The organism is Mucilaginibacter sp. SJ, assembly GCF_028993635.1.
Classification (GTDB): Bacteria; Bacteroidota; Bacteroidia; order Sphingobacteriales; family Sphingobacteriaceae; genus Mucilaginibacter.
In genome coordinates, this window is sequence record NZ_CP118631.1 from 4,899,158 (window position 1) to 4,956,828 (window position 57,671).

Consider the following 57,671-nt stretch of genomic DNA (forward strand, 5'->3'; position numbering starts at 1 on the left):
TAAAGCTTACCGGGCACAATATGGTTTTCCGGCAAACAGACCTGCCAAAGCCTGGCACGAATTGCCGCAATATCATGAGGGAAAAGAGTTGGCCGGGAGTAAGTAGGTATATTGGAATAAGCGGAAAAAAAGTGCAGGATTGTGCGATTCCCTCCCTTGGGAGGGTGTAGGGAGGGGTTTTATCGATATGCTTATTCGTTTGAAATAGCGTATAACCCCTCCCTGCCACTGCTCATTCCAACACACCCCTCCCAAGGGAGGGAATTAAAAACATCAAGCCCACAAAAAAACCGCGAATGAAATCTCATTCGCGGTTTTGGTATAAAAACTCAGGCGGATATATCCTGGATTAGTTTAAGTATGATTGCAAAAGGTTTGATTTTGAATTGTGACGTAAACGCATCAAAGCCTTGTCTTTTAACTGGCGAACACGCTCACGGGTTAAATCAAATTTTTCACCTATTTCCTCTAATGAGTGAGGAGCATGACCACCAAGGCCAAAGAATAACATCAGTACTTCACGGTCACGTTCGGCAAGGATGCCTAACGAGCGTTTAATTTCCTGCGATAAAGAATCGGCCATTACTTCGGTATCGGTTGCAGCATCAGAGCTGGCCAATACGTCAAGTAAGGTGTTTTCTTCACCCTGGATGAAAGGCGCGTCCATTGAAATCTGGCGACCCGCATTATTCATCGAATCGGCAATTTTATCAACCGAAATTTCCAGGTTGTCTGCAAGTTCTTCGGGTGTTGGCTGTCTTTCAAATTCCTGCTCCAGTTTTGAAGCTGCTTTGTGGATTTTGCTCAATGAACCAATCTGGTTCAATGGTAAACGCACAATACGCGATTGCTCGGCAATGGCCGACAGGATTGACTGACGGATCCACCATACGGCATATGAAATAAATTTAAAGCCTTTGGTTTCGTCAAAGCGTTTTGCCGCTTTAATTAAACCAAGGTTTCCTTCGTTTATTAAGTCGCCCAGGGTAAGGCCCTGGTTTTGGTACTGCTTAGCAACCGATACCACAAAGCGAAGGTTTGTTTTTGTCAAACGTTCTAACGCTACCTGGTCGCCCTCACGGATCTTTTGCGCCAGGATCACTTCCTCCTCAGCTGTGATCAAATCTACCTTGCCAATATCGTGCAGGTATTTTTCGAGCGATGCCGATTCGCGGTTAGTGATTGATTGGGATATTTTAAGTTGTCTCATTTTTTAATACAGATTATTAAGCTAAAAACGGTTCAATAAGATACATGTGCCGGGTTAAACAACCGGAGGTAAAAACAGACTACATTAAACTTTGCTTCCTTCTTTATTTGTGAACCCGGGATAGTATTTATTTAAAACGAGGGTTTGCTACTGATATTATTGCTGTAAGGAGCGAGCGGTTTAAAAGTTTTTAAAATAATGTGCTAACCAATTAAATGTTTAATCAACATATTACCCTATAATGAACAGCACAAAGGTAAGCATTTATTTGCTATTATAGTGTCATTTAAACACCATGAAAATAAGGTTAATGTGAAGTTTTTTTGAAGTTAAACTAATCTTGTACAGGTTCGGGTGTTTGCTGGCTGTCGTCTGTCTTTTGTTCATCGTCAGTTGTCTTGGTTTTTTTATGGTTCTTATTCCATTTTATCTTTATTTTGCCGTCGTCACCGTCGGTAGCAAGTATGTGTAATACGATGCCGCGCATCCGCTTTTTATTGCGCTTGTTATCATCGGCTATTTTACTGTCGTTTTTGGGGTTGCGCAATGGCACATCCAGTGCAATATTAGTTCCCTGCGATAAGGAATAAACTCCTTCCACATCCATATTTAACACGCTCGAATTAATTTGCATCGGGGCAATTTTGATCTTATCGCCATTGATATCAAACCGGGCTTTCAAATCGCCAAAGGTAATATTATCCAGATCGCGGAATGGGAAGGCAAACTTGCCCACACTTTTTATCGGCGAAAAATTAACCAATGCGCCATCTTTAAGGTTAACCACCGCGGTGCCCCTGATTGATTTAGGTACCAGGTTACCTGCATTATTGATGCCTCCTTTGATATCGACCTTTGCCGAAAGAAAACCCCGCAGGTTATCACTGGTAAAATCCTTCAACCCGAAGTTGTTAAACGATGCAAAAAATGTATTAGTATTCACGTTGCTGATGGTAGTACTAACGGCAAAATTATTCATGGGCCCCTGCAATATCAGCCCGCTCATTTTTAATGAACCGCCGGCGCTTTTCAGGCTTACATTGCGCACTTTCATCGAATTATCGGCAAGCAATATATCGGCCGTGGCATCGGTTGCCAAAAACTTTTTATAGTACACCTTTGCCACGCGGAGGTGAAGTTCGGCCTGGCCCTTATCAAAGGCGGTGTTTAACCGGTGGGTCATCTTCGCGTTCGCGGCACGGCTCATGGCCTTACTGCTACTGCCGCGGCTGCTTTGCCCTCCGCGATTATTCAGGAAGCCCAAAAATTCACCTAAGCGGATCTGCGGGCTGGTGATTTGCCATACTATCAGGATCTTTTCGGGCGCAGTGTAATACAGGTTTAAAAAGTTACTTACTTTACCCTGCATATAAACCACGCTGCTCCCGTTTTGCATGCGGATATTGTTAATGTACAGGTCTTTATCGGTAAATTTTAAAGCAATCGAGTTGTTTTTGAATACCAGGTTGCGGGGCAGGTAAGTTACATCGGCGTTTTTTATATCTACATTGCCGGTAACATAGGGTTTGGTGAATTTGAAATTCACGATATCGGCCTTATAAGCCAGTTTCAGATCGGCCATTCCCCTGGTAAATTTAAGGCTTTCATCACCAATGATAGGATTGAGCTTGCTAACCGGGAAACGCGACCTGAAAATCCCCGTGGCGACCGGTGTATTCAGGTTGTTGATAAACGCGGTATCAATAGTAAAGGGGATATTTTTATAGCTGCCGTTAAAATGGTAAAGCTTTATTACTGAATTTTCATCGCCCAGGCCCCTGCCGTTAATATAGTTATTGCTGAACGTTCCGTTAAAGCTGCAATTTTCGATTATGCCTCCCTGGGTTTTCAACACGTTATTCTTTGCTTTGGCGGTAACATAAATAGATGGGTCGCCGCTAACGCCTAAAGCCCCTTTCAGGTCGCAGGTAACATCAATAGGCTTTTCCAGGTCGAACATTTTGAGGCTTTTGGTGATGTTGGCCGCAAGCAGGTTAGCTGCGCTGGTCCATAAAATATTGTTAACTTTTAAATTGATAATAAACGGCGTTTCGGGTTTCTTAAGTTCAAACCTGGCAGCGACATTGAAGGCGTCATCACCTATATTTAAGTTATTAGGCGCTACGTTAATAATCTGCAAGTCATAAGCATAGCTGATATCAAAATGACCTTTGAGCAGCCTGTTTTTCATGAAACTTCCCTTTTGGGTATTAAAAGAAAAACTGTTTACCATGGTGTTCAGGTCAATGCCGGCATTCCATCCTTTAGCAGGATAATCCAGGCGGCCCCGGATATCATTAACAGCAAATTTGAAAAGCTTATAAGCGTGGCGGTCATCAACCACAAAATTTACTTTGTTTAACGAAAACCTTTTGATTTGGGTTGATGAACTGGTTTGTTTTTCCGTCGGGTCTTTTTCAACTTTAGGTTTTGTTTTAAATATAGATGCATTACTGTAGCCGGTGCTATCGGTAAACAGATCGATATCGGCATTGTTGATATCGATTTTATTGATCACCACTTCACCCTTTAAAAGAGCAGAAGCGTTTACTGATACTTCAAGATCTTTGGCGGTAAGTAGCGTATGATGATGTTGTGCCCAGCGGTTATCTTTCAGTACTACATCTTTCAGCTCGACTGATACCCCTGGGAAACCTTTAAATAATGTTGGATCGATAGTGCCGATAGTTAGTGTGCCGTTCAGGTTTTTATTAAGCTCGGAGGTGATCATAGCAAGCACCTTCTGTTTATTATTATTAACATAAACAGTAAGGGCAATAAACAAAATTATAATTAAACCAACGAGCGCTCCGGCGATCTTTAAGGTTAACTTTAACCATCCTGGCATTTCAACTAATTTATTGTTAAAGCGTTATGGTTATATAATTGTTTGTATTGTAACATATAATTAACACAAGGTGTAGGAATAGGTAATAAATCTGCAATAAGATACAATATTTTAAATCTATAATCGGCTATATCAGTATCATGGAAACAACTAATAAAATAAGGGCTATTATAACAGGAGCCACCGGTATGGTAGGCGAGGGCGTATTGCATCAATGCTTGTTGAGCGATAAGGTTGAAGCTGTATTGGTTATTAACCGTAAGCCCTGCGGTGTAACACACCCTAAACTAAAGGAAATTATCCATACTGATTTTTTTAACCTCACACCTATTCAGGATCAGTTAGAAGGTTACAATGCCTGCTTTTTTTGTTTAGGCGTTTCATCGGTAGGGATGAACGAAGAAGCTTATTATAAAATAACTTACCTGCTCACTATGCACGTGGCCGAAATTTTGAGCCGCATAAATCCGGATATGACTTTTTGCTATGTATCCGGTGCCGGTACAGACAGTACCGAAAAAAGCCGCAGTATGTGGGCCCGGATAAAAGGCAAAACCGAAAATGATCTGATGAAGCTGCCCTTCAAACAGGTATTCAACTTCAGGCCGGGATTTATGAAAAGCTTTAAGGGGGCAAAAAACACCCTGCCATTTTATAAATACATCAGTTGGATGTACCCCATAGGCCGCCTTATTTACCCTAAAGGTTTTATTACACTTGAGGAAGTTGGAAAAGCCATGATCAATTCCGCGAACCGCGGCACCGGTCGCTGGATATTAGATGGAAAGGATATTGTTGCTATGGCGAATAACCAATAGTGGGTAATGACATATGGAGAAAGCCATCGTGTAAACCCGATATATCGTGAATGTTGAGTAACTGGATTTTAATTAATATATTGATTAATAGTATTTTGTGTTTTTGGAGCACGCTTTGAAATGGTACTGTCAACAGTATTATTTATGAAACTTAAACTCCAGCAAAAAATGAACACAAAATTCATGAAAGGCCGCTTAAAAGCACATTTAATTGCGGCGACTATTTTATCAGGTAGTTTGTTTGCCTTTACTTTTAAGGCCGCTGCCCAGGCACAGCCTGTTAAAAACATTGTATTAGTGCACGGGGCCTTTGCCGATGGCTCGGGCTTTAAGGCCGTGTACAATATCCTTACAAAAAAAGGTTATAATGTTACCGTGGTGCAAAATCCGCTCACTTCTTTAAAGGACGACGTTGACGCCGCCAACCGGATCCTGGATAAACAGGATGGCCCGACGGTATTGGTAGGCCACTCTTATGGTGGTACGGTAATTACCGAAGCCGGGAATAATTCAAAAGTAGTAGCGTTAGTTTATATAGCCGCTTTTATGCCCGATAAGGGGGAAAATACGATAAAATGGGTACAGTCGGCACCTCCTGCGCCCGAGAACGGTATTTTACCGCCCGATGATAAAGGTTTTGTTTACTATGATAAAGCCAAATTTCATGGTGGTTTTGCCGGCGACCTGAGTAAAGCCGAAGCCGACTTTATGTTTGCATCGCAGGGGCCGACTTCGGTTCAATGTTTTGTTACGCCTGTTACCGAAGCAGCATGGAAAACCAAGCCAAGCTATGCTATAGTGGCCACCGAAGATAAAAGCATTGTTCCCGATGTTGAGCGCACGATGTACAAACGTGCCGGTGCAAAAGTAACAGAGGTAAAAGGCAGCCATGTGATCTTCGTTTCGCAGCCAGAGGCCGTTGCTAAAGTGATTATCGACGCGGCAAATGGCGTTAAATAATCAGATAGTTTTTGTTACAGTTTTAAGCGGAATTGGTCGTGATTGACTGTTCCGCTTTTTTATTGGTTTGCCGAAAAAGTGCTGTCACAGGGTAAAGATGTGCTTTGATCTTCACGGTCCGACGCATCCATTTTTAGTAGCGGCAATTCTATATACTTTATAAGTAAATTAAACGTTTTACCATCTCAAAACAGCCAATCCGGTGCGCAGAGCTTATTTTATATTGTTAAAACAACACTAATTATTGCTTGTCTGAATATACGTGCCAGCAATTTTTTCAACAGGCACTTGAACTATGTAATGACTTTTTTACAGGCCAAAAGGTTCATTTAAGTAAATAATGCATTTTATCTGAATAAAATTTTAAATAAAATTTTTCTTTGTCAAAAATTAAGTGTTATTTCGACAATAATTATAAATCTTTATATGAGCAATAACCAATTAGTGATCGGGGTTGATTACGGGTCTGACTCCGTGCGCTCCGTGATAGTGAACGCGGCCAACGGAGAAGAAATAGCATCATCGGTATTTAATTACCCCCGCTGGCGCGACGGCAAGTATTGCGTACCTGCCGAAAACCAGTTCCGCCAGCATCCGCAGGATTATATCGACGGACTTAAAGCCACCATTAAAGATTGTATTGCACAGGCCGGCGGTGAAGCCATTGCAAAAAATATAAAAGGCATTTCTGTTGATACCACAGGCTCGACCCCCGTTGCGGTTGATGCTACAGGAATACCGCTTGCCTTAACTCCAGGTTTTGAAACCAACCCCAACGCCATGTTTGTGTTGTGGAAAGATCATACTTCGGTTAAAGAAGCAGCACAGATCAATGAGCATGCTGCAAAATTTGATACCAATTATTTGAAATATGTTGGCGGTATCTACTCGTCTGAGTGGTTTTGGGCTAAACTGCTGCATGTACTAAGGGTTGATAAAAGTGTACGTGATGCTGCTGCCTCATGGGTTGAGCATTGCGACTGGATTCCCTTCCTGCTAACCGGCGGTACCAATGTTAAGGATATTAAACGCGGCCGTTGCTCTGCCGGGCACAAAGCATTGTGGGCCGAGGAATTTAATGGCCTGCCCCCCGAAGAATTTTTTGTTTCCCTTGATCCGATACTGGCTGGTTTCAGGGATAAATTATATGAAGATACATACACGGCCGATGAAGCAGCCGGAAACCTCAGCGCGGAGTGGGCGGAGATATTGGGACTCTCAACCGATGTGATTGTAGGTACCGGCGCTTTTGACGCGCACATGGGCGCTGTTGGCGGCCAGATTGAGCCTTATCACCTGAGCAAGGTAATGGGCACATCAACCTGCGATATCCTGGTTGCCCCAACATCAGAGATGGAAGGCAAACTGGTACGCGGTATCTGTGGACAGGTGAATGGCTCGGTTATTCCGGGGATGGCTGGTTTAGAGGCTGGTCAATCGGCTTTTGGCGATACTTATGCCTGGTTTAAAAATATCCTGGCCTGGCCGTTGAATAACCTGCTTTCACAATCGCAGGTAATCGACGCGGCCACTGCCGAAGCTTTGAAGGAAGAAATTTCAGAAATGATCATCCCTGAGCTAAGCAGGCAGGCAGCTTTATTACCAATTGAAGAAAGCAATGAGCTGGCTATCGACTGGTTTAACGGCCGACGTACACCGGATGCTAACCAGGAATTGAAGGGCGCTATAACCGGTTTAGGTTTGGGCAGCGATGCACCACGGGTATTCCGTGCGCTTGCCGAGGCCACCTGCTTTGGTGCCAAGAGCATTGTTGATCGCTTTATCAGCGAGGGCATCCCGGTTAAAGGGATCATCGGTATCGGCGGTGTGGCAAAAAAATCACCTTTCGTGATGCAAATGATGGCCGATGTTTTGGGCATGCCTATCCGCATCCATCAGTTTAAACATACCTGCGCTTTGGGCGCTGCGATGTTTGCAGCGGTGGTTGCCGGTATCTACCCAACTATAGAAGAAGCTATGACAGCCATGGGCCGCGGTTTTGACGTAGTTTATGAGCCAAACATCGCGCTGAAAGAGGTTTATCAGCAACGGTATAACCAATACAGCATACTGGGCAAGTTTGTAGCTGCCGAAGTTGCTTTGAAAAATAATCCTGAACTGCAAAATGCTTGATAAAAACATGAGTAAATATGATCATATAAGGCTTAGTGCCTATAATGCCAATATGCAGCTGCCCAAATTGGGCCTGGTGCTGTTCACTTTTGGTAACGTAAGTGCTGCCGACAGGGAATTAGGTGTGTTTGCGATAAAACCAAGCGGTGTACCTTACGAGGATCTGTCGCCGGAGAAAATGGTAATCGTTGACTTTGATGGTAACACTGTTGAAGGTGACCTTCGCCCGTCAAGCGATACCAAAACACACGCCGTACTTTATAAACACTGGGAAGGCATTAACGGTATTGTGCATACGCACTCTACCTACGGCACTGCCTGGGCACAGTCGCAACGTGATATCCCGATTTTTGGTACTACCCATGCAGATCATTTAACGGTTGACATTCCCTGCGCTCCACCCATGAATGATGAAATGATCAAGGGTAACTACGAGTACCAAACCGGTTTCCAGATCATGGAGTGCTTTGAAGAAAAAGGCCTGGATTATAAAGAGGTTGAAATGGTGTTGGTGGGTAACCATGCGCCGTTTACCTGGGGCAAAACTGCCGAAAAAGCGGTGTATAACAGCGCCGTACTGGAAGCCGTAGCCCAGATGGCCTACCTTACCGAGCAAATTGACAGAAGCGCCCCCCGCTTAAAAGATGCGCTGATCAAGAAACATTACGAGCGCAAACACGGACCTGATTCATATTACGGACAATAAGCATGAGAAAGATAAAAACGTTTTTAGCTCCCCTCTTGAGAGGGGGCGCGATGGATAAGAGCGGGAGCAGGGGGGTGTTATGCGCCCGGAATAACAAAAGCGATGAACACACCCCTACACCCCTATCAAGAGGGGAATCGCACTACCCCCGCTTTTTCTCTTTTTTCCTACTGCTTTGTTTTTTTGCCTGCACCCGTTTATCGGCGCAGGTAGCAGCTACACCGCCAATGGGCTGGAACAGTTATAACTGTTTTGGTTCGGCAGTACATGAAGATGAAGTAAAGGCCAATGCCGATTATATGGCAGAGCATTTGAAGCAATATGGCTGGGAGTATGTGGTGGTGGATTTTTTATGGTCGTACGATAACCCTCCGGGCAGCAATATCGGCAACCCATTCCAATTGCGTTTGCAGGATGGTTCATACGTGCCATGGTTAACTATGGATAAATGGGGCCGCCTTACACCGCAGCCTACTAAATTCCCTTCGGCTTTTGGTGGTAATGGCTTTAAACCGCTGGGTGATTATATCCACAGCAAAGGTTTGAAATTTGGCATCCACGTAATGCGCGGAATCCCAAGACAGGCTGTTTGGTCAAAATCTCCGGTGAAAGGTACCAATGGCATTACTGCCGATATGGTAGCCGATACCAACTCAAAATGCCCATGGATGAACCACATGTATGGCTTGGACATGAAAAAGCCCGGTGCACAGGAATACCTGAATTCGCTGCTGGAGCTTTATGCTTCATGGGGAGTTGACTTTATTAAGGTAGATGACCTTTCGCGCCCGTACAGCAACGCCGAGGTTGAAGGTTATCAAAAAGCTATTCAGCAATGCGGCCGGCAGGTTGTATTAAGCTTATCGCCCGGCGAGACCCCGGTTGCGCAAGCGGCTCATGCTGCCAAATATGCCAATATGTGGCGCATGGCTGATGACTTTTGGGATAACTGGAAAGAGATCCTTCATATGTTTGAATATGCTAAAAGCTGGGAAGGTGCAAGCGGCCCCGGTCACTGGCCCGATTGTGATATGATCCAGATTGGCAAGCTAAGCAAGCGTGGTCCGGTAGGGCAGGAGCGCTTCAGCCGCTTTACCGAAGATGAAGAAATTACACATATGACCTTCTGGAGCATTTTCCAATCGCCGCTGATGATAGGGGGAAACATGCCCGAAAACCGTGATTTTGAGTTGAAGCTTTTTACCAATGATGAGGTAATTGCGGTAAACCAAAAAGGTGCGCACCCTAAACAGCTATACAAAAAAGATGGTGCCATGGTGTGGTATTCGCAGATCCCCGGCAGTAAGGATATTTATGCCGCCTTTTTCAATATTGGCGATGATGACAAATCTGTATCTCTCAATTTCAAAGACCTGGGCCTGAAAGGCAAGGTAACCGTACGTGACCTATGGAAAAAACAGGATGTTGGCCAGTACAAAACAAGCTATCAGCAAAAAATAAACAAACACGGCGCAGCACTATTTAAGCTGTCACCCAAAAACTAATCAAGATTCAATAAATTAAAATTCAATAATTCACTAACTCAATAATTCACTAATTGACATATATGATTGATCTGAAAACATTTGAAGTATGGTTCATTACCGGGAGCCAGAATTTATACGGAGAAGAAACACTGAAAAAAGTTGCCGAGCACTCGCAGGAAATTGCTAAAGGTATTGACGGTGCTGCCAATATCCCTGTGCGTGTAGTGTACAAACCAGTTGTTAAATCAACCGAAGAAATCTACAACACCTTACAGCAGGCTAACGTTGCCGAAAACTGTATTGGTGTTATTGCCTGGATGCATACTTTTTCGCCAGCTAAAATGTGGATTCGTGGGTTAAGCATCCTTAAAAAACCGATGCTGCACCTGCATACCCAATATAACCGCGATATTCCATGGAGTTCAATTGACATGGATTTTATGAACCTTAACCAGAGCGCCCACGGCGACAGGGAATTCGGTTTCATGGTATCACGTATGCGCATTAACCGCAGAGTGGTTGTTGGTCACTGGCAGGATAGCGAAGTGTTGAAAGACATTGAAAGCTGGAGCCGTGCAGCAGCAGGCTGGTATGACTGGCAGGGCGCTAAGTTTGTTCGCTTTGGCGATAACATGCGTTTTGTTGCTGTTACCGATGGCGATAAAGTTGAGGCCGAATTGAAATTTGGTTTTGCTGTAAATACTTATGGCATTGGCGATCTGGTTGCTGTTGTTGACAGTATCAGCGATGCTGAGGTTAAAGCCCTTACCGATGAGTATGAAGCCACCTATACTATGGCCGATGACCTTAAGCAAGGCGGTGCAAGGTATCAGTCGGTTTATGACGCTGCCAAAATTGAACTTGGCTTACGTAAGTTTTTACAGGACGGCGGCTACAAAGGTTTCAGCGATACGTTTGAAGACCTGCATGGCATGATCCAGTTGCCGGGCATTGCTTCACAGCGCTTAATGGCCGATGGTTACGGTTTTGCCGGTGAAGGCGACTGGAAAACCGCTGCCCTGGTACGTGCATTCAAAGTAATGGGTGCTGGTTTACCAGGCGGTAACGCTTTCATGGAAGATTATACTTACCACTTTGATCCGAACAATGCCTTGGTTTTAGGCTCACACATGCTTGAAGTGGATAGCAGCTTAGCTAACGGCAAAGCAGCGTTAGAGGTACACGCATTGGGCATTGGCGGCAAAGCCGATCCTGCACGTTTGGTATTTAACGTGGCTGGCGGTGCTGCGTTGAACGCTTCTATCGTGGATATGGGTAACCGTTTCCGTTTAATTGTTAACGAGGTTGAAGCCATTGAGCCGGTTGAAGATCTGCCAAAATTACCAGTTGCAAGGGTGCTTTGGAAACCACTGCCCGATATGAAAACCGGTTGTGCAGCCTGGATCTATGCCGGCGGCGCACACCACACTGCGTACAGCCAAAACCTATCGGCCGAGTTGATCAATGATTTTGCTGATATGGCCGGTATCGAGTTTTTACGTATTGGTAAAGACACCAAACTTGATCAGCTGAGGAGCGAGATCAGGTGGAATGACGCGGCTTATAAATAGCCCCAGCCCCCTCTAAATCTCCCCCAAAAGGGGAGACTTGGAAAAAAATATAAGATGGTCGCCGCTCGGCTCCGGCCGAGTGGCAACTATTAAGCGGCCTCTGGCCGCCGGGATTGGAGTAGCAGGCCAGAGGCCTGGGGATAATAGCCACTCGGCTGGAGCCGAGCGGCGGCGGTTTTTTTAAAAGACTTACGAAGTTTTTAAAACTTCGTAAGTCTTAAGTTCTGCGATTGTCGCGTTAGGGATAGCAGCGGATACCGGCCACGTGGCTAAGGCCTCGTGCAGTATGAGCGGATAGCCCGGCCGCAGGTAACGCCATTGTGAATTTGAGATTTCGGATGTCCGATTTCGGAATTGTCTGAACTCGAATGCACAGAATTAAAGAATTTGTCGAATTAGCTTAGCATGCTGTTAATGCTTTAATTCCACAAGTTCCGGTTCAGAAAAAATGAGAAGAATATAAACTTAACCAATGCTTTAAAAAGCCCTCACCCTTTAGGGGAGGGTTGGGTGGGGCGCTAAACTAAATTTTAAACCAAATAATGAACAAATTTTCCACTATCGATTACGTGATCTTCGTAATCTATTTTATTGTAGTTACGAGCTACGGGTACTGGGTTTACAGCCGTAAAAAGATCAAAGGCGTATCTGATAGTCACGACTTTTTCCTGGCCGAGGGTTCACTTACCTGGTGGGCCATTGGTGCTTCGCTAATCGCGTCAAACATATCTGCCGAGCAATTTATAGGCACCAGTGGGCAGGGTTTTGCTGTGGGTTTGGCCGTTGCAGCTTACGAATGGGTTGCTGCCATAGCGCTTATTATTGTGGCTGTATGGTTTATACCAGTATACCTCAAAAATAAGATTTTCACCATGCCGCAATTTCTGCATACGCGGTATAATGAAACGGTAAGTTTTATCATGGCCATTTTCTGGCTGTTGTTGTATGTGCTGGTTAACCTAACCTCTATACTTTACCTGGGTGCTTTGGCCATCAATAACTTAATGGGGGGCGGATACCTGCACGAGATCATTATCGCGTTATCGATCTTTGCATTGTTCATTACCCTTGGCGGTATGAAGGTGATCGGCTTTACCGATGTTATACAAGTATTGGTATTGGTTGTTGGTGGCTTGGCTACCACTTATATAGCGCTTACTTTGGTGAGCGAACATTTTGGTTTGGGCAAAGACGCCATGGCGGGCCTAAATAAAATGATGAGCGATGCACCTGATCACTTTAAAATGATGATGGCTAAACCTAAGCCGGGCGCTCCGCAGGCAGAGATCAACAAATACCTTGCGCTGCCTGGTATTGCCATGTATTTTGCCGGTCAATGGATCGTGAACCTGAACTACTGGGGCTGTAACCAATACATTACGCAAAGGGCTTTGGGCGCTAACCTGAAAACTGCCCGTACAGGGATCCTTTTTGCAGGTTTAATGAAACTGGCTATGCCTGTTATAGTGGTATTACCGGGTATTGCTGCTTACGTATTGTACAAAAACGGCGGCTTGCAACAGGAAATGGCATCGGGTGGTCACTTCAATTCGGATAATGCTTACTCGGCTATATTGGGCTTTTTGCCAACCGGGTTAAAAGGTCTTTCGGTTGCAGCTTTAACTGCTGCTATCGTGGCTTCGCTGGCAGGTAAGGCTAATAGTATCAGTACCATTTTTACGCTCGATATTTACAAAAAACATATCAGTAAAGAAGCCAGCGAAAAGAACATGGTACTTATAGGCAGGCTTACCATTTTGGCAGCGTTAGTGTTTTCGATCATACTTACCTGGAAAGATCTTTTAGGCATAGGCGGCGAAGGCGGCTTTACCTTTATCCAGAAATATACCGGCTTTATCAGCCCGGGGATCTTCGCCATTTTCATTTTAGGTTTCTTTTGGAAACGTACCACCGGGGCCGCGGCTATTGCCGGTATTTTAACAGGCTTTGGCATGTCGGTGCTGTTCAATAACTATGCACCAAAATTGTTTGGTAACGAAACCCTGTTGTATACGGCTTTCCCTAACGGTAAGGGCGGTTATGAAATTCCGTTCCTGATTTGTATGGGGCTGTCATTCATGTTCACCATTATTGTGATGGTGGCTATCAGCCTTGCCGGACCGAAAGTTAATCCGAAGGCCTTTGAAATTCCGCGCAGTATGTTCAAGGTTGAGAAATCAACCATGGCATTAATTGTAGTTACATTGATCCTGCTTACCATGCTTTATGCTAAATTCTGGTAAGTACAATAATTTATAAAATGAAGTTTTTTATCGACACAGCCAACCTGGCACAAATTAAAGAAGCTCATGATCTGGGCGTATTAGACGGCGTTACCACCAACCCATCACTGATGGCTAAAGAAGGTATTACCGGTCATGAAAATATCATTAACCACTACAAAGCCATTTGCGAAATTACGGATGGCGATGTAAGTGCCGAAGTTATATCAACCACTTTTGACGAGATGGTTGCCGAAGGCGAAGCGCTCGCTGCTCTTCACGAGCGCATTGTGGTAAAGCTGCCCATGATAAAAGATGGCGTAAAAGCTTTAAAGTACTTTAAACAAAAAGGAATTAAAACCAATTGCACGCTGGTGTTTTCAGCGGGTCAGGCCCTGTTGGCGGCTAAGGCCGGTGCTACTTACGTATCGCCGTTTATCGGTCGTTTAGATGATATCTCAACAGATGGTTTACAACTGATTGAAGATATCAGGCTGATTTACGATAACTACGGTTATGAAACACAGATCCTGGCAGCTTCGGTACGTCATGCTATGCACATAGTTAACTGCGCTAAGCTGGGTGCAGATGTGATAACCGGTCCGCTGAGTGCTATTACCGCATTACTAAAACATCCGCTTACAGATAACGGGCTTGCGCAGTTCCTGGCCGACCATGCCAAGGCTGCAGGTGTTTAGTTGAAATATTTGATTTTTGAATAAGAAAGTCCCGCGCGAGGCGGGCTTTTTTAAATTAAATATTTTAAGTGTTTTTTTAACAATTATAAATTAATTTTTATACATTGGTCTCACTGATTCTCAAACCATTAGTTAAACCAATTTATTTGTTCCGGAAATTATAATAGTTAAACGGCAAATGCTTTAAAAAGCAAGCTAACAACCTCAAATTATGAAGAATAACAAGAATTTATTAATGATGTTAAGCTGTTCGGCAGCGCTTTTTGCGGCTTGTAACGGTAATCCAAAAGCAACTGATTCAACCGTGAAAGATTCAACCTCGGTAACTACCCAGTCAATACCCGATTCGGCAAATTTTGAGGCCGATGTACAGGGGCAAAAAGTAAAACTCTTTACCCTGAAAAATAACAGCGGTGCAACAGTGGCCGTTACCAATTATGGCGGCAGGCTGGTAAGCTTACTGGTACCCGATAAAGACGGCAAAGCTACCGATGTTATTTTAGGTTACGACTCGCTGAAAAGCTATCAAAAACCAAAGGAACCGTATTTCGGTGCCATCATAGGCCGTTATGGTAACCGTATTGCCAAAGGTAAATTCACGTTGGATGGCAAAGCTTACCAATTGGATATTAACGATGGTGTAAACACCCTGCATGGCGGCTTCAACGGCTTTTACGGAAAGGTATTTTCGGCTAAGCAGCTGAGCGCTTCGCAATTGGAATTTACTTATATTTCAAAAGACGGCGAAGGCGGTTATCCGGGCAATTTAACCGCAACCGTGGTTTATACTCTGGGCGATGATAACGCGCTTAAGATTGAATATAAAGCCACTACCGATAAAACTACCATCGTTAATTTAACTAACCACGCATATTTTAACCTGAATGGAGCGGGCAACCCAACTATTACCGATAACGTACTGCAAATAAATGCCGACGCATTTTTGCCGGTAGATACCACCTTGATCCCGACAGGCAAGCTGCAGCCGGTTAAAGGTAGCCCGTTTGATTTTACCACATCAAAAACCATTGGTAAAGACATTGGCACTGCCGATGAGCAATTGAAAAACGGTAAAGGTTATGACCATAACTTTGTATTGAACAAACATGACCTTAGCACCCCAATTGCTACCGTTAAAAGTACGGTTACCGGCATTACTATGGAGGTATTCACCGAAGAGCCAGGTTTGCAATTTTACTCAGGTAATTTTTTAACCGGCGAAACCAAAGATGGTAAAGGCGGTAAAGCTTATCCTTACCGTTCGGCGTTTTGTTTGGAAACCCAGCATTTTCCTGATGCGCCAAATCAACCGGCGTTTGCTTCAACCGTGTTAAAGCCTGGCCAAACCTACCATACGGTAACCATTTACAAATTCTCCAAATAAATAAGCGATGCTAAAAAGAGCTTTTTTAATGCTGTGTGCAGCCGGTACCTTTACCGGGGTGCGTGCGCAAACACAATATACCATAGCGGCTGATAAGGTGAAGGCACACATTCAGCCAACCATGTATGGGATATTTTTTGAGGATATTAACCTTGCTGCCGATGGCGGTGTTTATGCCGAACTGGTAAAAAACCGCTCGTTTGAGTTCAATATGCCTCTGATGGGATGGAAGGAACATACAAAGGATGGCGGTGACGGCCGTACAGAAGTGATAAACCGTGCTGTTGAACGGCCGGAGAATGCGCACTTTATAAAAAGTTATATTACAACCGATGCCGGTTTTTACGGTTTCTCGAACGAGGGCTTTCGCGGGATGGGGGTTAAGGAAGGCGAGGAATACAGCTTTTCGGTGATAGCCAAACAGGAAGGCGATACCGATGTAAAACTGAATATTGAGCTGCACGGCGATAATGATGCTATTATTGGTAAAGCCGAACTTACGCCAACTGATAAAGAATGGAACCGTTATAGCGTGAAATTTAAATCGGATGCTACAACGCAGAAAGCACGTTTGTATGTTTGGATGAGCGGCAAGGGCGTAATCGACCTCGATATGATTTCCCTGTTCCCAGAGCACACCTGGAAAAACCGCCCGGGTGGCCTGCGTGCCGACCTGGTACAGCGACTGGCTGATCTTAAGCCCGGCTTTTTACGCTTTCCCGGCGGATGCATTGTTGAAGGCCGCGAGTTGAGCAACCGCTATCAGTGGAAAAAAACTATCGGCGCGGTTGATAAACGCGAGAACATCATTAACCGCTGGAATACCGAGTTTAAACACCGTCCAACGCCTGATTATTATCAAACTTTCGGCCTGGGCTTTATGGAGTATTTCATGACTGCCGAAGATATTGGCGCTTCGCCTCTGCCTATCCTGAATTGCGGTATGGCCTGCGAATTCAACACCGGCGAGCTGGTGCCTTTGGATAAACTTGATCCTTACGTGCAGGACGCACTCGACCTGATTGAGTTTGCTAATGGCGATGCCAGCACCAAATGGGGTAAGCTGCGTACCGATCTCGGTCACCCGGCACCGTTTAATTTAAAAATGATCGGTGTAGGTAACGAGCAATGGGGCCCGCAATATATCGACCGTTGGAAAATTTTCACCAAGGCTATCAAAACTAAATACCCCGATATCAAAATCGTATCGGCTTTAGGCCCATCGCCCGATGGTAAGGAGTTTGACTTGTTAAATAAAACATTCCGCAGTTTAGGTGCTGATATTTTGGATGAGCATTACTATGCGCCTGCAAAATGGTTCAGGGATAATGCCCGCCGCTACGATAATTATGATCGTAAAGGTCCTAAGATCTTCGCCGGTGAGTATGCCGCGCAAAGCAAATCCACAGTAAATCCGGATAATAAAAACAATTGGGAGTGCGCATTATCAGAAGCAGCCTTCATGACCGGTTTAGAGCGTAATGCAGATGTGGTGAACATGGCTTCATATGCCCCGCTTTTCGCTCATGTGGAAGGCTGGCAGTGGACACCAAACCTCATCTGGTTTGATAACCTGAAAAGCTATGCTACACCAAATTATTATGTGCAGCAATTGTTTTCGTTAAATAAAGGCACCGATGTAGTGCCGCTTACCTTAAACAATGAAGCCGTAGCCGGGCAAAATGATAGCTACGCAACCGCCAGTTTAGATAAGAATACCAACGAACTGGTGATCAAGTTTGTGAACACCGGCACATCAGCGCAAAACGTGAACTTTAAAATTACAGGTTCGAAAGGTTATCAGAAACAAGCGACAGTTACAACACTGAAATCCGATAATAAGGATGCTGAAAACTCATTGACCGCACCAACGGCAGTTAGCCCTGTTGAAAACAAGATTGATATTTCGGGCAATACCCTGAAGCTGGCGGTTGAGCCATACTCGTTTAAAATAGTAAGGCTTAAAAATAAATAGCCTTGAAAAATATCCTATTGATCATAACCTTATTGTTCCCGGGCATTTTCTGCAATGCCCAGGAACTAAGGACTGATATATCGGTACATGACCCGGTAATGACCCGGCAGGATAGTACGTATTACATCTTTTGTACGGGCAACGGCATTGCCATGTGGTCGTCGTCAGATAGGATACACTGGAAGGCCGAGAAACCGGTATTTGCTGCACCTCCGCAATGGGCTCTTGACGCTATTCCTGGTTTTAAAGGCCATATCTGGGCCCCGGATATTTCGTTTTACAATGGATTGTACTACCTGTTTTACTCGGTATCGGCCTTTGGCAAAAACACTTCGGCCATAGGTGTAGCAACCAATACTACATTACATACCAATGATCCGGCATATAAATGGATTGATCATGGCAAAGTGATTCAATCAATCCCCGGCAAAACCAACTGGAATGCCATCGACCCCAATTTAATTACAGATAAAGATGGTACACCGTATCTGGTTTTCGGATCGTTTTGGGATGGTTTAAAATTAGTGAAGCTGAATAAAGAGAGGTTAAGCGTTGCGGAGGATCTTAACAATATCCCAACCATAGCCACCCGCCGAAAAGGATCAACGGAAAATCTTCCCGCTGTTGACGGGAACCCGGTTGACGCCGGCGGCAATGCCATTGAAGCGCCGTTTATTTTTAAACACGATCAATACTTTTACCTGTTTGCCTCGATAGATTATTGCTGCAAAGGGCCGAAGAGTACTTACAAAATGATTATCGGTCGTTCAAAAAACCTAAAAGGGCCATACCTGGATAAAGATGGTATTGCTATGGATAAAGGCGGAGGCAGTATCCTGCTGGCCGGCGATAAGGATTGGTACGGTGTTGGACATAACGGTGTAAGCACCTTTGACGGCGCGGATTACATTATTTTCCACGGCTATGATGCAGCTGATAGAGGGATTTCGAAGTTAAGGATTGAGAAACTGGATTGGGTTGGCGGATGGCCGGTTGTAGGGAAATGAGTTAATTAATCTGGAAAAAGGTAGGGCCGTGCGATTCCTCCCTTGGGAGGGTGTAGGGAGGGGTGTCGTCGAGATGCTCAGTTGTTGCAATGGTGTATAAACCCCTCCCTGCCAATACGCAATCCTAACGCGCCCCTCCCCAAGGGAGGGAACTGTCAATTACTATTGAGAGAGGGAATTTGAAAGGAGCATAGGCCTGTTGGCCTGTGAATTTAAATCGATTACAATATGAAAATATCACAATACCTGATTGCATTAGGCCTAACACTTGGCAGCCTGACATATGCCAATGCCACAACCCGCGATACCACTTTTCACTCTGATGGTAACCCCATCATCAGGCATAAATATACCGCCGACCCGGCGGCTATGGTTTATAAGGACAAGGTATACCTGTACACCGGACATGATGAAGCTGCTCCCGGTCATAACGGCTATACCATGCACGACTGGACCTGCTTCACTACAACCGATATGGTGACCTGGACAGAGCATCCCTCACCGATGAATGTTAAGGCTTTTCAATGGGCCAGGGACGATGCATGGGCTTCGCAGGTGATAGAACGGAATGGCAAGTTTTACTGGTATGTGGCTGTTGAACATGGTACTATCCGCGGTAAAGCTATCGGTGTTGCGGTGTCTGATAGTCCGCTGGGGCCGTTTAAGGATGCCCGTGGCAGCGCTTTGGTTACCAACGATATGACCAAAGCCGTAAAGCATTCATGGGATGATATTGACCCAACAGTTATTATTGACAAAGACGGACAAGCCTACCTGTTTTGGGGCAATGGCATTTGCTATTACGCTAAACTGAAAAGTAACATGACCGAGCTTGATGGTGAGATCAAAACCATCACCTTGCCGCACTATACCGAAGCACCATGGATCCATGAGCGTAATGGCTGGTATTATCTTTCATATGCTTATGAATTTCCTGAGAAAATAGCCTATGCTATGAGCAGGAATATCAACGGGCCATGGGAATATAAGGGGATCATTAATGAAATAGCAGGAAATTCCAATACCAATCACCAGGCTATTATTGAGTTTAAGGGCAAATGGTATTTTATATATCATAACGGAGCGTTAGTGCCTGACGCTGGCAGTTTCCACCGTTCCGTTTGCATCGATTATTTGTATTACAATAAAGATGGGAGCATTAAGCGGGTGATAATGACCAGCGAAGGGGTTAAGCCGGCCAAATAATTAGTCCCACTCAAGCCTTCCCGGGGTAGGGAGGGCTTTAAGGTTGTCCTGACATGATAGTCCAAAGGGCGAATTATTCCGGTTCATAAATACATAATTTAATGAAAAGTAATTTTACCAATTATTTTACTGATATTGCGTTGCTGAAGCAATATGGCCTGTAACCAGTTGGCTATGATTGCTTTGGTAAGGAACCAATTATAACAAAATATGATCATTAAAAATGTTTACTTATTACTTGCCGGACTTTTATTGGCCGGTTTTACTTCATGCAAAAAGAAAGAAGTTTTGCCGGGCAATTCCGGGAACGTTCCCGGTGATACAGTGGTGAACACCGGGAAGGCGTTGCCGGCGGGTGCAAAAGACGGGGTTACCTTTATCAACTCGGGTAAATCGGTAATTTTTAACCTGTATGCACCGGGCAAAAAATCCGTATCGGTAATAGGTGATTTTAACGGTTGGGATGTGAATGACACCAAAGCCCTGATGAACAACACTCCCGATGGAAAACGCTGGTGGCTGCAGATTGATAACATCGACCCCGCTACCGAATATGGTTACCAGTTTTATATTGATAAATCATTAAAAGTAGCCGATCCGTATACCGAAAAGGTGCTTGATCCGGATAATGATTCATACATTTCCGCAGATACTTATCCCAACCTGAAGAAATATCCAACCGGGAAAACTACCGGTAATGTAAGCGTTTTTCAGGCCAATCAGCCTGCGTACAGCTGGAAAAACACCAGTTTCACCCGCCCCGATAAAAAGAACCTGGTTATTTATGAATTATTGGTTCGTGATTTTATTGATGCACATAATTATCAAACCCTTACAGATACGCTGAAGTATCTCTCCAACCTGGGTGTTAACGCTATTGAACTGATGCCTTTTAATGAGTTTGAAGGTAATCTTTCATGGGGGTATAATCCGTCTTTTTATTTTGCGCCTGATAAATACTACGGTACCAAAAACGCCTTGAAAGCTTTTATTGATGAGTGCCACTCGCGGGGTATCGCGGTGATCCAGGATATGGTGCTTAATCATTCCTTTGGCCAATCGCCAATGGTACAGATGTATTTTAATACAACAGCAGGCAAACCTGCGGCCAACAACCCCTGGTATAATGTGGATCCAACGCATCCTTACAATGTAGGTTACCAGTTTAACCATGAAAGTGCCGACACTAAATATTTTGTAAAAAATGTGCTCAAATTCTGGATGACGGAGTATAAGATAGATGGTTTCCGCTTCGACCTTTCAAAAGGTTTTACCCAGGTTAACTATGGCACGTCTGATGCAGCCGTGAACGCATGGAGCCAGTACGACGCCAGTCGTGTAGCCATCTGGAAAGATTATAACAACTACATCAAAAGCGTCGATAATAATAATTTCTACGTAATACTGGAACATTTTGCGGCTAACCAGGAAGAAAAAGAACTGGCCGGCGAAGGCATGATGCTTTGGAACAACCTGAACTATAATGCCAATGAAGCTACTATGGGCTGGCTAACCAACTCCAATTTTCAGGGTTTGTTTTATGATCAGCATACGTTTACGCAGCCGTATAACCTGGTAGGTTACTTTGAAAGCCATGATGAAGAACGCCTGCAGTTTAAAAACGAAAGTTATGGCAATGCGGTTGGCAGCTATAACGTAAAAGATAAAAACACTGGATTAGCGCGCGAAGAAATGGCAGCCGCGTTCCTGTTCTCGGTTCCGGGGCCTAAGATGCTGTGGCAGTTTGGCGAGCTCGGCTACGATGTAAGTATTAACCAGGGGGGCCGTACAAGCAATAAACCCATCTACTGGAACTATAATACCGATCCTGATAGAAGGCATTTATATGGCGTTTATGCAAAGATGATTAAGGTGAAGGAAAAGAACGCTGTATTTGCCTCAACCAATTCTACTTATGACCTTGCCGGCCCTATTAAAACTATACAGTTAAAAGATGCCAGTGCGAATGTTGAAGTGGTTGGTAATTTTGATGTGGTGCAGCAAACCGGCAATATCAGCTTCCCGGCTACCGGAACGTGGTACGATAACATTCGCAAAACCAGTATTAATGTAACATCATTGCCATATTCCATGACGCTGCAACCCGGCGAATATCATGTTTACAGCAGTGTTCCTTTACAGCAATAACGAGGTTAAAATACTAAGTGTTAAGGCTTCCGGGAGTTGATAAATGCTGTTTTTAAGACGTAGTTTTCAACAGGGAATTACACTTCCGAAAACTTTAAACGTGTAATGGCCTTATTTTTAATTGATTGTTAATAATTAATGTTACCTTTGTGGCTTAAATAAAAATATAATGCAAGGAACAGTAAAATTCTTTAATGAAACTAAAGGCTTCGGATTTATTACACCAATAGATGGTGGTGCTGAAGTTTTTGTACACGTATCAGGTTTGGTTGACACTATCCGTGAAAACGATAGCGTTACCTACGATGTAGAGCAAGGCCGTAAAGGCCCAAATGCGGTGAATGTAAAAGTAGCTTAAACTATTAATTATATAAAAATCGTACGGCATCTGTTCAGCAATGGGCAGATGCTTTTTTATGCAATAAAAAAGCCTAACGCATGCATTCCGTTAGGCTATGATTATCTTTCGACCCGAAGTACGCTTAAGATGGGTTTACCATCTGCACTAAAGCATCTATAAACTTAGGGGCATCATTCAAACTCTCAACCAGTTGCACATGCTCACCGCCAAGCGCTCTAAACTCGTCACCGTATTCGGTAGTTACTTCATATACGGTTTCAAGGCAGTCGGCTACAAAGGCGGGGCAAAATACCAGGAGACGTTTTTTACCTTCGCCGGCCAGCTTAGCTACGATTTCGCTGGTGTAAGGCTGCACCCATGGGTCGTTGCCCAGGCGTGATTGAAAGCAGATGGTATATTTCTCTTTCGGAATGCCCATTTTTTCAGCTATCAGTTTCGCTGTATGGTGCGATTGTGCTGAATAACAAAAGCGGTTGGCATCAGTAAGTGTTTCACAGCAGCCGGCCGATTTAAGGCAGTGGTTATGCGTATGGTCGGCTTTAATCAGCTGCCTTTGCGGCAGTCCGTGAAAGCTAAATAAAACGTGATCGTAGGTATCCGGGTTGTATTTTTGAGCGTTATCAGCAAAAGTTTCAATCATCAGCTCGTTATCATGAAACGAGTTGATGAAGCTGATATTTGGCGATGTTGGCCATTTACCAACAATGTCCATCACTTTTTCATAAACAGACCCGGTACTGGCCGAAGCATATTGCGGAAACAAAGGGATCACCTGGATACATTCAACAAGGGCTGCTTTCAGTTTCTCTAATGCCGATTCGATAGAAGGGTTTTGGTAACGCATAGCCAACTCAACCATATAGTCATCGCCAAGGCGCTGTTGCAAAGCCTGCTGTTGTAAAACGCTGTAATGTAACAGTGGTGAGCCTGTTTTGGGGTCCCAGATGGCTTGGTACAATTTGGCCGATTTAGGCGCCCTGAACGGAACAATAAGGCCTTTGACTAAAAGGGTACGTGAAATGGCCCCGATGTCAATAACCCGCGGATCCATCAAAAATTCATTCAAATAACGCTTTACATCTGCTGTGCTGGGGCTATCCGGGGTGCCCAGGTTAACCAGTAAAATTCCTTTTTTAGCCATAACTGTAGGCGCAAAAATAGCAAAAAATGCCCCGTAAGTTATGACGGTAGTCACAATTTACAAATAAATGAGGTGTAAGGTTTATTTATTCCCTGTCACTGTATACTCCCGTTATTATAGGAGACGAAGCAATCCCCAGCTTAGTAGGGAGATTTGCACGATTACCTGTCTGTTTGGGGGGATTGTTTCGTGTTTTTATCATGATGTGATTGTAAGAGGTTGATTATTAAATGTTTTTGGACAGGTTTAATGATATGGGCGTTGCCTGCGGCCCGGGCTTTACGCTGCAAATCCTCGCCTTGCCTGTACGCACTGAGGCCTGCACAAGGCTGTGGGTTTTCCGCTGCAATCCCTAACGCTGCCCTGCGCAACATCCCTAAAATATATTTTATACGTCATTACGATTTTTTCCGAGCTTAATAGTGGATACAATGACGAGCAGCGGGTTATGGATTAGTTAATCTCTGCTTTTCGGCAACGGAGCCTTCCACAATTTCCACCACGGTACACCCGGCGATTCATGGTGCTCATAATGATAGCCGAAAAAATAGCAGCTAAAAAATGCAGCCAAATGATTACGGCGCTGGCTCCGGGCAAAGTGCCGGTTATCGTGTTCGCCTTTATGCGGTTGGTACGTACCAAAGTAAAATAACTGTAATGTGCTCAGTAATGATGGTACAACCCAAAACATGATCAGGTTTGGCTGTGGGATCCAGATCTTCAGCATATTGAATACAACAGCCATCACCACAATTTGCCATATGGACAGGTAATTGCGGATAAATTGTACATACCATGCAAAAAAGCTGCCCTGATGATAATCCGGATCTTCATGGGTATGTACGTGGCTATGGTGCCTGTGGTGTTTGGTGTACAATTGCGGGTACCAGAACGAGGCATATAGGAAAGTGCTGAGGTAACCCACAAAGTTATTTAAGCCCTTATTGGGCGAAACTGTACCATGCATAGCATCATGTGCAGTGATGAACAGTCCGGTATAAAGGTGCATTTGCACCAGCATCAGTACACAAACAAGAGGATTGCTGAAGCTGAAATGCCACTGCATCAGTAATGTAATGCTTATTGCCCAGCAGCCAATTACCAGCGCGGCCACAAATAAACCAATATTTGATGGACTTTTTTGCATGTTACCTATTATAGCAAAAAGCGTGCTGTTAAAAGCTTTCTATAGCGGCTTTTACTTTCTGCATCAGCCACATTGGGGTTGATGTTGCTCCGGCAATACCAATGGTATCATTTGGCGCAAACATGTTTTTATCCAGCTCGTCGGTTGAGGATATGAAGTAAGTATTGGGATTGTGCTTGCGGCATACTTCATACAACACCTTACCGTTTGATGATTTTTTGCCCGATACAAAAACAATCTTATCAAAGCGCGTTGCAAATTTGGGCAGGTCTTTATCCCGGTTACTTACCTGGCGGCAAATAGTATCATTAGCCTTAAGGGCGTAGCCGCGTGAAATAAGCTCGTCTTTCACCGAGTAGAATTTATCCATACTCTTGGTGGTTTGGCTATACAGCGTAATGTTGTGCGGCAGTTCTACATTGTCAAGCTCGGCAATATCCTGGAAAACTATCGCTTCATTATTGGTTTGTCCCTGCAGGCCAACCACTTCTGCATGACCGTGCTTGCCAAAAATCAGGATCTTCTCGTTCGAGTCGTATGAGGTTTTGATGCGGTTTTGCAGTTTAAGCACTACCGGGCATGAGGCATCAATAAGGGTGATGTTATTCTCTAAAGCCGTACGGTAGGTGTCGGGAGCTTCACCATGGGCACGGATGAGCACCTTTTCATTATGGAGATCTTTAAGCTGGCCGTGCTCAATGATGCGCAGGCCTTTTGCTTTCAGACGTTCAACTTCCTCGTCATTATGCACAATATCGCCAAGGCAGTACAGGTAGCCATCCTCTTCTAAAATCTCTTCAGCCATATCAATGGCATAAACCACCCCAAAGCAAAAGCCCGAATCCTGATCAATAGTAACCTTTAACTGATAATCTCCCATGGTGCTGCAAATTTACGGCAAAAATAACCGTTGATTGTAATGATTGCGTTGATTTTGATGATCTTTGGTAGTCAACTTTATTTGTTGTAGTTATTAAAGGGATTGGATGCCTGGAAACTCCTTACCTATACTGTTGTAATAAGCTCTTACCTTCCGACGCCAGCTACTTCTCGCAGACGGCCAGTTTTTTTGTCCCTCAATAAAATCAATACGGGGGTTGGAATGCCCTGGTCTGGAGTTGCTACCTTTTGAGGGTTGTTCAAATTTTAATAATAGCCCGGGATCATTTATGGGATCAAAATCCCCATCATGGTCAAATATAGTTTTATGTTCAGAGCTATTATATAACTCTCTTCTGCGCTTAAGCAGGTTCATCAATTCATTTAGGGAGACGTGATCGGTAATATAATCAAGGTCATAAATATCTTTGTCATTTGCCCTGCTTGATGCGGTCATTAATTTTAATGGCCCAATATCAATTAGGCTCATAACCTTGACGTTATTAATAATTTCAGGAGTGTTATAAACCTGCATATTCTGCAATATTTCTACTTTAATTGCTGTGTCGTCTCTGCGAATAAAAAAACGTTGAAGCAAAAACTGATCATTTATATCGCATGGATAGTCTATCGCAAAAACGGCTTCTCCGTAAAAAGCTTCAACTTCCTTTCTGATCAACTCATACCCAATTTTGCCTATAATACCGGGAAAGAAAAAATCAATATCATTAGACACCCGGTGGCTAAAACGGATGGCCAGGCTGGTACCGCCACCTAAAACACTTGCCTTTAGCGAAGGGAGTTGTTGAAGTTCACAAATGGTTTTAAATAAATTATCATCAACAGCCTTCATTGGGCAAACCGTAAAAACTGCTTAATATGGTAACGGCGTGCAACCAGCAAGCAAACCTGATTACTCACTTTTTCTTTAGTGGCTTTTAATTCACGTGCAATAACTGCTTTGGGATAAATAGCTTCGAGCCTTAATATATCATCTGCAAAAGTTGATGAGGTAGTTGCCATCAATGCCCTCGGAATGATGAGATCTTGGTCGTGATTGATATCAAGAGATGCGATGTCCACGTCCCAAAATAAATACTTAGGAAATATTTCTTGAATGTGTATATCCTTTTTCATCTTAAACAAAGATACAAAATCAGTTATTGATTAATGACCAGCTTAATACACCAAATTCAAAACAGCAAAAAATACAAATTGTGCAATCAGTAATGCCGGGCCAACAATGCTTTGCCGTTTAAATTTAAACTGCTCAAATATAAAAAGCAGCAATGCACTCAGCACAAACCAGCAACCATAGTTTTTAAACGGAACGCCGGCATCCAGCCAATGCCAGTAATCAAAATGTATGGCAATAGGCTCAATCAGTACATCGAGCAGGGTAAGGACCATAGATCCCGTAAATATCCTTACCCAGGTATTTTGAAGCCTGCTTCGCTGTAGGATAACCCCTGCGGCATAGATCAGCAGGAACCAATTTACCCCGATCATCAGGGGAATTTCAAATAGTTTAATGCCAAGTGTTCGGCCATACTGATAATGCCCGAAGAGCCAACCGGTATGTACGCCGATGTATTCGGCCAGGAAGCCGGTGACGAAGGCGGTTAATGCAAACAGCAGAAACCTGCTGTCAAAATTGTCATAACTATAAATGATAATCCCAAGCATTAATAGTAAATGCCATGGTACCAGGGTTATAAATAATACGGTTAATGAGGGGATAATAAAGCCTGTCAATCCTACCAAATGAAACAGGAAAATAACTATGATACAGATCCTGTTTTTTGCCCGGGCAGAATTATCGGATGCTATGGGTTTCAAATTTTTCGCCCTTTCCACATCGTGGTTTTGGTAAGATACCTTTGGATGGATAAAACAGCCACAATCAGCAGGCTAAACATTTGAGCAGGATGTAAAAGGATGTTATACTCCGCTTTTTGACCGGCCGAAAGGGAGATCATGATCCGCGTAAGAAAAATAAGGCCTGCGGTAAAAAGTATCAGCGGCATGTTCAGGGTTGTCAGGATAATCAGCGGACCGGCAATAGTGATGGTAATGTACACCAAAAAACCAATGATGCTGTAGTTAAACGCCGCCAGGAAATTTTTACTGAACCCGTTTATAGCTTCGCCATAGCCCCGGTACATGCGGCAGCTGATCATGCCGTTGGCCAGCAGTGCCTCACCATTATAACGCTCTGCTTTTATGAGGCGCATGATCTCCACGTCTTCCACCACCTTGTTTTTTACCGCTTTGTGCCAGTGGTGTTTATGATAAATGGCAGCATCAAACAACATAAACTGCCCGCTGGCGGCTGCTACTGAGGCGTTTTTTAATATATATACCAGGCGTAAAGGAAGCAGGTTTAGCAATATGAAATGCATAAGAGGCACTACCAGGTTCTCGCCGAGGGTAAGCATGGTTTGATTGCTAAACAGGCTTAATAAACCCAGTTGGTGCAAATGCATACGGTGCACAGCACTGTTGATAAGCCGGTTACTAACTTGTTCGTCGGCATCCAAAAACAGCAGATATTTACCATCGGCCTGTTTAGCCATCTGGTGGCAGGCGTAATTTTTCCCCATCCAGCCATCCGGTAATTTACCGCCCTTTAACACCCTAAAGTGAGGGTGCCCGGCAGCAAATTCAGCACAAACCTGGTAAGTGTCATCGCTTGAATCATCGTCATAAATAATAACCTCGTAGTTGTTATAATCCTGCTGATGGATGGAATTTAACAGGGTTAATATGTTTTCGGCCTCGTTACGTGCAGGGATCAGGATAGAAACTTTATCCGAATAATACCGCCCTATATGGGGCAGCTTAGGGTTGGAGATATAATTGAATAGCGTTACCGCAAACCTGAGTATGATAAAAAAGAGGGTTATTAATATAGCTATGGTCACTTTTTATGTATCAAATTCGGTTTGCAGTGCTTTGGAGGCTTCATAATGCCTTTGGTAAGCCTGTTGTAATTTACTTATGCTTTTACCGGTGTAATTTTCTGGTTCGCTTTTTAAATAAACGGTTGCCGTTGCCTTTTTATGTTTAAAGTACTGAATAAAAGTTGAAGCAAAAACGAGCTGGAAATTCCCGTTTGCTTTTTCAATGATCCTCATAACCCCTTTTTCAAAGTTTATGCTGGTAACAAAGTTAGCATACAGTTTGCCCTGCGGAAACATCAAAACCAAATTTGCCGGATCGGTGAGCAATCCGGCCGCATAGTCAAGGGACTGAATGATACTTTTTGAATCTTTTTTTACTGAAAAAGCACCCACATATTTCAGGAAGTGCTCGCTACGGGCAGTCTCTTCCAGGATCATGACATGTAACTTTTTCTTTAGCAATTTATCGTTTACGCAGTATAATATCAACCCATCCCAAAAACTAAAGTGGTTGCCTATCAGCAGCACCGATTTGTTTTTATCAATCACAATATCGTTAAACAATAGTTCATGAAACGTTTTGCCAACTATCCATTTAATATAATAATGGACAATACGGTTCATGAAAAAGTTTTCTTTATTGCGGATCATATTTTGAAACGAATGTATTGCATGTCGGCGACAATTTTATCGAATTACACGAAATTTGCTGATGGCTTATCAAATGAAATTAGTGTCAATTTGATATAATTCGGGAAATTAGTGTCAATTAAGTTAGTGTTCCATATTGATCTGGTTCTTCAACGCTTGCTGATGCGCGTTATTAATGTTCTCCTTCAACTGCTCAAAACTAAGTTCGCCGGCAACACCTAAATCAAACAAATGAACATAGGCACGGGGCTTCAGGCTTTCAAAGTAATCGATCAGGGTACAGTGGTAAACCACCTGGCAGGGGCCTTTTATCTGCCGCATCAGTTTATAAACACCGGTTTCAACATGGATATGTGTTTCATGGTTTGAATAGAGCTCGCCCTGCGGAAATATCACGATGAGGTTCTCAGGATCATTTAATATCCCGGCCGAGTAACTGAGCGAGTCGAGTATTGCCCTTGACCCTTTTTGAATAGAGTAAGCACCAATGTACCGAAAATACCTGTGCTGATCGAACTGGTCCTGCTGCATCATGATATAGAATTGCTTTTTAAGATCATAAACAGCTGTCCGGTTAGCAATGAAGCCATCCCACCAGCTAAAATGATTGGTCAAAAGCAATATTGAATGTCCCGGGCGTGGCTCAAAGGGCTGTACATTAACCTCTTTAAAATTACGGCCGATCCACCATTTTACGCAACGGATGAATAGTTTACTCCAAAATTTCTTTTTACGCGAAGGTACCATGTTTATTTAACTAAATACTCGTCAAGTGCCTTTGTAACCAACCAGTGCCCGAGTTCAATTTCGTGCACTTCAGCATTATTGAGCATTCCTAAGAATGGCATTGCCGCCGATTTAGGGAAAAGTTTATCATGCCTGCCAAATATCAGCAAACATTTAATTTTATGCTGATTGATTAGTTGTGCTACTTTCTGTACGTCAGGTTTTAACTGTCTGATCAAATTTAGGGTATAAAAGGTGTCAAGCCGTTTTTGTTCGGTATCAATTTCATTATAAGCTATGCGGTAAAGGCTTTCGTCAATAGCGCCAACGGTTTTCATGCTTTTAACTAAAAAAGGTGCCAGCCATTTGCTTTTTGTAGCCGTACGGAAAATTGCGCGGCCAAGCGTATTATGTAGTATAAAATGAAAGCCTTTAAATACAGCCAGGCCATCAGGGGCCATTAAAATGATATCATCAATCATATCGGCATATTCTTCAACCAATATCAGGGCCAGGTTGGCGCCTATAGAATAACCCATTACCGAAAAGCGCTGCCGGCCGTAAAGCTTAAACCATTCTTCCATGTAGCTGCGTACCATTGTTTTCGGCATCCCGGCCATGATCTGTTGTTCTGTCCAGCCATTCAGCCTGCTTTCGCCGTGAAAAAAATGATCGAAACCATAGATATGATATTGGGGTAGGATAGACTGATCAAGTACATGAAACTGCTTCCCCGTCATGCCATAACCATGAAAGGCCAGCAGCGGTTTTTGACCGGTACCATACTCGTGAAAATGTGCTTTGCCCAGGCCGGGCAGATGTAAAAACCCCATTAAGGCAATATTAAGAATTTATGGCTTTTGTACAGTAAACAACCATGTTTTGTTTTGAATGATGGAATAGTCTTTTTATAAATTGTCATTTCGATGAACGGCGGAGGTGGCGAAGCGGGGCGTGAAGAGAAATCTTCTGCTTCCTGCAAATCCACCATACATGGTTTACTTACCGGGTGTACAAGATTTCTCACCCGTTCCTCATATGATAAATGACATTTTTTTATTTATCGATATACTTCATGATCATGTCCGTAGCCCCTACGTTTTCCTTCACATAATTAAATACCTTTTTACGAGTAATATTATAAAACGCCTCGTCATTAACCAGTGTGTCAACAATATCTTTTAATTCTGTTTCATTGCTGATGCTAAAACCAGCTTTAATGGCTATAAGTTCCTTGGCTTCGTTAAATTTCTGATAATTAGGGCCAAAAATAACCGGCAGACCGAATGCGGCTGCCTCCAGGGTATTATGAATTCCCACGCCAAAGCCGCCACCTATGTAAGCAACGTCGGCATAAGCATAAAGCGATGAAAGCATGCCAATATTATCTATCACCAGCGATTGAAGATTGTTAGATGTAAGCGATTGGTTAATAAAATCTCCCGACTTCAGACCTTCAGCTTCGGTTTTTAGCTGTGAAAACGTGATGGCTTTTCCTTCCGGAAGCAACTCTATCAAGTTATTAATCTTTTCTTCCGGTATTTCATGCGGAGCGAAGATGAATTTCCAGTCGGGATATTGGATTACCAGTTTAGCCAGGAGGGCTTCATCTTGCGGCCAGGTGCTACCCGCGATAAACACTTTGTGCCCGTTTTTAAATTCTTCAATCAGGGGCAATTGTTTAGGATTTTGTGCATTTGCCCAAACGCGGTCAAAACGGGTATCACCACTCACCGATGTATTGGTAATGCCTATGTTTTCCAATAGCTGCTTAGAGCTGTTATCCTGTAAAAAAAAGTGGCTTACCAGGCTTAATATTTTGCGGTTAAAACCGCCATACCATTTAAAAAACACCTGTTCGGGCCTGAAGATGCCTGATACGATATACAAGGGGATGTTACGCTTGTTTGTTTCATTAAAAAAATGGAACCAGTACTCGTATTTAGTAAAAATGACAATTTCGGGGTTAATGGCATCAATAAACCTGCGAGCGTTTCGGGCAGTATCCAAAGGCAGGTAGTAAACATGGTCGGCAAGCGGTGTGTTTTTCCTGATCTCATATCCCGAAGGAGAAAAAAAGGTGATTACTATTTTCTTTTCGGGGTGTAAATTTCTCATAGCTTCCAGTATCGGCCTGCCTTGCTCAAATTCGCCAAGTGAAGCAAAATGAAACCAAACGCTGCTATCCATACGTACAAAAACAATGTTTTTACGTCCTGCAATCCAAAGTTTTGCCTTATTGTTAAATAGCGAGGCAAAACGGATAAAAAGGGAATATAATTTGATACCTATATTATATAATAACATCAATTTTAACGCTGAATGATTATCTTAGCCGGGCATAAAAGTAATAACAATAATTACAATATTAGTTTTATGGCCCGCCCGGTGCTATAATATGCTGGTTATATGGTTGATCATACGAATATTGCTAACCTTAATTTAAAACACATTTAACACTATGAAAATTGCAGTAATTGGCACAGGTTATGTAGGCCTGGTAACGGGAACTTGTTTAGCCGAAACGGGAAATGAAGTAACCTGTGTAGATATCGTGGAAGAAAAAGTAAACAAGATGCGGAATGGCGAGATGCCGATCTATGAACCGGGGCTTGATATTTTATTTCTGCGTAACATTAAACAGGAAAGACTAACCTTTACCACCAACCTTGCCGAAGCAATAGCCCCGGCCAAAGTGATCTTTTTGGCCTTACCTACGCCTCCGGGAGCTGATGGGGCGGCCGATTTGAGCTATGTGCTGGGCGCGGCCAAAGATATAGCCAAACTGATTACCGAATATAAAGTGATCGTAACCAAATCAACAGTACCGGTAGGTACGGCAGATAAGGTAACCGCAGTGATGAAAGCCAATACCGATGTTCCGTTTGCGGTGGTATCCAACCCCGAATTTTTACGCGAAGGCGTAGCCGTAGAAGACTTCATGAAACCGGACAGGGTAGTGATCGGTACAACGGATGAAAAAGCCCGCCAGGTAATGGGCGATTTATATGCACCCTATGTGCGCCAGGGCAACCCTATATTATACATGGACGAACGCTCATCCGAGCTAACCAAATATGCAGCCAACTCATTTTTGGCCACCAAAATCACGTTCATGAACGAGATTGCCAACATGTGCGAACTGGTAGGGGCGGATGTTGATATGGTACGCAAGGGGGTGGGGGCAGATGGCCGCATTGGTAAACGCTTCCTCTTTCCGGGTGTGGGTTATGGGGGCAGCTGTTTTCCTAAAGATGTGCAGGCCCTGTCCAAAGCAGCCGAAGAAAATAAATACGACTTCAAGATCCTCAACTCGGTGATGGAAGTGAACGAAACTCAGAAGAAACGGCTGGTAGTTAAAATGCGTGAATATTATGGCGAAGGCGGACTGAAAGGAAAACATTTTGCCCTGTGGGGACTGGCTTTTAAACCGGAGACCGACGATATCCGCGAAGCACCGGCACTGTACATTATCGATGAGTTATTAGCAGCCGGGGCAACAGTAACTGCCTACGACCCGGAAGGCATGCCAAACGTTAAAAAACTACTTGGCGATAAGATAAGCTATGCCACCAACCGGTACAATGCCCTTGAAGATGCAGATGCCCTGCTGATTGTGACCGAATGGCCGGTTTTCCGCACGCCGGATTTTGACTTTATGAAGGAAAAGCTGAAGTCGCCGGTTATTTTTGACGGACGTAACCTGTATGACCTGGACAGGATGAAAGATTATGGATTTTATTATAACAGTATAGGCCGTAAAATAGTAGCAATATGACAGCAAGAAAAAGAATCCTGATTACAGGAGCGGCCGGTTTTTTAGGCTCGCACTTGTGCGACAGGTTTATTAAGGAAGATTATCATGTGATCGGGATGGATAACCTGATCACCGGCGATTTAAGGAATATCGAACATTTGTTCAAACTGGAGAACTTTGAGTTTTATAATCATGACGTATCCAAGTTTGTTTATGTACCGGGTGAACTGCACTATATCCTGCATTTTGCCTCACCGGCCAGCCCGATAGATTACCTGAAAATTCCGATCCAGACATTGAAAGTAGGCTCATTGGGAACCCATAACCTGCTGGGACTGGCCCGGAACAAGAAAGCACGGATGCTGATCGCCTCTACCTCGGAAGTATACGGCGATCCGAACATCAACCCGCAGCCAGAGGAATACTGGGGTAATGTAAACCCGGTAGGCCCGAGAGGGGTGTATGATGAAGCCAAAAGGTTCCAGGAAGCTATTACCATGGCTTACCATACCTTCCACGGGTTGGAAACCAGGATCGTTAGGATTTTCAATACTTATGGCCCAAGGATGCGACTGAACGACGGAAGGGTATTACCGGCTTTTATCGGGCAGGCACTGCGGGGCGAACCGCTGACGATGTTTGGCGACGGCTCACAAACGCGGTCGTTTTGTTATGTAGATGACCTGATAGAAGGGATCTACAGATTACTGCACAGCGATTACGCCCAGCCGGTGAACATCGGCAACCCGGATGAAATCACGATAAAACAATTTGGCGAGGAGATCATTAAGCTGACGGGCACCAACCAGGAGCTGATCAGCCTGCCTTTGCCAACGGACGATCCGAAGCAACGCCGCCCGGATATTACCAAGGCCAAAGCTATATTAGGCTGGGAGCCAAAAGTATCCAGAAGTGAAGGTTTGAAGATCACCTTAGAATACTTCAAGTCGTTGCCCGAACATGAAATAAACCATAAAGACTTTACTTATTACAATAAGTAAGGGTAACGAGGCCGGAAATTAATTTTTTTGGCCTTTTTTATAATATAAAAGCGGATGAATTGTCACAATCTGCTTACTTTGCCAAACATTCAAACATACTCTCTATTTAAACCATGAAAATATTAGTAACAGGCGGTTTGGGTTTTATTGGTTCGCACACCGTTGTTGAGCTGGTTAACGCGGGGTATGACCCCATTATCGTTGACGACCTGTCGAACTCGGACCCTAAAATATTAGATCAGCTTACAAAGATCTTAGGCTTTACCCCGGTATTTCATAAGCTTGATCTTTGCGATGAAGCCGCCGTTAGGTCACTTGCACTTGCCGAACCCGAAATTGGTGGGATCATCCACTTCGCAGCTTTTAAAGCAGTAGGCGAATCGGTAAAAAAACCAATGAAATATTACCGGAATAATTTTTATTCACTTATTAATCTGCTCGAAGCTTATTACGGTAAGGCTATCAACTTTGTATTTTCATCAAGCTGTACAGTTTACGGGCAGCCCGAAAAACTACCCGTTACAGAGAATGCACCGGTACAACCTGCACAATCGCCATATGGTAATACCAAGCAAATAGCCGAAGAAATTTTGGTTGATATGGTAAATTCAGGTACTAATTATAAAGTAATATCGTTACGCTACTTTAACCCGGTAGGGGCCCATGAGTCTGCTTTGATTGGGGAGTTGCCAATAGGTGTGCCACAAAACCTGGTGCCTTTTATTACACAAACTGCCATAGGCAAACGCGAAAAAATAACCGTTTTTGGTAATGATTATAACACGCCTGATGGTAGCTGCATCCGCGATTATATTCACGTAGTTGATTTGGCGAAAGCCCACGTTGCCGCGTTAAGGCTTGCCGAAAAAGGCGAATTTAAAGGCTATGATGTATTTAACCTGGGCACAGGCAACGGCACTTCAGTGTTGGAAGTAATTCATGCTTTTGAAAGCACAACAGGCGAAAAACTGAACTATGAAATTGGCCCGCGCCGTGAAGGTGATGTAGAACAGGTTTGGGGCGATGTTACCAAATCCTCAACCAAACTTGGCTGGACGGCCGAACTGGGTATTGGCGAAATGATGTCATCGGCCTGGGAGTGGGAAAAATATATTGCTCAAAATCCGTTCAATTAATATCAACAGCAGGGAATGAAAAAGATCATTATAACAGGGGGCGCTGGTTTTATTGGTTCGCATGTAGTGCGCAGGTTTGTGAAAAATTATCCTGATTACAGCATTGTTAATTTAGATAAGCTTACTTATGCGGGTAACCTGGCCAATTTAAAGGATATTGAAAATGAACCTAATTATAAGTTCGTAAAGGGAGATATTGTTGATATTGCTTTTATTAATGAACTTTTTGCGGCTGAAAATCCAGATGCGGTGATCCATCTTGCTGCCGAGTCGCACGTAGATCGGTCCATCACTAACCCCCTTGATTTTGTGATGACCAATGTGGTAGGTACGGTAAATTTATTGAATACCGCCCGCGAGCATTGGAAAGGCAAATATGATCAAACCCGTTTTTATCATGTTTCTACCGACGAGGTATACGGTACGCTTGGTGAAGACGGCATGTTTACCGAAGAAACCGCCTATGATCCGCATTCACCATATTCGGCGTCAAAGGCAGGTTCTGATCATTTTGTGCGGGCCTACCAGGATACTTATGGTATGGATACCGTTATATCAAATTGCTCAAACAATTATGGATCATTCCATTTTCCGGAAAAACTCATTCCGCTGGCAATTAATAATATCAAGCAAAGTAAACCTGTACCGGTATATGGTAAGGGCGAGAATATCCGCGACTGGCTTTGGGTTGAAGACCATGCGCGGGCAATTGATGTAATATTTCATAATGCCAAATCGGGCTCAACCTATAATATAGGCGGGCATAACGAATGGAAAAATATTGACCTGATCAAATTGCTTTGCAGTATATTGGACAAAAAATTAGGCAGGGCTGAGGGAGAATCGGCTAAGTTGATCACTTTTGTAACAGACCGGGCCGGGCATGACCTGAGATATGCTATCGATGCAACCAAATTAAAAAATGATTTAGGTTGGGTGCCGGGCATAACTTTTGAGGAGGGTTTGGAAAAAACCGTTGATTGGTACCTGGCCAATGAAGATTGGCTGAATGATGTAACATCAGGACATTACCAGCAATATTACAGCAGTCAGTATAACGATAGATAAAAAATGTTCGGGCTTTTTAAGAGGAAGAAAGAAGTAAGGGAATCAAAACTCAACTATGAGGGAATCATGGTTGATATGCACTCGCATGTGTTACCGGGGATTGACGATGGTGCTAAAACGCCTGAAGACTCGGTAGAATTGATAAAAAAGATGATGGAACTGGGGATAAAAAAAGTTATCGCCACGCCACACATCATGATAGATTTTTATCGAAATACCCCCGAAACCATAGGAAACGCGCTTACTTTATTAAAAGCCGAACTGGTTCAACAGGGAATATATATCCCTGTTGAAGCCGCTGCCGAACATTATTTTGATGAAACGTTTGAAGCACGTATAGAGAATGGCCCGATCATGACTATGGGCGATAATCACGTATTATTTGAATTTTCATTTATAAATCAACCGCCAAATACTTACAGTGTAATTCAAAAGCTTCATGATAAAGGGTATAAACCTATTTTGGCCCATCCTGAGCGCTACCAATATCTTGATTTAGAGAAGTTGAAAAATCTGCACAGTTGGGGTGTTGACTTTCAGCTTAACACCATATCGCTTACAGGGTATTACGGCAAAGAGATAAAGAAGATGGCCGAAGACTTGATTGATAATAGTTTGGTAGATTTTATTTCCAGCGATATGCACCACTTAAGGCACGCCGCAGCATTTGGCGATGCGTTGAGAACAACCTATATTGAAAAACTGCTTGTCGACTATCCGCTTAAAAATAAGATGTTATTTTAGTAAAAGCAGTATTGCAAAAATGATATAGTTAAAAAAAGTCGTTATTGCGGTAAGAAGCAATAACGACTTTTTTTATTTGTTTTTAAAAGCTTATAAAATTTTGAAGCGTAGTCTATTCATACCTCAAAGCTTCCACCGGATCAAGCTTTGCTGCCTTTTTTGCAGGATAATAGCCCGATATCAAACCAATAAACGTACACAACACTACCGCAAAGAATAACCATCCCCATGGCACCACAAACGATCCACTTATTTGCACGGCTATAAGGTTTCCGGCGGCCATGCCCAGTATCATACCGGCCGCGCCACCAATAAGGCAAATTACAATTGCTTCTATCAAAAACTGTTTGCGAATAATTGCCGGGGTTGCCCCTATGGCTTTTCGCACACCAATTTCGCGGGTGCGTTCTGTTACTGATACCAGCATGATGTTCATAAGCCCAATGGCGGCGCCGATGAGCGTGATAATACCTACAGCAAAACCGGCGGCTGTAATACCGGCAAGCTGGCCTGATAGCTCTTTTTGAATGGAATCGCTTCGGCTTATTTCAAAGTTATCCTGGTTAATTACATTAAGCCCCCTTACGTTTCTGAATAAGGAGGTAGCTTCGCCAATGGTAGCGTCAAGGGCGCCGGGACTGGCTACTTTAATAGTTACCGTGAACGATGCATTCTTGGTACTGTCTATCTGTTTAGCTTTCAATACAGGGATCACGCAAAATTTATCGCCACCGAATGAGCTTGAACCTTTTGATGCAAATACACCAACTATTCTGAACCTATCGGTACCAAGGTATATCGATTTATTTATCGGGTCTTCAGTTTTAAACAGTTTCTTTTTAATCTCATCTCCAATAATGACCACGTTCGATCCATGTTCCAGCTCAGAAGCGGAAAAATTACGCCCGAAAGCCAGCTTTTTACCCGCTGTAACGAGGTAATTTTCGTTTGAGCCCGAAATGGATATATTGGGATTTGTTTTTTGATTGCCGTATTTGGCTACTGCAGTGCCAATTACCTCTAAATTAATGGCTACAGCTACCGGTAATTTAAAAGTATTTTTAAAACGCACAGCCTGGTCATAAGTAATGGCCGGATACACTTTACGGTGCCCGCCGTTGCCGAAGTTCAATCCCTCGCCGCGGTTTTGCAGGGTGAATGTGTTGGCGCCAAGATCGGCAAAAGCATCGTTGGTGAACTGCCTGATGCCTTCGATGGCCGTTAAAATACCTACAAGCGCCATGATACCTATCGCTATGATCAGCGCGGTTAACGAGGTGCGCAGCCTGTTGCCGGCTATAGACTGTAATGCAATGGAAATGTTTTCTTTGTAAGAGGTTTTTACCGGCATGGTATAAATATAAAAAACTTGCTGGTATGACTAAGCATTATACCAGTTTGTTACATGCTGATTTAACTTAATTTTTGTGATTGGTGTGGGTTTAGGTCCTGATTTGGTAACGTGCTATTTATGTTATAATTTACCGTTGAATTTAAACCTTAAAATGAAAAATTATTATATCCTGTTTGCTATCACATTGCTTGTTTTTAGTATTTCAAGCGCATATGGTCAAATTGAGATAACACGACCGATAGAACAATATGGCTTCAATGAAAAAACGGTAGTTACCAATGTGAAAGGCCAAAAATACGCTTATGTTAAATGGCGTGAACTGATGGCAACCGGCCATTATATGTTGAAGCCTGTACAGCATGATAGTGATAGCTCAGCTTTTATATTAACCAAACGCGACCCGGTTGCCGATGGCATTTTGCCGGCTAACGCCAATAAGCCGCCCGAAACCAGATTTTTTAAAACGGGCAATACCTTTAGCTTTTTCAATATGAGAGATGTTAACGGTAATGTAATTACCGCTGCGGAACTGAAAGGGAAAATAGTTGTGCTCAATTTTTGGTTTATTGCCTGCCCGCCATGTCGGTATGAAATGCCGGAGTTGAACCGCCTTGTCGACGCTTATCAGGATAATAAGGATGTTGTATTTATTGCAATTTCTTTAGATAAAACTGAGCAGGTGGAGCGATTCCTGAAGGTGTCGCCATTTAAATACCATGTGGTTAGCGATTCGATGCCTTTGTTTTCTTACTACGGGGTTGATGAGTGTCCGGTAAGCCTGGTTATTGACAGGGAGGGGATTATACGGTTTAACAGCCAGGGCTACGGCGATGGAATGGTGCCAGACTGGATCAGGAAAACGATATCTGATATTAAGTAGTGGTTGTAAATATCACCCGCAAACTAAATAGGTACGCTGCTGATAGTTTGCCACATTACCGAAATACAAAACAAAAACCGCTTCATATTTACAATGAAACGGCTTTCCATATTTTAACCGGGTTTATTTAAACCGAGAAAGAAGAACCACAGCCGCAGGTGCTGGCAGCATTAGGGTTGTTGAAAGTAAAACCACGGGCATTTAATCCGTCCTGGTAATCGATTTGCATACCGGCCAGGTATAAACCGTGCGCTTTGTGCATGAAAACTTTTATGCCATCAATGAAGTATTCCTGGTCGCCGTCTTTTTTCATGTCGAAGCCTAAAATATAGTTCATGCCCGAACATCCACCACCCTCAACACCAACACGTAAACCAAATTCGTCGTTTATTTCTTGCTGGTCTTTCAATTTAAAAAGTTCCTTTACTGCGCCCGGTGTAAAAGAAACCGGAGCAGCTTCAACAGCTATACTCATCTTTATTTTTATTTATTCCACACAAATATAACGTAAAATGCAGATTTTTGTTAGTGTCATAATTTTATGACCCCTGTATAACATTTATAAACATGCCCACTCTACCTTTTTTGTTTGATATTTTAAAGTACACTATTTCGGGCTTAGGCGTTGTGTATATCGCTTTTTACCTGTTTAAACCCTATCTTGATAAATCAGAAAGTATCCAGTTATTGGAATTAAAACGCACCATCAGTAATCAAACCCTGCCATTACGCCTACAGGCCTATGAAAGGGTTGTACTTTTTATTGAAAGGGTTAATCCTGCAAGTTTACTTATCCGCCTTAACGGATCGGCCGATACCGCCGCCGAATTGCAGGCTATTATTGTTAACGAGGTGCGCAACGAGTTTCAGCATAACATTACGCAGCAAATTTATGTAAGCGCCCGGGTTTGGAACGTGGTAAAAAGAGTAAAGGACGATACCATTAATATGATCAATAATGCTGTAAAGGCTTTGCCGCCGGATACTTCAGCACTTGAGTTAAGCAAAGTGATCCTGGTACATTTAAGTAAGCTTGAAGATAACCCTTATGATGTGGCGCTTGGGCTCATCAGGCAGGACATGGAAGAATTATACTAATCTTATGGCCAGGGATAAAAAAATTACCACTACATCGGGTATTGAAATTAAGGAGGTTTATACCGAACCTTCAAATATGGGTGAATTGCCCGGTGAGTTCCCTTTTACCCGTGGCATCCAAAAAGATATGTACCGGGGCAAACCCTGGACCATGCGGCAGTATGCAGGTTTTTCAACCGCCGAAGAATCAAACAAACGTTACCATTATTTACTAAGCCAGGGCACAAACGGACTTTCGGTAGCGTTCGATCTTCCCACACAAATAGGTTACGACTCCGATCATGCCCTTGCCGAAGGTGAGGTGGGTAAGGTAGGAGTAGCCATTGATTCGTTAAAGGATATGGAGGTTTTATTTGAGGGTATTGAACTTAAGAATATCACTACCTCCATGACTATTAATGCCACGGCCCCGATCCTGCTGGCTATGTACATTGCCCTGGCCAAAAAGCAGGGGGCCGATCTCAAGCAGATTTCCGGCACCATACAGAATGATATATTAAAGGAATATGTCGCGCGCGGTACCTATATATATCCGCCTGCACCCTCCATGCGGCTTATTACCGACGTGTTTGAATACTGCAGCAAAGAGGTGCCCAAATGGAACACCATTTCCATATCAGGTTATCATATTCGCGAAGCAGGCTCAACCGCTGTACAGGAACTGGCATTTACATTAGCCAATGGTAAAGCTTATTTAAAGGCCGCGCTGGATAAGGGACTTGATATTAATGTGTTTGCCAAACGTCTTTCTTTCTTTTTTAACTGCCACAGTAATTTTTTTGAGGAGATTGCCAAGTTCCGGGCCGCCAGGCGTATGTGGGCACACATTACCAAACAATTGGGAGCTACCGATGCCGGCGCCCAAAAGCTTCGCTTCCATACGCAAACGGGGGGCTCTACTTTAACAGCACAACAACCACTTAATAATATTATAAGGGTAAGCAACCAGGCCATGGCTGCCGTGCTGGGGGGTACACAATCATTGCATACCAACGGGTATGATGAAGCCTTGTCGTTGCCAACAGAAGCTGCAGCCAAAATAGCCTTGCGCACCCAGCAGATCATCGCGTTTGAAAGCGGTGTTACTGATACGGTTGACCCGCTGGCCGGTTCATACTTTATAGAAGCATTGACAGATGAGATAGAAGCCGCTGCTCAATTATATATGGATAAGATAGACGCCATGGGCGGCGCGGTAAAAGCCATAGAGCAGGATTATATCCAGCAGGAAATAGCGGCCTCTGCTTACCAGTATCAACAGGAGATTGAAACCGGCGAAAAAGTTATAGTAGGTGTTAACCGGTTTACCCAGCAGGAGGAAGCTCCCGTTAATGTTTTTAGGGTGGATGATGCTATCAGAAAAATGCAGTCGGAAAAAATTGCCGAACTAAAAAGAGAGCGCAATAGTGAGGATGTTGAGAAAAGTTTACACCTTTTGGGAATAGCAGCAGCCGGTACTGAAAACTTAATTCCTTTTATCGTAACTTCGGTAGAAAGCTATGCTACCCTTGGAGAGATCGCTGATGTATTGCGCGGTGTTTTTGGAGAGTATTAGCGTCGTGGTGTGGCTTCCGTGCATGTGTTATAGCGTACCACAAATCAAACAGACCTGGTTTTTATTTTTTATAAGGCACTAAACCAGTGCGTTATTTTTTTGTTTGCAGTAACCACCAAAAAAGCGCAAACATTACCCATGTTTTGGCGTATAACTAAGGGTTGTAATTGACAGTTTTGTTATTCTTTTTTTTGAAATTTCAAAAAAAGAAAAAAACAATTGAGAAATATTCGGATTGTGATTTTTATATCAAAAATTATGTTATCCATACAAAAAATTCATTAAAAAATCGAATTTGTTAGTAAATAGTCAATTGTTAAAAAAGTGAAAATTTAATTTTTTTATAAGCTTTTTTTGGCAATATTCGATGTTCCGTAGCAAGGCCAAAAGTTGTTTCGCTGGGGGTTGGAAATCAATATTTTACTTTTATTTATATGGAAAAAACTTGTACGAACGTTTGGAATAGCTGCCTTCAGATCATCAAAGACAACATACCGGCCCAGAGTTTTAAAACCTGGTTTGAGCCGATAAAAGCTTTGAGAATGGAAGGGAGCGTATTAACCATACAAGTACCAAGTTTATTCTTTTACGAGTGGCTTGAAGAGCACTATGTTGGGTTACTGCGCAAGACAATCAAAAAACAATTGGGCGACGAAGGACGTTTAGAGTATAATATAGTTGTTGAGCAATCATCAAGTAAACCATACACAACTAACATGCCTTCAAACGGAAATGGCGCTGATTCAAAACATCAGAGTATGCCGATACCTATTTCAATTAACAAGGATATTAAAAACCCCTTTGTTATACCCGGGCTCAAAAAGTTGAACGTAGATCCTCAGCTTAACCGTAACTACACCTTCGAAAACTTTGTTGAAGGTGACTGCAATCGTTTGGCCCGCTCTGCAGGTTATGCCGTTGCCGCTAAACCCGGAGGTACTTCATTTAACCCTTTAATGATTTACGGCGGTGTAGGTTTGGGTAAAACCCACCTGGCGCAGGCTATCGGTAACGAAATCAAACGTACGCTGCCCGATAAACTGGTACTGTATGTTTCATGCGAAAAATTTACACAGCAATTTGTTGATGCCTTAAAGCACAACAACATTAACGACTTTGTGAATTTTTACCAAGCTATTGATGTGCTGATCATGGATGATGTACACAACTTTGCCGGTAAGGAAAAAACACAGGATTTCTTCTTCCATATTTTTAACCACCTGCACCAATCAGGCAAGCAGTTGATCATTACATCAGATAAAGCGCCTAAAGATTTGGCTGGTTTGGAAGAACGCCTGCTTTCGAGGTTTAAATGGGGCTTATCTGCCGATTTGCAGATCCCTGACCTGGAAACCCGTATGGCTATCCTGAAAAACAAAATTTACCAGGATGGTATCGATCTGTCAAACGATGTGATCGAATACGTTGCCCATAATATCGACAATAATGTACGTGAGCTGGAAGGCGCCATGGTGTCATTACTGGCACAATCAACCCTTAACCGTAAGGAGATTGACCTGAACCTGGCTAAACAAATGTTGAAAAACTTTGTGAAGAACTCCTCTAAAGAAATTTCGATGGAGTATATCCAGAGCCTGGTGTGCGAGTATTTTGAGGTACCTATCGAAATGGTAAAATCGCAAACCCGCAAACGTGAGATAGTTCAGGCCCGTCAAATTTCTATGTACCTGGCTAAAGCCCATACCAAAAGCTCATTGAAATCAATCGGTCATTTCTTTGGCGGTCGCGACCACTCAACCGTGATCTATGCCTGCCAAACTGTGGAGGATTTGATTGATACCGATAAAAAGTTTAAAGGGTATGTTGCCGATATTCAAAAGAAACTAAAGATGTCGTAATACACACGACTTTTAACATACGAAGGCCTTGCATCTTATGCAGGGCTTTTTTGATGGAAGAAACTATGAAGTAACTCTAAAAATTCAGTGATGCACCGTTTATAAAAATAACGTACCCTCCATTACAATCACCGATGAACCACTTACCAAAACATTTTCGGGCGTTACCCTGATGTGAATGGTAGATGGATGATTTACCAGTACTCCCTGCAAAATTTTATAATCTTGGTTGATGTTTATATAATTGGCCTGCTGCAAAAATCCGGCGAGCGGACCGGCGGCTGTTCCTGTAGCCGGATCTTCGTCAATGCCATATGCCGGGTTAAAAAAGCGGGTTTCGGTTAGATAGCCACCCTCTGAAACATTGGTTGTAAATAAGTAAAACCCTTCAAAGCCATGGTTTTTTGAAATTTCCTTAAGCTTATCAGGGTTGGGTATAGCCTGATTAAGAAGCGCCCTGTTTTTTACAGGAACCATGGTATGGGCTACTTCTGTTTTCATGATAGTAGGCTTCCAGTTATTTAATTCCAGGTCGCTTGTTTCTAAACCAAGCGCCGCTGCCACAATTTCCGGGTTAACAGTACCAAGGTTCTTCGCGGCCTGCTGTTTTACTGCTACCAGTATCAGGCCGTTTTCTTCATTGATCACAACGGGCAATTTTTCATCCTTCATGGTTACCCAATACTCAGCACCCTGGCCGTTAAAAATATCCCATTCTTTAAGCAAAGCCAGGGATACAGCGCCCAGCAAATTATGACCGCCGCCGCCAACCTCATAATTGCCCGGAGTAAATGAACGCACCTTAAACAACTTTTCAGCATCAGAGTACCACACAAAGGATGTTTCGGAATAACCAAATTCGCGGGCAATGTTGTAGTATTGAGATAATTCCAGCTCGTCATCGCACCACACTACCGATAGTGGGTTGCCTTTATATGGCTGGTTGGTGAATACATCAAGTATGTAGTAAGATAGTTTTTTCATTGGTGGTAAATGTTTTTGCTTGTTGCAATGTAATGAAGCACCTGATACTAAATGTCAGAAGAGTTTAAAATTGGATAAAGAGTTATTGTCGTTTTATACAATATGTTAGGCTTTTAATGGGTTTTAGTTACGATGAGTTTTGGCTTTCTTGTTTGTACCCTGTGAATGATTACACCCGGGTATTGAGATAATGATAAATACAGTATATTTAACTATGAAAAAAGTTATCCTCGCAGTATTTATTTTATTATCGTTCAAATCCTTTGCCCAGCAAACCGAACAGGATGCTATTAAGCAAACCATCAATATGATGTTTAACGCCATGCGCAAGGGGGATAGCACTATGCTTAGATCTACCTTTGCTAAAGGCATTGCTTTTCATAGCATCGCCAATAAAAAAGATGGCTCAACAGCTTTAGAAATTGAAAATCCGGATGATTTTGTCAAAATTATCGGTACCCCACATAAAGGCGTATATGATGAGCGTGTAACTTTTTCGGATATCAAGATCGACGGTCCACTGGCCAGCGTTTGGGCGCCCTATAAGTTTTATTTAGATGACAAATACAGCCATTGCGGGGTAGACGTTTTTCAGCTAATGAAAACCGCGGATGGCTGGAAGTTCATTTATATAGTTGATACCCGGCGTAAAGATAATTGCCCGGAATAGTTTAAAATGAAAGCGTTATTGAAAGTTGGTTAACAATCAACCGGCCTGTGGATGAATTAGGTTGTAATTGATAGTTGCCTTTAATCAACAAGTAATGTAATACATCTTTAGTATCAGCATCTACAATGATATATTCAGCTACAGAATTACGCTTGTAAAGTTCAAATTTTTTCTCTTTATCGTAATTCTTGTTTGAGGAAAGTATTTCAATTACCAGGTTCGGAGCGCCAAAAATACCCTGCCTGTGAATTGTGCCTGTATTTTCTTTTTTTATATAGATGATATCTGGTTGCACTACGCTTTGTTCTGCATCCAGGTATACATCGCAGGGAGCAATAAATACTTCACCTAATCCGGCATCGTTTGTTGATGACCTAAGCTGGTAAGCAAGATCAAATAAAATTCGTTGATGGTCTGTAGTAGGTAAAGGTGACATATAAAGTGTGTTGTCGATTACTTCACACAAAGTACCCTCTGGCAGCAGATTAAATACCTCCATCGCTGTTCTTGGTATATCTAAAATGTTTTTCATCTTATGCTAAGATACCTAAAAAGTAAAAATATCGCAATTCTACATCACTCCCAGCTTCATCATCCCATAAAACAAACCGGCGCAATGCATGGCTTGTTTTATCTACAGATATAATTCATACACACCCAAATTGTCGTCATTGATGAAATGAATTATTTCTTCATATTTTAATAACAGGTTAGCAATGGCTTGGGTGTTCGCGTTACCGGTGCGTAACCATATTATTTTAGGAAGGAAAGAATAAAGATTCTGCAATTCCCAAAAGTCTTCATCAAAGGTTAAAATTGAATAATCGTTTGCTTTAGCAAATTGCCAGATCTTGAAATCGCTTAAGCGTTCTTGTGCCGTGATTTCATTTACAGGTAAAATATCCCATGATGAGAGCAGCTTTTTTAAACGCCATGAGATATTTCATCGGCAACAATGCGGATGGTTTTAGAAGCAAGAATAGCCATCAGGCAACCTTTATTATTCTCTCTTTATTGGCCGCATAAGCCAAACAAGCTAAAATATGATCTTCATTTAGCTGAGGGAAATCGTCTGTAATTTCTTTGTAAGTTAAACCGGAAGCAAGCCATTGCAGTATGTCGTATACGGTAATGCGTGTACCTTTAATTACAGGTTTACTAAACCTGACTTCCGGATTAACTTCAATGAATTCTTTGTAATTTACTTGTGGCATATTCAAATTTACCTAAATATATTTCAGATAAAAAATATAGATTATCTGGCGCATTTATAGCACACCCAACTTCATCATCCCATAAAACAAACCAGCGCAATGCATAGCTTGTTTTATTTCGTTATTGAGCAGTAGTTGTTTTACTTCTTCAATGGTGTATTCTTCAACAATCAGTTCCTCCAGTTCATCGAGGTGTTGGCCTTGCACCTTTTTGCCGCCTTTGGTAAAGTAGGTAAACGTTTTATTGTTTGCTGTTGATGGGTTGCCATATACCGTGCAGATCAGTTCAAATTCATCAAACTGGTAGCCTGTTTCTTCCAGTAGCTCGCGGCGTATAGCATGTATAGGCTCTTCGCCTGCGTCAATCACACCGCCCGGAATTTCGAGCGAGATAACACCTGCCGCATGACGGTATTGTTTCACCATCAATACTTTATTGTCTTCGGTTATGGCTACCGCGTTGACCCAGTTTGAATATTCAAGTACATAATAATCTTCAACTATTTTGCCATTTGGCATTTCGCATTTATCAATGCGGAGCGTAGCCCAGGGGCCTTTATGGATGTATGATGATGAAAGTAGTTTCCAGGTGAGATCTTTACTCATTAATGTTTATAGATTTGAACCTTGATTTTTAGGATTGAAGGATTACCATGATGATAAACCTACTCTGGTATATGAGGCTCGTTAATAATTTTATATTTAAATGTTGATTTTTTTGAGTTGAAAGGGAGTTGTGGTGGTCATATCCTGTTATCCTTAAATCAGGCTAATCATGGGCCGGTTACCAGCTGCCGCTTGAACCACCGCCGCCGCCGCTTCCGCCGCCAAAACCGCCGAAGCCGCCACCTCCTCCGCCGCCTGAAAAGCCTCCCCAATCGCCGCTGCTTCGTCCTCCTCCGCCAAGCATATTGCCGGCCAGGAACCACCAGAATGGGCTTGCACCTCCACGACGGCCAATGATCTGCCTACCTCCGCCGCCCCCGCGATTACGGAACACCAGGATCAGAATAATTACGACTATAACAATGACTATAAAACCAGCCGGGCCGCCATTGCTTTGCTTTTGTTTTTTAGCGGCCTTATACTCACCTTTCATGGCTTTGATAATACTGTTGGTACCAGCGTCAAGGCCGCCATAATAATCGCCTTGTTTAAAGTGTGGTTTAAGGTCGTTTTGGATAATGTCCTGCGTAACGATGTCGGGCAAGGCGCCTTCGGCGCCGTAGCCGGTTTGAATACTCATTTTACGGTCGCCAATAGCTACCAGTACCAGTACGCCATTGTTTTTGTCTTTTTGGCCCACGCCCCATTTTCGTAACAATTGAACGCCATAGTCATTAATATCATAACTCCCTGTCGATTTCAGGATCACCACTGCAATTTGTGTTGAAGTAGAATCATTAAAAGCTACAAGCTTATGTTCCAACTGCTGTTGATCAGATGGGCTAAGGGTATTGGTATAATCTGTAACGAGGGTATTGGAGCGCTGGGGAAAATCCTGTGCCGTCGCGACAATAACACAAAGTATAAATCCGAAAAATAGTATAAACTTTTTGAACATGGTTTTTTAATTTTTAATCACCATCCATAAAGGCGATATCATCGGGAAGTTCGTTTTGATCGCCATCATGACGGGGAAAGTATTTTTGCAGCTGTTCGCCGGCAATTTTCAAACCAGTAACAATACCTTCCACAATATCGCCATATTTAAAATGCTGCAGCATGTCATCGCGGGTGGTATCCCAAAAATTGGGAGGCACCACCTGGTTAATGCCGGCATCACCTATAATGGCAAATTTACGATCGACAGTGGCAACATATACCAGTACCCCATGCCTCAGCTTGGTTTTATGCATGTTAAGCTGCAGGAAATATTTCGCGGCGCGGTCAAGAACTTCTTCACTGCATCTTTTTTCAATACAAACCCTAATCTCACCCGATGAGTGGCTTTCGGCCTCCTCAATAGCCTTACGGATGCGCTGCTGTTCATCTTCGTTAAATACAGCCATATATTTTGATTTATGATTTCACCGATTCGTTATGATTTCACCGATTGTTTTCGCTGTTACCGAGGGAAATCGGTGAAATCACAAAACAAACCAATCGGTGTAATCCCATCAAATTAATTAAACTCTACTTTCGGGGCTTTGTCGGCGCCTGGTTCGGCAGTGAAATAGCCTTTTGCAGAAAAACCGAACATTTTGGCAGTTATATTGGCCGGGAATGAACGGATCTTGCTGTTGTATTCCTGAACGGCATCATTAAAATCTTTGCGCGATACATTGATCCGGTTTTCGGTACCTTCCAGTTGAATCTGGAGGTCGTGGAAGTTGGAGTTCGATTTCAGGTCTGGATAATTTTCGGTAATTGAAAGCAATTTGCCCAAGGCAGCACTCAGTTCGCCCTGTGAAGCCTGGAACGCCTTTATTGATTCGGGAGTAAGCTTGTTGGGGTCAACTTGCACCGATGTTGCCTTTGAACGTGCCTCAACCACAGCTGTTAGCGTGCTTTTTTCAAAATTGGCAGCGCCTTTTACTGTATTAACTAAATTGGGAATCAGATCGCTGCGGCGTTGATAGTCGCTTTGTACGGCACCCCATTTGGCTTTAACAGTTTCATCCAATTTAACCATGCTGTTATAACTGCATGAACTTAAGGACATAGCTGCTGCTATAATTAATATAACTGAAAATAACTTTTTCATTTGTTTTTCGTGTATTTATGTGATGTTTTGGGTTAGAGTACAAATTACGTACCGTTGTTACAAAGGGCGTGAGTTGCTGACAAGGTGTCAAGGTACAGCTTTTCGGTAACTTATGGAAGGATGTGAGACGTGAGATATGAGAAATTTCGGCAATATGAGCCCTATTAAAAAGCAGAAAGCCCCATAAGGAGCTGCAGCTTTATAAATGATCAGTATGTTTCTTTTAACGGAAGAGGCTGTTTATCCTGCCAGGCAGTGTTCTTCGCGCATGATTAGTTTGGCCACCATGTCTTTTAAAAGTGTACGGGCGCGGTGCAATGTGGTGCGGGATAATAATTCGCTCATCCCCAGTGACGTGCCGATTTCCTGGTGTGAGTAGCCTTCAATGGCGTACATGTTAAAAACAGAGCGGTATGTTTTTGGTAATTTTTGTACCAGTTTCATCAGGTCTTTAGCTTCAAGTCCATTATCATTAAATGAGCTGCTGATAGGTATAGCGGCGGCTTCCTCTGCTGCAAAATCATCAACCAAAACCATTGGCTTTAACTTGCGATAACGTGATATGGCACAATGTACCATGATGCGGCGGATCCATCCTTCCAGGCTGCCTTCACCGCGGTAGTTTTTCATATTGCGGAACATTTTTATAAAACCTTCCTGTAATATATCCTGTGCTTCGTCTTTATCGGTTGCATAACGCATGCAAACTGCCAGCATGCGGGGGGCTAATAACCTGTATAGTTGTTCCTGGCTCTTTCTGTCGTTACTCAGGCAGCCATTCCATGTTGTTTGTAAGCGTTCGTCGGCGGTAGTCATTTTTTTATTATTTAAATACATGAGGTGCATGCCAATCTAAGTGCCATTTTGTAAGTTGCTGATTTTTAGATTGTTATTTTTTATAGAGTTTTAAAACTGTTCGATAGCGTACGGTCATTGTGCAAACCCGAACGGTTTTGAGGGTATTGAACACCATTGGAATGGGAGTAATAATTGAAATTTAGCCGATAATATTTATACAAAATGGGGGTTAACACTTTTTTTGACATACAAACTTCCAATTGTTTGATTATTAGTTATGTATGTAAATGTTAACCCTGAATTCTGTTAACCCTGTTAACCCCCCCCTTGTTAGTAGAGTCAACCCAACCCAAAACTATATATCGCTTGGAAGCTGAATAAGAAAAGAGAGGCGAGGCATGATTTATGATATGGCTTCAGGGTGAAAATGGGTACTATAAGAATTACTAATCAAAAGCTCCCCTTTAGGGGGCCGGGGGCGGTTTTTTCTTAACTTTGCATCATCCGGGATAAAAACCCGGCATCAGTCATGACAAAAGAAACAGAGATAGTTTGCCCGCCCGGACAACATGAAGATGAGGCCGTTTTGAAGCAGTTGGCTGCATCAGCCCTGAAAATTCCACTGAAAAATATTACAGCATTAAAAATCTTAAAGCGCTCAATTGATGCGCGTGGCCGCCGTGTGATTTACCGCATGCAAGTGAGGGTTTTTATAGAGGAGGCCTACCAGCCAGAAATTTTTACTGTTAATTACCCCAATGTGCAATTTGGCCGACCAGTAATCATCGTTGGTGCAGGCCCGGCCGGGTTATTTGCTGCCCTGCAATGCATCGAACTTGGATTAAAACCAATTGTTATTGAGCGGGGCAAGGATGTAAAACAGCGCCGCCGCGATTTGGCTAATATCAACAAACAAGGCCTTGTTAACCCCGAATCAAATTATTGTTTTGGTGAAGGCGGGGCAGGTACCTATTCAGACGGTAAGCTGTATACCCGCTCAACCAAACGCGGAGACGTGAACCAGGTGCTTAAAATGTTTGTGGCCCATGGAGCAGCCGAAGACATCTTGATTGACGCCCGTCCGCACATCGGCACCAATAAACTGCCGCAGATTATTACAGCTATGCGCGAAACCGTATTGAACGCAGGCGGCGAGATCATGTTTGATACTAAAGTAAGCCAACTGTTGGTTGACTTTGGGAAGATCAAAGGTGTAAAGACATCAGCAGGTGAAAAGATCATGTCTGATGCTGTGATCCTTGCCACAGGTCACTCGGCACGTGATGTGTTTGAAATGCTGCACAGCCAGAATATCCTGATCGAGGCTAAGCCATTTGCTTTGGGAGTAAGGATAGAACATCCGCAGGAAATAATTGACCGCGCTCAATACCATTGTGAACACAGAGGGCCGGATCTGCCGCCATCATATTACAGTTTGGTTGAGCAGGTTGATGACCGCGGTGTGTTTTCTTTTTGTATGTGTCCCGGTGGAATTATAGCCCCTTGTTCAACTGAAGCAGGCGAGATCGTAGTTAACGGCTGGAGTCCCTCGAAACGGAATAATCCTTTTGCTAATTCGGGTACTGTGGTGCAAATTAATTTAGAGGATGTTGCCGGCGATGATAACGATCCTTTTAAAATGCTCAACTTTCAAAAGCAGGTGGAGCAGGCTGCATTTGTAGCAGGTGGCGGCAACCTTGTGGCACCAGGCCAGCGCATGGTTGATTTTGTGCAGGGCCGTTTATCTGCCGATTTGCCGGTTAACTCCTATTTGCCCGGTACCAAAAGCGTAGAATTAACTGAAGTTTTACCTGGTTGGATCAATGAACGTTTGCGTAAAGCACTACCGGTATTCGGAAAAAAAATGAAAGGCTATTATACCAACGAAGCCATTTTGGTAGGTGTTGAATCGCGTACATCATCGCCTGTTAAAATTCCGCGCGATAGGGAAACTTTACAGCATCCGCAGGTTGCCGGTTTATTTCCCTGCGGAGAAGGGGCTGGTTACGCGGGTGGTATAATTTCTGCTGCTATTGATGGGATTAATTGTGCAACTGCTGCTTTAAAAATATTATCATGACAACTTCTCAAAAATTATTTAACCAGCTCGAAAGCGTTTTATCCGGTGAGCCATGGTATGGCCCCTCGGTTTATTCCATCGTTGACGGTATCAGCTTTGAAGCGGCTTATGAAAAGCCTGCCGGTTCAATCCATAACATAGCAGGTATTATACTGCATATGGTAGGCTGGACAGAAGAAGTAATGGACCGCATGAACGGCATGGAAGCCCAGCTGCCGGTGCGCGGTGACTGGCCCGAGCCCGGCCTGCCCGACGAACAAAAGTGGAAATGGATTGTTGAAGATTTAAAACTGGTTAACGTAAATCTGGCGGGCTTTATCCAAAATTTTCCGGAGGAAAAATGGCGTGAACCTGTTATGGGAAAGCAGGACAGGGAGTTAGGGACAGGTGAAACTTATGAGCAACAGGTGAACGGTTTGATCCAACATCATATTTATCATTCCGCGCAAATTGCTCTATTAAACAGGATGATTAATGGCTGATAAGAAAACATTAATATTAGGGGCAACACCCGATACCAGCAGGTACGCCAACTTAGCTGCTACCCGCCTGGTTGAACGCGGACATACCATTGTTAACGTTGGCATAAAAACAGGCGAGGTTGCCGGTGTCCCTATCGAAAAACCTGAAACCATACATCATGATATCGATACCATAACGCTGTATGTTGGGCCGCAAAACCAACCTCCTCTATATGATTACATATTGAATACGAATCCCAAACGCATTATATTTAACCCCGGAACAGAAAATACCGAACTGAGGCGCAAGGCCAATGAAAAAGGCATTGAAACTGCGTATGCCTGTACCCTGGTGATGCTATCGATAGGGGAGTATTAAGTTTTTAAGTCTTAAGTCGAAAGTTCAAAGTCGGAGATTTATCAGATATAACCAAATTAATACTTGAAGTTATAGCTTAGGACTCAAGACTTGAAACTTCTGACTAAAACTCATTCCCCGCTGTTAAACGCCTGCATGTCTATCAATTTCCTGTATAAACCATTGTTTTGCAGTAACTCAAGGTGCGAACCGCGTTCAACAATGCAGCCATTTTCAAGAACAAGAATGATATCGGCATTTTGTATGGTGCTTAAACGATGTGCAATTATAAGCGATGTCCGGTTCTGCATCAGGTTATTCAAAGCTTCCTGAACAAGTTTTTCCGATTCGGTATCTAGTGCAGATGTTGCCTCATCCAATAGCATGATTGGCGGGTTGTTCAACACCGCACGGGCTATACAGATTCGTTGGCGCTGGCCTCCGGATAGTTTAGTGCCGCGGTCACCTGTGTTGGTTTGGTAACCTTTAGCTGTTTCCATAATAAAATTATGGGCGTTGGCTATGCGCGCGGCGGCTTCCACTTCTTGTTGTGTTACATTAGGTTTGCCGAAGGCGATATTGTTGAAAATGGTATCGTTAAATAAAATAGACTCCTGGTTGACTATTCCCATTAAAGCCCTTAATGATTCCATGGTAACGGTTTGGATATTTTTCCCATCGATAGAGATCGTCCCGGACTGGGGTTCGCTAAACCGGGGCAGCAAATCCATTAAAGTTGATTTCCCCCCGCCCGATGGCCCAACGAGGGCCACAGTTTTTCCTTTCGGTATTTCGAAGTTAATGTCTTTTAGTACATACTTTTCGGTTTCCAACAGTGGTTTACTGCTGTCTGCAGCTTGTTTAACATCAGGTTTAACAGTATAGGCAAATGATACGTTTTCAAATTTAACCTTGTCCTCAAATCCGGTAAGTTCTGTTGCATTTGGTGCGTCAACAATTAGCGGTTTCTCATCTATCAGTGCCAATACGCGTTCGCCCGCTGCTATACCCGAATGAATATTGCTGAATGAATCTGATATGGCCTTGGCCGGGCGCATAACCTGCGAAAACAGGGCAATATAAACGATAAAGTCGGAGGCGGCCAGTGTGCCGGTGCCACTTATAATTAACGAGCCGCCGTATAGCACGATGCCGGCAACCATCAAAACTCCTAAAAACTCAGACACAGGCGAGGCCATTTGCTGTCTCTTGGCCATTGAACGGGTAATTCTGGAATATTCCCTGTTTTCGTGATCGAAACGGTTTTTTATAAACGGAACAGCATTAAATGCTTTGATGATCTTAATGCCCGATAAAGCTTCATCCAGATTGCTGATCATGTTACTGTAAGTTTGCTGCGATTCGGCGGCCTGTTCTTTAAGGCGTTTCACTATCCTCGATATGATAAATGCTGAAATCGGGATTATCAGCATGGAGAATAGAGTTAATTTAACGGATATTACAAACAGCATTACCAGGTAGGCTATCAATTGAAAAGGTTCTTTGAAAGCAACCTGTAAAGTACCGGTGACCGAAAATTGCACCACCTGTACGTCTGCCGAAATTTTTGATAGGATATCGCCTTTGCGCTCGTTACTAAAGTATCCCAAATGCAGGTTCATTACGTTATTAAATACGGTGCGGCGCAGGTTAAGTAGTGTGTAAATACGCAGGTTTTCCATTATTCGCTGCGATAAATACCTGAATACGTTGCTTAACAACACTGATGATACAATTGCTGTACAAACAAACTTTAAAGCACCAAGCGGTCCATAATGCTGATTGGCTGTATGGGCAAGAAATTCAAAATCCTTAATCGGGTCCCACCAGTTTTGAGGCTTAACTATTACGGCAGTTGCGGCATGCTTGTCAAAAATTGTGGTAAGCAGCGGTGCAAGCAGCGCTATATTGAGCGTGTTAAATATTACCGACAGCAAAGTACATATAAAGTAAGGAAACGCGAATTTTCCTATTGGACGGGCAAATGACAGAAGCCTGAAATAAATCTTCATTAAATAATTTTAAAAATGCAAAGCTAATATATACTTTAATAAAAAAACCGGACAGCTAACCGATAGCAGGAAATTGCTTTTAAAAGAAGGCGAAGCGAATACAGCCCGTATTTATAGCTTTAAGCGATTTCCCTGTAACGATAGTTAGTTCTTGCATTAAAGGATATATGTTTTAGTTGTAATTATTCTTTTACCCTTCGGGCATACTTCAGTACAAATAATAGCCTGGATATTCCTTTCCTTTTTTTGAGGTAAGGAAACAGATTTAAATATTGGCTATAAAGTAAATGTATAAGTTTAAGATTATAATAAGGATAGTTTACCTGGTGATATGCTTTTTTAAGATTAAGAATGAATTTTTTATCACTATTGTTTAATCCCTTATATGTCAAATAGTTTGACTGCATGGTGCTGTTAAGGGCAAAGTATAACTTTTTTTGTTTTTCCGCATCTGCTGCTAAGCTCTGTTGAATCACCGATTTCTCATGAATGCGGTATTGCGTTAATATTTTATCAACATATCTCAACTTATGATTATAACTTGCTACAAAACCCATCCACCAATCATAATAGCCATTTTCGGGGAAAGGAAAAATATGCTCCAAAAACTCCCTTGCCATTAAAGTTGTGTGCCCGGTAACAAAATTACCTAAAAGAAATGCCATGTAGTTTCTTTGCAGATACTTAAAATTTAATAGCAACGGTTTATCCGTTACTGTACCATCATCTTCTATATAGACGGAATTTGAAAAAACAAGCCAGTTGTCACCAATGTTATTCAACAGCTCATAGATTTTAGTATCCATCCAGATATCGTCCTGATCGCTGATAGCTATATAATCGCCGGTGGTTAAATTAAGCGCATTCTCAAAATTTTTATTAAAGCCTAAGTTAGTTTTATTCCGGAAACACCTAATCCTCTTATCGTTTTCAGCATAGCCCAAAGCAATGTTATAAGAGTTGTCCGTTGAGCAGTCATCAACAATAACAATTTCGAGGTTTTTATAAGTCTGGTTAACAATACTATCCAATTGTTCAGCAAGATGCTTTTCACCATTGTAAGTACAGAGTGCAATAGATATTAATTTTTGCTCCATTTAAGTTAAGGAATTTTCAGCCACGTTGCAGATGCGTTTTTATTTCTTCGGCTGTTTTAATTATCCTCCTGAACACACGCGTATTAAACAGAATGTTCCTGATCTTCGAACCTGAAACGTAAAACTTCGCGATTGTTGTATTTACATAACGTCCTTTCATAAAGGCGACGTATTTTTTTTTTGTAGTTATTAAAGCTTTGTCAAATGTGCCGTCGGCAATATTGCCCATGCTTTTATGAATAAGTAAAAAATCAATTACGTATGCGTTGTAACCCAAAACCGCGGCTACCGTGCAAATGTCAAGGCCATACAAGTGGTACCCGCCGATATTGCCGGATAAAGAGAGATTTGCGCCGCTCTTTACTAACATAAAGTTTTCATCAATACTGCAAACCTGTTGAGGTAAATTACCTTTTAGGTCAATAAACCCATTTGGGTAAGCTATTTTTATAGCCAATCGGTCATATAACCTTGCCGCGGCGCCCGCATTTCCCAATATCGCCCAGTTTGAGTCCAGAACATCCATTTCGGCAATGCGATTATCAAGGTTTTGGATATTGCTTTCATTTTCAATAAGCAAAATATCCTGATGACAAATGATGATATATTCGCCCTTGGCCCTTTGTAAAAAAGAGTTGATGCCCTGGTAAGCATCCA

General features: G+C 43.0%; 55 protein-coding genes (2 of these 55 running past the window's edge). 28 read left to right on the forward strand and 27 right to left on the reverse strand.

Going from position 1 to position 57,671, the window contains the following annotated elements; all coding sequences use genetic code 11:
- Positions 1-106, forward strand: partial view of a helix-hairpin-helix domain-containing protein gene (locus MusilaSJ_RS20340; protein WP_274986663.1) — the 3' end only. 392 nt of this gene lie to the left of the window's left edge; the window shows 106 of its 498 coding nt (coding positions 393-498); its start codon lies beyond the left edge, outside the window; it ends in the stop codon at positions 104-106.
- A gap of 243 nt (positions 107-349) precedes the next feature.
- Here the strand turns inward: MusilaSJ_RS20340 and MusilaSJ_RS20345 are convergent, their stop codons facing one another.
- Both MusilaSJ_RS20345 and MusilaSJ_RS20350 read right to left on the reverse strand, forming a co-directional pair.
- Entirely contained in the window at positions 350-1,210 is an 861-nt protein-coding gene (locus tag MusilaSJ_RS20345; RefSeq protein ID WP_090528912.1) for a sigma-70 family RNA polymerase sigma factor, read from the reverse strand.
- 334 nt (positions 1,211-1,544) lie between these two features.
- On the reverse strand, positions 1,545-4,058 hold the full coding sequence (locus MusilaSJ_RS20350; protein ID WP_274986664.1) for an AsmA family protein: 2,514 nt from the start codon (positions 4,056-4,058) through the stop codon (positions 1,545-1,547).
- A gap of 140 nt (positions 4,059-4,198) precedes the next feature.
- Here MusilaSJ_RS20350 and MusilaSJ_RS20355 point away from each other — a divergent pair, with 140 nt between their 5' ends.
- From MusilaSJ_RS20355 to MusilaSJ_RS20420, 14 genes are all read left to right on the forward strand, one after another.
- The gene (locus MusilaSJ_RS20355) at positions 4,199-4,876 is read left to right on the forward strand and encodes an NAD-dependent epimerase/dehydratase family protein (RefSeq protein ID WP_274986665.1); all 678 of its coding nucleotides are present in this window, start codon (positions 4,199-4,201) and stop codon (positions 4,874-4,876) included.
- 144 nt (positions 4,877-5,020) lie between these two features.
- Entirely contained in the window at positions 5,021-5,836 is an 816-nt protein-coding gene (locus MusilaSJ_RS20360; protein ID WP_274986666.1) for an alpha/beta hydrolase, read from the forward strand.
- Positions 5,837-6,262: 426 nt separating this feature from the next.
- The gene (locus MusilaSJ_RS20365; RefSeq protein ID WP_274986667.1) at positions 6,263-7,969 is read left to right on the forward strand and encodes a ribulokinase; all 1,707 of its coding nucleotides are present in this window, start codon (positions 6,263-6,265) and stop codon (positions 7,967-7,969) included.
- A 7-nt stretch (positions 7,970-7,976) separates the two neighbouring features.
- Positions 7,977-8,675 (forward strand): L-ribulose-5-phosphate 4-epimerase, encoded by a 699-nt coding sequence (locus MusilaSJ_RS20370; RefSeq protein WP_091165722.1) that lies wholly within the window; start codon positions 7,977-7,979, stop codon positions 8,673-8,675.
- A 2-nt stretch (positions 8,676-8,677) separates the two neighbouring features.
- Complete coding sequence (locus MusilaSJ_RS20375) at positions 8,678-10,180, forward strand: glycoside hydrolase family 27 protein (protein ID WP_274986668.1); 1,503 nt, start codon at positions 8,678-8,680, stop codon at positions 10,178-10,180.
- Positions 10,181-10,242: 62 nt separating this feature from the next.
- Complete coding sequence (gene araA / locus MusilaSJ_RS20380; RefSeq protein ID WP_274986669.1) at positions 10,243-11,733, forward strand: L-arabinose isomerase; 1,491 nt, start codon at positions 10,243-10,245, stop codon at positions 11,731-11,733.
- Positions 11,734-12,275: 542 nt separating this feature from the next.
- The gene (locus MusilaSJ_RS20385) at positions 12,276-13,976 is read left to right on the forward strand and encodes a sodium:solute symporter family transporter (RefSeq protein WP_112652750.1); all 1,701 of its coding nucleotides are present in this window, start codon (positions 12,276-12,278) and stop codon (positions 13,974-13,976) included.
- Between the two features lie 17 nt (positions 13,977-13,993).
- Positions 13,994-14,653: a fructose-6-phosphate aldolase gene (fsa, locus tag MusilaSJ_RS20390; RefSeq protein ID WP_090528887.1), complete on the forward strand. Its 660-nt coding sequence runs from the start codon at positions 13,994-13,996 to the stop codon at positions 14,651-14,653.
- 211 nt (positions 14,654-14,864) lie between these two features.
- Entirely contained in the window at positions 14,865-16,037 is a 1,173-nt protein-coding gene (locus MusilaSJ_RS20395; RefSeq protein WP_274986670.1) for an aldose epimerase family protein, read from the forward strand.
- A 28-nt stretch (positions 16,038-16,065) separates the two neighbouring features.
- Complete coding sequence (locus tag MusilaSJ_RS20400; RefSeq protein WP_274986671.1) at positions 16,066-18,012, forward strand: alpha-L-arabinofuranosidase family protein; 1,947 nt, start codon at positions 16,066-16,068, stop codon at positions 18,010-18,012.
- A 2-nt stretch (positions 18,013-18,014) separates the two neighbouring features.
- Complete coding sequence (locus MusilaSJ_RS20405) at positions 18,015-19,019, forward strand: arabinan endo-1,5-alpha-L-arabinosidase (RefSeq protein WP_274986672.1); 1,005 nt, start codon at positions 18,015-18,017, stop codon at positions 19,017-19,019.
- A 228-nt stretch (positions 19,020-19,247) separates the two neighbouring features.
- Positions 19,248-20,225: a glycoside hydrolase family 43 protein gene (locus MusilaSJ_RS20410; RefSeq protein WP_274986673.1), complete on the forward strand. Its 978-nt coding sequence runs from the start codon at positions 19,248-19,250 to the stop codon at positions 20,223-20,225.
- Between the two features lie 210 nt (positions 20,226-20,435).
- On the forward strand, positions 20,436-22,373 hold the full coding sequence (locus MusilaSJ_RS20415; protein WP_274986674.1) for an alpha-amylase family glycosyl hydrolase: 1,938 nt from the start codon (positions 20,436-20,438) through the stop codon (positions 22,371-22,373).
- Between the two features lie 166 nt (positions 22,374-22,539).
- The gene (locus tag MusilaSJ_RS20420; RefSeq protein ID WP_274990473.1) at positions 22,540-22,731 is read left to right on the forward strand and encodes a cold-shock protein; all 192 of its coding nucleotides are present in this window, start codon (positions 22,540-22,542) and stop codon (positions 22,729-22,731) included.
- A 124-nt stretch (positions 22,732-22,855) separates the two neighbouring features.
- On the opposite strand, the gene hemH is transcribed toward MusilaSJ_RS20420, so the two are convergent.
- The 11 genes from hemH to MusilaSJ_RS20475 all read right to left on the reverse strand — a co-directional run bounded on the left by hemH (position 22,856) and on the right by MusilaSJ_RS20475 (position 32,488).
- Entirely contained in the window at positions 22,856-23,875 is a 1,020-nt protein-coding gene (gene hemH, locus MusilaSJ_RS20425) for a ferrochelatase (RefSeq protein WP_274986675.1), read from the reverse strand.
- A gap of 457 nt (positions 23,876-24,332) precedes the next feature.
- Positions 24,333-25,022: a fatty acid desaturase gene (locus tag MusilaSJ_RS20430; RefSeq protein ID WP_274986676.1), complete on the reverse strand. Its 690-nt coding sequence runs from the start codon at positions 25,020-25,022 to the stop codon at positions 24,333-24,335.
- 28 nt (positions 25,023-25,050) lie between these two features.
- A complete protein-coding gene (locus MusilaSJ_RS20435; RefSeq protein ID WP_274986677.1) occupies positions 25,051-25,902 on the reverse strand; it encodes a 4-hydroxy-3-methylbut-2-enyl diphosphate reductase in 852 nt (283 codons plus the stop codon).
- Positions 25,903-25,995: 93 nt separating this feature from the next.
- A complete protein-coding gene (locus MusilaSJ_RS20440) occupies positions 25,996-26,754 on the reverse strand; it encodes a nucleotidyl transferase AbiEii/AbiGii toxin family protein (RefSeq protein WP_274986678.1) in 759 nt (252 codons plus the stop codon).
- The gene (locus MusilaSJ_RS20445) at positions 26,751-27,038 is read right to left on the reverse strand and encodes a DUF6922 domain-containing protein (protein WP_274986679.1); all 288 of its coding nucleotides are present in this window, start codon (positions 27,036-27,038) and stop codon (positions 26,751-26,753) included. The genes MusilaSJ_RS20440 and MusilaSJ_RS20445 overlap by 4 nt, the downstream gene beginning before the upstream one ends.
- A 42-nt stretch (positions 27,039-27,080) precedes the next feature.
- Complete coding sequence (locus MusilaSJ_RS20450; RefSeq protein WP_274986680.1) at positions 27,081-27,740, reverse strand: carotenoid biosynthesis protein; 660 nt, start codon at positions 27,738-27,740, stop codon at positions 27,081-27,083.
- Entirely contained in the window at positions 27,737-28,825 is a 1,089-nt protein-coding gene (locus tag MusilaSJ_RS20455; RefSeq protein WP_274986681.1) for a glycosyltransferase family 2 protein, read from the reverse strand. Before MusilaSJ_RS20455 ends, MusilaSJ_RS20450 begins: the two co-directional genes overlap by 4 nt.
- A gap of 3 nt (positions 28,826-28,828) precedes the next feature.
- Positions 28,829-29,455 (reverse strand): 1-acyl-sn-glycerol-3-phosphate acyltransferase, encoded by a 627-nt coding sequence (locus MusilaSJ_RS20460; protein WP_274986682.1) that lies wholly within the window; start codon positions 29,453-29,455, stop codon positions 28,829-28,831.
- Positions 29,456-29,578: 123 nt separating this feature from the next.
- Complete coding sequence (locus MusilaSJ_RS20465; protein WP_274986683.1) at positions 29,579-30,202, reverse strand: lysophospholipid acyltransferase family protein; 624 nt, start codon at positions 30,200-30,202, stop codon at positions 29,579-29,581.
- 2 nt (positions 30,203-30,204) lie between these two features.
- Positions 30,205-31,014: an alpha/beta fold hydrolase gene (locus MusilaSJ_RS20470; protein WP_274986684.1), complete on the reverse strand. Its 810-nt coding sequence runs from the start codon at positions 31,012-31,014 to the stop codon at positions 30,205-30,207.
- A 223-nt stretch (positions 31,015-31,237) separates the two neighbouring features.
- Positions 31,238-32,488, reverse strand: coding sequence for a 3-deoxy-D-manno-octulosonic acid transferase (locus MusilaSJ_RS20475; RefSeq protein WP_342457015.1), 1,251 nt, complete (start codon positions 32,486-32,488; stop codon positions 31,238-31,240).
- Between the two features lie 154 nt (positions 32,489-32,642).
- On the opposite strand from MusilaSJ_RS20475, the gene MusilaSJ_RS20480 reads away from it, so the two are divergent.
- The 5 genes from MusilaSJ_RS20480 to MusilaSJ_RS20500 all read left to right on the forward strand — a co-directional run bounded on the left by MusilaSJ_RS20480 (position 32,643) and on the right by MusilaSJ_RS20500 (position 37,887).
- The gene (locus MusilaSJ_RS20480) at positions 32,643-33,959 is read left to right on the forward strand and encodes a UDP-glucose dehydrogenase family protein (protein WP_274986686.1); all 1,317 of its coding nucleotides are present in this window, start codon (positions 32,643-32,645) and stop codon (positions 33,957-33,959) included.
- On the forward strand, positions 33,956-34,939 hold the full coding sequence (locus tag MusilaSJ_RS20485) for a UDP-glucuronic acid decarboxylase family protein (protein WP_090528849.1): 984 nt from the start codon (positions 33,956-33,958) through the stop codon (positions 34,937-34,939). Before MusilaSJ_RS20480 ends, MusilaSJ_RS20485 begins: the two co-directional genes overlap by 4 nt.
- Before the next feature lie 113 nt (positions 34,940-35,052).
- Complete coding sequence (gene galE, locus MusilaSJ_RS20490; protein ID WP_274986687.1) at positions 35,053-36,075, forward strand: UDP-glucose 4-epimerase GalE; 1,023 nt, start codon at positions 35,053-35,055, stop codon at positions 36,073-36,075.
- Positions 36,076-36,090: 15 nt separating this feature from the next.
- Positions 36,091-37,143, forward strand: a complete 1,053-nt coding sequence (gene rfbB, locus MusilaSJ_RS20495) for a dTDP-glucose 4,6-dehydratase (RefSeq protein ID WP_274986688.1) — start codon at positions 36,091-36,093, stop codon at positions 37,141-37,143.
- A gap of 3 nt (positions 37,144-37,146) precedes the next feature.
- A complete protein-coding gene (locus MusilaSJ_RS20500; protein ID WP_274986689.1) occupies positions 37,147-37,887 on the forward strand; it encodes a tyrosine-protein phosphatase in 741 nt (246 codons plus the stop codon).
- A 112-nt stretch (positions 37,888-37,999) separates the two neighbouring features.
- Here MusilaSJ_RS20500 and MusilaSJ_RS20505 read toward each other — a convergent pair whose 3' ends face one another.
- Positions 38,000-39,238: an ABC transporter permease gene (locus MusilaSJ_RS20505; protein WP_090528841.1), complete on the reverse strand. Its 1,239-nt coding sequence runs from the start codon at positions 39,236-39,238 to the stop codon at positions 38,000-38,002.
- A gap of 154 nt (positions 39,239-39,392) precedes the next feature.
- Between MusilaSJ_RS20505 and MusilaSJ_RS20510 the strand changes: the two genes are divergently transcribed.
- Positions 39,393-40,121, forward strand: coding sequence for a TlpA family protein disulfide reductase (locus tag MusilaSJ_RS20510; RefSeq protein ID WP_274986690.1), 729 nt, complete (start codon positions 39,393-39,395; stop codon positions 40,119-40,121).
- A gap of 127 nt (positions 40,122-40,248) precedes the next feature.
- Here MusilaSJ_RS20510 and MusilaSJ_RS20515 read toward each other — a convergent pair whose 3' ends face one another.
- A complete protein-coding gene (locus MusilaSJ_RS20515) occupies positions 40,249-40,596 on the reverse strand; it encodes a HesB/IscA family protein (RefSeq protein WP_274986691.1) in 348 nt (115 codons plus the stop codon).
- A 92-nt stretch (positions 40,597-40,688) separates the two neighbouring features.
- On the opposite strand from MusilaSJ_RS20515, the gene MusilaSJ_RS20520 reads away from it, so the two are divergent.
- From MusilaSJ_RS20520 to dnaA, 3 genes are all read left to right on the forward strand, one after another.
- Positions 40,689-41,219 carry a DUF7935 family protein gene (locus MusilaSJ_RS20520; protein ID WP_090528832.1) on the forward strand — a complete coding sequence of 177 codons (531 nt, stop codon included), beginning with the start codon at positions 40,689-40,691 and terminating at the stop codon, positions 41,217-41,219.
- On the forward strand, positions 41,170-42,774 hold the full coding sequence (locus MusilaSJ_RS20525; RefSeq protein ID WP_274986692.1) for an acyl-CoA mutase large subunit family protein: 1,605 nt from the start codon (positions 41,170-41,172) through the stop codon (positions 42,772-42,774). The genes MusilaSJ_RS20520 and MusilaSJ_RS20525 overlap by 50 nt, the downstream gene beginning before the upstream one ends.
- A gap of 434 nt (positions 42,775-43,208) precedes the next feature.
- On the forward strand, positions 43,209-44,633 hold the full coding sequence (gene dnaA, locus MusilaSJ_RS20530) for a chromosomal replication initiator protein DnaA (RefSeq protein WP_090528828.1): 1,425 nt from the start codon (positions 43,209-43,211) through the stop codon (positions 44,631-44,633).
- Between the two features lie 99 nt (positions 44,634-44,732).
- Here dnaA and MusilaSJ_RS20535 read toward each other — a convergent pair whose 3' ends face one another.
- On the reverse strand, positions 44,733-45,617 hold the full coding sequence (locus MusilaSJ_RS20535; RefSeq protein WP_274986693.1) for a PhzF family protein: 885 nt from the start codon (positions 45,615-45,617) through the stop codon (positions 44,733-44,735).
- 214 nt (positions 45,618-45,831) lie between these two features.
- Here MusilaSJ_RS20535 and MusilaSJ_RS20540 point away from each other — a divergent pair, with 214 nt between their 5' ends.
- The gene (locus tag MusilaSJ_RS20540) at positions 45,832-46,287 is read left to right on the forward strand and encodes a nuclear transport factor 2 family protein (protein WP_274986694.1); all 456 of its coding nucleotides are present in this window, start codon (positions 45,832-45,834) and stop codon (positions 46,285-46,287) included.
- 1 nt (position 46,288) lies between these two features.
- Here MusilaSJ_RS20540 and MusilaSJ_RS20545 read toward each other — a convergent pair whose 3' ends face one another.
- The 8 genes from MusilaSJ_RS20545 to MusilaSJ_RS20575 form a co-directional block, all read right to left on the reverse strand.
- Positions 46,289-46,819, reverse strand: coding sequence for a Uma2 family endonuclease (locus MusilaSJ_RS20545; RefSeq protein ID WP_274986695.1), 531 nt, complete (start codon positions 46,817-46,819; stop codon positions 46,289-46,291).
- A 102-nt stretch (positions 46,820-46,921) separates the two neighbouring features.
- Positions 46,922-47,227, reverse strand: a complete 306-nt coding sequence (locus MusilaSJ_RS28115; protein WP_446725148.1) for a DUF5615 family PIN-like protein — start codon at positions 47,225-47,227, stop codon at positions 46,922-46,924.
- Positions 47,228-47,273: 46 nt separating this feature from the next.
- Positions 47,274-47,501: a DUF433 domain-containing protein gene (locus MusilaSJ_RS20550; RefSeq protein WP_274986696.1), complete on the reverse strand. Its 228-nt coding sequence runs from the start codon at positions 47,499-47,501 to the stop codon at positions 47,274-47,276.
- Positions 47,502-47,555: 54 nt separating this feature from the next.
- A complete protein-coding gene (locus tag MusilaSJ_RS20555; protein ID WP_274986697.1) occupies positions 47,556-48,107 on the reverse strand; it encodes an NUDIX hydrolase in 552 nt (183 codons plus the stop codon).
- Between the two features lie 178 nt (positions 48,108-48,285).
- The gene (locus MusilaSJ_RS20560; protein ID WP_274986698.1) at positions 48,286-49,065 is read right to left on the reverse strand and encodes a TPM domain-containing protein; all 780 of its coding nucleotides are present in this window, start codon (positions 49,063-49,065) and stop codon (positions 48,286-48,288) included.
- 13 nt (positions 49,066-49,078) lie between these two features.
- Positions 49,079-49,513 carry a TPM domain-containing protein gene (locus MusilaSJ_RS20565; RefSeq protein WP_274986699.1) on the reverse strand — a complete coding sequence of 145 codons (435 nt, stop codon included), beginning with the start codon at positions 49,511-49,513 and terminating at the stop codon, positions 49,079-49,081.
- Positions 49,514-49,626: 113 nt separating this feature from the next.
- On the reverse strand, positions 49,627-50,208 hold the full coding sequence (locus MusilaSJ_RS20570; protein ID WP_274986700.1) for a LemA family protein: 582 nt from the start codon (positions 50,206-50,208) through the stop codon (positions 49,627-49,629).
- A gap of 240 nt (positions 50,209-50,448) precedes the next feature.
- Positions 50,449-51,024 (reverse strand): RNA polymerase sigma factor, encoded by a 576-nt coding sequence (locus MusilaSJ_RS20575; RefSeq protein WP_274986701.1) that lies wholly within the window; start codon positions 51,022-51,024, stop codon positions 50,449-50,451.
- A 511-nt stretch (positions 51,025-51,535) separates the two neighbouring features.
- Between MusilaSJ_RS20575 and MusilaSJ_RS20580 the strand changes: the two genes are divergently transcribed.
- Genes MusilaSJ_RS20580 through MusilaSJ_RS20590 form a run of 3 tightly spaced genes read left to right on the forward strand, consistent with a single transcriptional unit; the run spans position 51,536 to position 53,926 of the window.
- Positions 51,536-53,086 (forward strand): NAD(P)/FAD-dependent oxidoreductase, encoded by a 1,551-nt coding sequence (locus MusilaSJ_RS20580; RefSeq protein WP_274986702.1) that lies wholly within the window; start codon positions 51,536-51,538, stop codon positions 53,084-53,086.
- Positions 53,083-53,568: a DinB family protein gene (locus MusilaSJ_RS20585; protein WP_274986703.1), complete on the forward strand. Its 486-nt coding sequence runs from the start codon at positions 53,083-53,085 to the stop codon at positions 53,566-53,568. Before MusilaSJ_RS20580 ends, MusilaSJ_RS20585 begins: the two co-directional genes overlap by 4 nt.
- A complete protein-coding gene (locus MusilaSJ_RS20590) occupies positions 53,561-53,926 on the forward strand; it encodes a CoA-binding protein (RefSeq protein WP_274986704.1) in 366 nt (121 codons plus the stop codon). Before MusilaSJ_RS20585 ends, MusilaSJ_RS20590 begins: the two co-directional genes overlap by 8 nt.
- A gap of 110 nt (positions 53,927-54,036) precedes the next feature.
- On the opposite strand, the gene MusilaSJ_RS20595 is transcribed toward MusilaSJ_RS20590, so the two are convergent.
- The 3 genes from MusilaSJ_RS20595 to MusilaSJ_RS20605 all read right to left on the reverse strand — a co-directional run.
- On the reverse strand, positions 54,037-55,917 hold the full coding sequence (locus MusilaSJ_RS20595) for an ABC transporter ATP-binding protein (RefSeq protein WP_274986705.1): 1,881 nt from the start codon (positions 55,915-55,917) through the stop codon (positions 54,037-54,039).
- Positions 55,918-56,099: 182 nt separating this feature from the next.
- Positions 56,100-57,014: a glycosyltransferase gene (locus tag MusilaSJ_RS20600; protein ID WP_274986706.1), complete on the reverse strand. Its 915-nt coding sequence runs from the start codon at positions 57,012-57,014 to the stop codon at positions 56,100-56,102.
- Positions 57,015-57,030: 16 nt separating this feature from the next.
- On the reverse strand, positions 57,031-57,671 hold the 3' portion of the coding sequence (locus tag MusilaSJ_RS20605; RefSeq protein WP_274986707.1) for a hypothetical protein. The gene runs 178 nt beyond the window's last position; only the last 641 of its 819 coding nucleotides appear in the window; the start codon falls outside the window, past its right edge; it ends in the stop codon at positions 57,031-57,033.

Bases quoted from the DNA above. Each gene is read 5' to 3' on its own strand.
- MusilaSJ_RS20570 (WP_274986700.1), bottom strand. From the start codon at position 50,208: ATGAAAAAGTTATTTTCAGTTATATTAATTATAGCAGCAGCTATGTCC.
- MusilaSJ_RS20500 (WP_274986689.1), top strand. From the start codon at position 37,147: ATGTTCGGGCTTTTTAAGAGGAAGAAAGAAGTAAGGGAATCAAAACTC.
- MusilaSJ_RS20400 (WP_274986671.1), top strand. From the start codon at position 16,066: ATGCTGTGTGCAGCCGGTACCTTTACCGGGGTGCGTGCGCAAACACAA.
- MusilaSJ_RS20345 (WP_090528912.1), bottom strand. From the start codon at position 1,210: ATGAGACAACTTAAAATATCCCAATCAATCACTAACCGCGAATCGGCA.
- MusilaSJ_RS20360 (WP_274986666.1), top strand. From the start codon at position 5,021: ATGAAACTTAAACTCCAGCAAAAAATGAACACAAAATTCATGAAAGGC.
- MusilaSJ_RS20510 (WP_274986690.1), top strand. From the start codon at position 39,393: ATGAAAAATTATTATATCCTGTTTGCTATCACATTGCTTGTTTTTAGT.
- MusilaSJ_RS20395 (WP_274986670.1), top strand. From the start codon at position 14,865: ATGAAGAATAACAAGAATTTATTAATGATGTTAAGCTGTTCGGCAGCG.
- fsa (WP_090528887.1), top strand. From the start codon at position 13,994: ATGAAGTTTTTTATCGACACAGCCAACCTGGCACAAATTAAAGAAGCT.
- hemH (WP_274986675.1), bottom strand. From the start codon at position 23,875: ATGGCTAAAAAAGGAATTTTACTGGTTAACCTGGGCACCCCGGATAGC.
- MusilaSJ_RS20375 (WP_274986668.1), top strand. From the start codon at position 8,678: ATGAGAAAGATAAAAACGTTTTTAGCTCCCCTCTTGAGAGGGGGCGCG.
- MusilaSJ_RS20515 (WP_274986691.1), bottom strand. From the start codon at position 40,596: ATGAGTATAGCTGTTGAAGCTGCTCCGGTTTCTTTTACACCGGGCGCA.
- MusilaSJ_RS20465 (WP_274986683.1), bottom strand. From the start codon at position 30,202: ATGGTACCTTCGCGTAAAAAGAAATTTTGGAGTAAACTATTCATCCGT.
- MusilaSJ_RS20385 (WP_112652750.1), top strand. From the start codon at position 12,276: ATGAACAAATTTTCCACTATCGATTACGTGATCTTCGTAATCTATTTT.
- MusilaSJ_RS20440 (WP_274986678.1), bottom strand. From the start codon at position 26,754: ATGAAGGCTGTTGATGATAATTTATTTAAAACCATTTGTGAACTTCAA.
- MusilaSJ_RS20550 (WP_274986696.1), bottom strand. From the start codon at position 47,501: ATGCCACAAGTAAATTACAAAGAATTCATTGAAGTTAATCCGGAAGTC.
- MusilaSJ_RS20595 (WP_274986705.1), bottom strand. From the start codon at position 55,917: ATGAAGATTTATTTCAGGCTTCTGTCATTTGCCCGTCCAATAGGAAAA.
- araA (WP_274986669.1), top strand. From the start codon at position 10,243: ATGATTGATCTGAAAACATTTGAAGTATGGTTCATTACCGGGAGCCAG.
- MusilaSJ_RS20355 (WP_274986665.1), top strand. From the start codon at position 4,199: ATGGAAACAACTAATAAAATAAGGGCTATTATAACAGGAGCCACCGGT.
- MusilaSJ_RS20525 (WP_274986692.1), top strand. From the start codon at position 41,170: ATGATGTGGCGCTTGGGCTCATCAGGCAGGACATGGAAGAATTATACT.
- MusilaSJ_RS20590 (WP_274986704.1), top strand. From the start codon at position 53,561: ATGGCTGATAAGAAAACATTAATATTAGGGGCAACACCCGATACCAGC.
- MusilaSJ_RS20475 (WP_342457015.1), bottom strand. From the start codon at position 32,488: ATGTTATTATATAATATAGGTATCAAATTATATTCCCTTTTTATCCGT.
- MusilaSJ_RS20520 (WP_090528832.1), top strand. From the start codon at position 40,689: ATGCCCACTCTACCTTTTTTGTTTGATATTTTAAAGTACACTATTTCG.
- MusilaSJ_RS20540 (WP_274986694.1), top strand. From the start codon at position 45,832: ATGAAAAAAGTTATCCTCGCAGTATTTATTTTATTATCGTTCAAATCC.
- galE (WP_274986687.1), top strand. From the start codon at position 35,053: ATGAAAATATTAGTAACAGGCGGTTTGGGTTTTATTGGTTCGCACACC.
- MusilaSJ_RS20565 (WP_274986699.1), bottom strand. From the start codon at position 49,513: ATGGCTGTATTTAACGAAGATGAACAGCAGCGCATCCGTAAGGCTATT.
- MusilaSJ_RS20350 (WP_274986664.1), bottom strand. From the start codon at position 4,058: ATGCCAGGATGGTTAAAGTTAACCTTAAAGATCGCCGGAGCGCTCGTT.
- MusilaSJ_RS20575 (WP_274986701.1), bottom strand. From the start codon at position 51,024: ATGACTACCGCCGACGAACGCTTACAAACAACATGGAATGGCTGCCTG.
- MusilaSJ_RS20505 (WP_090528841.1), bottom strand. From the start codon at position 39,238: ATGCCGGTAAAAACCTCTTACAAAGAAAACATTTCCATTGCATTACAG.
- MusilaSJ_RS20600 (WP_274986706.1), bottom strand. From the start codon at position 57,014: ATGGAGCAAAAATTAATATCTATTGCACTCTGTACTTACAATGGTGAA.
- MusilaSJ_RS20410 (WP_274986673.1), top strand. From the start codon at position 19,248: ATGAAAATATCACAATACCTGATTGCATTAGGCCTAACACTTGGCAGC.
- MusilaSJ_RS20445 (WP_274986679.1), bottom strand. From the start codon at position 27,038: ATGAAAAAGGATATACACATTCAAGAAATATTTCCTAAGTATTTATTT.
- MusilaSJ_RS20555 (WP_274986697.1), bottom strand. From the start codon at position 48,107: ATGAGTAAAGATCTCACCTGGAAACTACTTTCATCATCATACATCCAT.
- MusilaSJ_RS20370 (WP_091165722.1), top strand. From the start codon at position 7,977: ATGAGTAAATATGATCATATAAGGCTTAGTGCCTATAATGCCAATATG.
- rfbB (WP_274986688.1), top strand. From the start codon at position 36,091: ATGAAAAAGATCATTATAACAGGGGGCGCTGGTTTTATTGGTTCGCAT.
- MusilaSJ_RS20435 (WP_274986677.1), bottom strand. From the start codon at position 25,902: ATGGGAGATTATCAGTTAAAGGTTACTATTGATCAGGATTCGGGCTTT.
- MusilaSJ_RS20485 (WP_090528849.1), top strand. From the start codon at position 33,956: ATGACAGCAAGAAAAAGAATCCTGATTACAGGAGCGGCCGGTTTTTTA.
- MusilaSJ_RS20460 (WP_274986682.1), bottom strand. From the start codon at position 29,455: ATGATCCGCAATAAAGAAAACTTTTTCATGAACCGTATTGTCCATTAT.
- MusilaSJ_RS20415 (WP_274986674.1), top strand. From the start codon at position 20,436: ATGATCATTAAAAATGTTTACTTATTACTTGCCGGACTTTTATTGGCC.
- MusilaSJ_RS20580 (WP_274986702.1), top strand. From the start codon at position 51,536: ATGACAAAAGAAACAGAGATAGTTTGCCCGCCCGGACAACATGAAGAT.
- MusilaSJ_RS20430 (WP_274986676.1), bottom strand. From the start codon at position 25,022: ATGCAAAAAAGTCCATCAAATATTGGTTTATTTGTGGCCGCGCTGGTA.
- MusilaSJ_RS20560 (WP_274986698.1), bottom strand. From the start codon at position 49,065: ATGTTCAAAAAGTTTATACTATTTTTCGGATTTATACTTTGTGTTATT.
- MusilaSJ_RS20545 (WP_274986695.1), bottom strand. From the start codon at position 46,819: ATGAAAAACATTTTAGATATACCAAGAACAGCGATGGAGGTATTTAAT.
- MusilaSJ_RS20480 (WP_274986686.1), top strand. From the start codon at position 32,643: ATGAAAATTGCAGTAATTGGCACAGGTTATGTAGGCCTGGTAACGGGA.
- MusilaSJ_RS20365 (WP_274986667.1), top strand. From the start codon at position 6,263: ATGAGCAATAACCAATTAGTGATCGGGGTTGATTACGGGTCTGACTCC.
- MusilaSJ_RS20470 (WP_274986684.1), bottom strand. From the start codon at position 31,014: ATGGGGTTTTTACATCTGCCCGGCCTGGGCAAAGCACATTTTCACGAG.
- MusilaSJ_RS20585 (WP_274986703.1), top strand. From the start codon at position 53,083: ATGACAACTTCTCAAAAATTATTTAACCAGCTCGAAAGCGTTTTATCC.
- dnaA (WP_090528828.1), top strand. From the start codon at position 43,209: ATGGAAAAAACTTGTACGAACGTTTGGAATAGCTGCCTTCAGATCATC.
- MusilaSJ_RS20535 (WP_274986693.1), bottom strand. From the start codon at position 45,617: ATGAAAAAACTATCTTACTACATACTTGATGTATTCACCAACCAGCCA.